We start from the raw sequence: 56819 nt of genomic DNA on the forward strand, positions 1-56819 counted from the left end.
GGTGCCGCCGCCCGCGACCGTGCCGCCGCCCGCCCCGGCGCCCGCGGCCCCGGTGCCGCCGCCCGCGACCGTGCCGAGCACCCCGGCGGATCCCCCGTCCGCGGAGGCCGAGCCGCCGCCGTCGGTCCCGCCGCCGACGGAGACGACGACCCCGGCACCGACGACGACCGTGGATCCCGTCGCGTGACCCCCGATCACCCTCTGCGCTGCGACGACAGCGGCGAGTGACCCCCACCCCGTTCGGATGCCGAGTGCACACGGGATGATTCAGACCGCCGGGCCGGCGTGGAACCGGGAGCCCCCACGCCGGCTCGGCCCCAACACCGACACCCGGGTCACCCGATCGTTCGAAGGTGTGACCGCGACCGCGTCGCGCCTGCCGGTCCGCGCCCCCGCCGAGGTGGTAAAACCACTGGTGGTAGTGGGGTGTGCACGATTCGGGGGGAGTTCGTGATGACGCGGTTCGCGGGGGCGGTCATCGGTATGGCTGCGGTGGCACTGGTGGTCGCCTACCTGGCTTTCGGGTGGCCGGTCCTACTGCTCGGCGGGCCGCTGCTGGTCGGCATCGCGATCACGCTGCTGGCCCTGGCACTCACCGAGCGGCCCCGCGAGGTGCTCCGCGAGCGCCGCGCCGCGCACCTCGGCGAGTCGCCGTGGAAGCAGGCCGCCGAGCGCGGCGAGCCGTCCGCCGGCGGCCTGATGAGCGGGTTCTTCGAGGTCAGCCCGCAGGCCGCCGGGCTGCCGGAGCAGCGCCCCGCGCTCGCGCACGACGCCCGCCGGGCAGCGGCCCGCCGACCGTAGGTGAGAATCGGGCGGTGCCGATCTTCCCCACCGCCCGCGTCCCGGACCGGTGCCCGTGCTGATCGGGATGACGTTCGCCGTCCTGGCCATGCTCTGCAGCACGGTCGCGGCGATCCTGCAGGCCGACGCGGCCCGGCAGGGCGGCCGGACCAGCTCGGTGATGGCCCGCCCGCGGTTCCTCGCCGGTCTGCTGATGGACGTCGTCACCTGGCTGTGCATGGTCGTCGCGCTGCAGTACATCCCGATCTTCGCGGTGCAGGCGACCCTGGCCGGCGCGATCGCGATGACCGCGCTGTACGCCCGGTACTTCCGCGGCGAGTGGCTGCGCCCGGTGCACCGGCTCGCGATCGGCGCCAGCATCCTCGGCCTCGCCCTGGTCGCGGGCAGCGCGGGCATCGAGCGGAAGCAGGCGATGACCGGCCACGGCACCACCGTCGCGGTGCTGGTCGCGGCGATGGTCGTGATCATGGTGGCGACGCTGGCGGTGAACCCGTCGACGATGCCCTGGCCCTCCGCCGTGCTCGCCGGGCTCGGGCTCGGCGGCGGCGCGGTCTGCATCCGGGCGCTGCACGTCTCCGACGGCGTCGAGGTGTCGGCGCTGGTCGCCGAACCGCTGGTCTACGTGCTGCTCGGGATGGCCGCCGTCGGGCTCTACAACTACGCGCGGGCGCTGCAGCTCGGCGACATCGCCACCGTCACCGCGCTGTACATGGCCGTCCAGGTCGTGGTGCCCGGGCTGGTCGGCATCACCCTGCTCGACGACACCGTGCGCAAGGGGTTCACCTGGATGCTGCTGCTCGGGCTCGCCTTCATCGTCTACGGCACGTCGATCCTGGCCCGGCGGCGGCCGGAGAGGCGCGTCCCCCCGCGGGTCGCCTAGCGTGATGACATGCCGACCTTCGAACGCCCCGGTGTCAGCCTGCACTACGAGGAGCGCGGCTCCGGCTTCCCGATCCTGCTGATCGCGCCCGGCGGGATGCGCTCCACCGTGGCCGCCTGGGACAAGGCGCCGTGGAACCCGCTCGAGCACCTGTCCGACCGCTACCGGCTGATCGCGCTGGACCAGCGCAACGCCGGCTCGTCGGTCGCGCAGGTGCACGGCACCGACGGCTGGTCCAGCTACACCGCCGACCAGCTCGCGCTGCTCGACCATCTCGGCGTCGACGAGTTCGGGGTGCTCGGCATGTGCATCGGCGGCGCCTACATCGCGAGCCTGCTCGCGACCGCGCCGGAGCGGATCCGGGCCGCGGTCACCCTGCAGCCGATCGGCCGCGACGGCAACCAGCACATGTTCGAGGAGATCTTCGACGGCTGGCGCGCCGAGATCGCGGCCGACCACCCGGAGGCCGGCGACGACGACTGGGCGTCCTTCAAGGCGAACATGTACGGCGGCGGCGGGATCCTGTTCTCGGTGCCCGACGAGGCGCTCGCCCGGTTCACCACCCCCTGGCTGATCCTGATGGGGGGCGACGACTACCACCCCGAGTCGGTGTCCCGCCGGGTCGTCGAGCTCGCCCCCGGCGCCGAGCTGGTGGAACGCTGGAAGGCCGAGGAGTACGTCGCCGACGGCAAGGCCGCCGTCGACACCTTCCTGGCGAAGCACCTCTGAAACGTCCACGCCCGGCCGGGTCCGCCGGGTGCAGGATGAGCGGCATGCCGGACTGGGACGACGTCGTGCGGATCGGATGTGCGCTGCCGGAGGTCGAGCGGTCGACCTGGTTCCGCACCCCGTCGCTGAAGGTGCGCGGCAAGGGCTTCGCCCGGCTGCGGAGCGAGTCCGACGGGCTGGTGGTGCTGCTGTGCTCGCCCGCCGAGAAGGAGGCACTGCTCGCCTCCGGCGATCCGGCGTACAGCACCACACCGCACTACGACGGCCACGGCTCGATCCTGGTCGACCTGGACCGGGTCGATCCCGGGCAGCTCGCCGAGCTGGTCGAGGAGGCGTGGCGGCGCAGGGCCCCGGCGACCCTGATCCGGGCGCACGACGCGTGAGCACCCGCTACGTGGTGGTCGGCGCCGGAGCGGTCGGCGGCACGATCGGCGCCCGGCTGCACGCGGCCGGGCGGGACGTCGTGCTGGTCGCCCGGGGCGCGCACCTCGCCGCGATCCGGGAACGCGGCCTGCGGCTGGACTCGCCCGACGGCCGGTCGGTGCACCGGGTCCCGGCCGTCGGCTCGGTGCGCGAGATCGGGTTCCGGCCCGGCGACGTCGTCCTGCTCGCGGTGAAGTCCCAGGACACGGTGCCGGTGCTGGACGAGCTCGCCGTCGTCGCGCCGGAGGTGACCGTCGCCTGCGCGCAGAACGGCGTCGCCAACGAGCGGTCGGCGGCGGCCCGGTTCGACCGGGTGCAGGCCGTGCTGGTGATCCTCCCGGCCGAGCACTACGAGCCGGGTGTGGTGATCGCGTCGTCGGCGCCGGTGCCCGGGGTGCTCGACGTCGGCCGGTACCCGTCCGGCACCGACCCGACGAGCGAGGCGATCGCCGCCGACCTGGCCGCCGCCGGGTTCGCGGCCCGGGCCGATCCGGCCGTCCTCGACGGGAAGTACGGCAAGCTGCTCACCAATCTCGGCAACGCCGCGGACGCGATCTGCGGTCCCGGCGACCCGGATCTCGGGCGGATCGTCCGGCTCGCCGGTGCCGAGGGCGCGGCCTGCCTGGCCGCCGCCGGGATCGCCGCCCGCACCGGCGACGACGACCGGGTGCGCCGGGAGGGGACGATCACCGAACGCCCGGTCGGCGGGCGGGCCCGGCGCGGGTCGTCGTCCTGGCAGAGCCTGTACCGGGGCGGGCCGGTCGAGGCCCGGTTCCTGAACGGCGAGATCGTCGCGCTCGGTGCCGCGCACGGGATCCCCACCCCGGTCAACGCCGAGCTGCTGCGGGTGGCCGAGGAGATGGCCGCCGCGGGCGAGCCGCCCGGATCGCGCTCCGGGGCGGACCTGCTCGCGGCGTTGCGATGAGGTGACCCGAAAAGACGGCGCACCGGGCGCCGGGGGTGCCTACTGTCGTTGCATGGCCGGCACACCCGTGGACACCGAGATCCGTACCGTCGCCGAGCTGGAGGGGATCACCGGCCCGCCGGGGGCGGCCTCGCTCGCGAAGGAGCGCGACCACCTCGTCGACGTGCACCGCGAGTGGCTCGCGGTGTCGCGGTTCCTGCTGCTGGCGACCGCCGGGGCGGACGGCACCTGCGACGTCTCCCCCAAGGGCGACCCGGCCGGCTTCGTGCACGTGGTCGACGACCGCACGGTCGCGATCCCGGAACGACCCGGGAACGGCCGGGTCGACGGCTGGCGCAACGTCCTGGAGAACCCGCACGTCGGGCTGATCTTCCTGATCCCCGGGCGCAACGACACCCTGCGGATCAACGGCCGCGCCCGGCTGGTCCGCGACGCCGGCTACTTCGACGCGCTCGCGGTCCGCGGCCGGCGCCCGCTGCTGGCCTGCGAGGTCGCCGTCGACCAGGTGTTCTTCCACTGCCCGAAGGCGTTCATGCGCTCCGAGCTGTGGGCCGCCGGGCCGCCGCCCGGCGCCGACCGGCTGCCCTCGGTCGCGGCGATCGCGAAGCAGCTCGCCCGCCCGGACGAGCCGCTGGAGCAGATCGAGGAGTACTACGGCGCGTCGTACGCGCAGCGGCTCTACTGAGGGTCGAGCCGCCGGGACGCGGTCACCAGCTCGGTGACGGGAACCCTGCTGATCACCGGAGACGGTCAGGAGGTGCCCGGATGCGCCGGCGTGCACATGCCGCGCCAGATCAGGTCGACCAGGTCCTCGGCGTGCCGCTGCCAGTCGTCGTCGGGATCGAGGTAGAGCAGGCCGCCGAGGCCGCGCAGCACCGTCTCCGCGGACACGTCCGGCCGGACGGTCCCGGCCTGCACGTTGGCCGCCACCAGGGTCGCGATGGCCTCGACCATCTCCCGGAACGCGGCAGCGGTGACCCCGTCGGCCGACGCCCCCGCCTTCTGCAGCGCGGCGGCGAGCCCGCGCTTGGTCATCATGTAGCGCGCCAGGTGCCCGGAGGCCCAGATCCGGAACGCCTGCTCCGGCGGGTGCCCGGCGAGGAGATCGGGGACCACGTCGATCAGGTGGCGCACCTCGCGCTGGTAGACGGCGAGCACCAGCGCCTCCCGGGTGGGGAAGTGCCGGTACACCGTGCCGACGCCCACCCCGGCCTGCTTCGCGATGGCGTTGAACGACGGCTCGCCGGTGGCGATGGCCTCCGCGGCGACGGCCAGGATCCGGTCGTGGTTGCGCCGGGTGTCCGTGCGGCGATGGCTGACCGACGGCGTCATCGTCACCTCTCCCATGGCATAGCGGATAACTATCCGCTAGTGTTCGTGATGGCGCCACTCATTCCATCCGACACCGCCCACCACGGCCCCCGCCGGGTTCCGGCCGGCGGAGGGTCTGCGGAAAGAGAGCACGTGGACATCTCACTCCAGGTCAATGGTATTCTCGAACAGCTGAGCGTCGAGCCGGGTGTGACCCTTCTCGACGCGCTGCGCGAACGGCTCGGTGTCACCGGCCCGAAGAAGGGCTGCGACCGCGGGCAGTGCGGCGCGTGCACCGTGCACGTCGACGGCAGGCCGGTTCTCGCCTGCCTCACCCTCGCCGGCACCGTGCGCGGGCCGGTCACCACGGTCGAGGGGCTCGCCCCCGGCGACGGACTGCACCCGGTCCAGCAGGCGTTCGTCGACCAGGACGCCCTGCAGTGCGGCTTCTGCACGTCCGGCCAGGTCATGTCGGCCGTCGCCGCCGTCGAGCAGGACGTGCCGGACGTCCGCGAGTTCATGTCCGGCAACCTGTGCCGCTGCGCGGCCTACCCGAACATCGTCGCGGCGATCGAGCAGGCGAGGCGGTCCGATGCGACCGTTTGAGCTGACCGCGCCGCAGACCCTCGACGACGCGCTCGACTCGCCCGGGGCGTTCCTCGCCGGCGGGACGACGCTGGTCGACCTGATGAAGCTCGACGTCCTCACCCCGTCGCGGGTGCAGGACATCGACGCGCTGCCGCTGCGCGGCATCGAAGGAGACACCGGCGGCCGGCTGCGGATCGGTGCGCTGGAGCGGATGAGCGACGTCGCCGCGCACCCCGGCGTCCATCCGGTGATCACCCGGGCGCTGCTGCAGAGCGCATCCCAGCAGCTGCGGAACATGGCCAGCATCGGCGGCAACCTGCTGCAGCGCACCCGGTGCGGCTACTTCCGCGACGTCACCTCGCCGTGCAACCGGCGCGAACCCGGTTCCGGCTGCCCGGCGGTCACCGGGGCCAACCGGTTGCACGCGGTGCTCGGCACCAGCGACTCCTGCGTCGCCACCCACGCCAGCGACCTGGCGGTCGCGCTCGTCGCACTCGACGCCCGGGTGCGGCTGATCGGTCGCGACGGGGAACGCACCGTCGCGCTCGCCGATCTCTACCGCACACCCGGTTCCACCCCGGAGATCGAGACCGATCTGCGCCCCGGCGAGCTGATCACCGAGGTGCTGGTCCCGCCGCCGGGTGACGGCGCCCGGTCCACCTACGTCAAGGTGCGGGACCGGCAGTCCTACGAGTTCGCGCTCTGCTCCGCGGCGGTCGCCGTGCAGGTCCGGGACGGCCACCTGACCGACGCCCGGATCGCCGTCGGCGGGGTCGCCACCGTGCCGTGGCGGCTGCCGTCGGTGGAGGCGGCGCTGCGCGGTGCCCCGGCGACCGCGGACGCCTTCGAGGCCGCGGCGGCGACCGCGGCCGACGGCGCCCGGCCACTGTCCGGGAACGGTTTCAAGGTGCCGCTGGTGCGCCGGACGATCGTCCGTGCACTGCTCGAGGTCACGCAGGAGGACCGGACATGACCGGACGTCTGGACGCACTGCCGAAGGTCACCGGCGCGGCCGGGTACGGATCGGACCGGGTCCTGCCCGGCATGCTGCACGGCCACGTCGTGCCCAGCACCGTCGCGCACGGCGAGATCACGGCCATGGACGTGACGGCGGCCCGCGCGGCACCGGGCGTCGTCGCCGTGTACACGCCGTTCGACCCGCTGACGCTGCACCCGCCGCAGCACCCGCTGCTCGGGGGCACCTGGGTGCCGCTGCAGGACACCGACGTCGTCCACCACGGCCAGCCGGTCGGCTTCGTCGTCGCCGAGACCTACGAGCAGGCCCGGGACGCCGCGATGCTCGTGCGGGTCACCTACCGGACCCGGCCGGCGGCGACCTCGCTGGAGGACGGGCTGGCCGGCGCGGAGGACGCACCGCCCTCGATGGACGGCTCGCCGCCGTCGATCGAGGTGCTCGCCACCGGCGTCGGGTCCATCGACGAGGCGCTGGCCGCGAGCGCCGTCGTGGTCGACGCGACCTACCGCACGTCGGCGCAGAACCACGCCGCGATGGAGCCGCACTCGGCCGTCGCGGTCTGGGAGTCCGGCCGGCTCACCGTGCACAGCGGCACCCAGGGCTCCGACCTGCAGGCCGGCTCGCTGGCGCAGGCGCTGGGCGTGGACCAGCCGCTGGTGCACGCGGTGAATCCCTACGTCGGAGGGGCGTTCGGTGGGAAGGGGCAGACCGCGGTGCCCGCGTTCCTGGCCGCCGCGGCGGCCCGTGACCTGGGCCGGCCGGTGAAGGCCGCGCTGACCCGGGAGCAGGTCTTCACCGCGACCGCCAACCGCCCGGCGACCGTCCAGCGGCTCCGGCTGGGGGCGGCGGAGGACGGCACGCTGGTCGCGGTGGCGCACGACTCCTGGTCGGAGACGGCGCTCGACCGGGCGTTCGTCGAGCCGACCTCGCACGGCACCTCGCGCGAGTGGTACGCCACTCCGAACCTGGCGATCAGCCAGAAGATGGTGCCGCTGAACATCCCGCGGACCACCTTCATGCGGGCTCCGGGCGAGGCACCCGGCTCGTTCGCGCTGGAGAGCGCGGTCGACGAGCTCGCCGTTGCGCTCGGCATGGATCCGATCGAGCTGCGCCGCCGCAACAGCTCGGCCGCGCCGCCCGGCCGGGACCTGCAGTGGTCCAGCAAGCACCTCGACGAGTGCTTCACCATCGGCGCCGCCCGGTTCGGCTGGTCCGGGCGCACGCCGGGCGGCCGGACCGACGGCGACTGGCTGGTCGGCCAGGGCACGGCCACCGCGATGTTCCCCGCGCTGCGCTTCCCCGCATCGGTGCGGATCACGCTGCACGACGACGACACGGCCGAGGTCGCGACCAGCGGTGCCGATCCGGGCACCGGCCTGCTGACCGTCCTGGCGGTGCTCGGTGCCGAGTCGCTCGACGTCACCCCCGACCGGGTGGTGCCCCGGCTCGGTGACTCGGCGCTGCCGCCCGGCGGCATGTCCGGCGGTTCGACGGCCACCGCGAGCGCCGGTTCGGCGATCATGGTGGCCGCGCCGATGGTGATCGACGAGCTGGTGGCGCTGGCGACCGCGCCGGACGGCCCGTTCGCCGGCGCCGACGCCTCCTACGCCGACGGCCGGGTGCTCACCGCCGACGGCCGGAGCCTCACCTTCGGCGAGGTGCTCCGGGCGGCCGGACGGTCCTCGGTCGCCGCCACCGGGTCGTCCGCCGCCGGTGAGGAGATGACCAAGCACTCGTTCAGCTCGTTCGGCGCGCAGTTCTGCGAGGTGCGGGTGCACCGGTGGACCCGGGAGATCCGGGTGTCCCGGATGCTCGGGGTGTTCGACGCCGGCCGGATCGTCAACGAGCAGGCCGCCCGCAGCCAGATCATCGGCGGCATGATCTGGGGCGTGTCCGCCGCCCTGCACGAGGGGCTGGAGATGGATCCGGACGGCCGCCCGGCCAACGCCGACCTCGCCGGGTACCTGATCCCGGTCAACGCCGACATCCCCGAGGTGGACGTCGAGTTCGTGCGCCGGCCGGACACGCTGCACAACCCGGTCGGCGCGCGCGGCATCGGCGAGATCGGGATCGTGGGCATGGCCGCCGCGGTCGCCAACGCCGTGCACGACGCCACCGGGATCCGGGTGCGGCACCTGCCGATCGGGATCGAGGACCTGCTCGACGGGTGAGGCGGCCCGGCAGGGGATGCGGCCCGGCGTCATGACGCCGGGCCGCATCCGGCACCCCGCCCGCGCCGTCCCGGGAGACCCCGTCCGGGGGACGGGGTGGCGTGTCGCAATGATTTCGTACTACCGTACAGACATTCCCGCAGCGCACGCACGCGCAGCGCACTGCTCGACGCCGCGGTCGAGATCATCTGTACGCAGGGCGTCACCGCCGTGACGCAGCGCGCCGTCGCCGCGCGGGCCGGCACCTCGCTGGCCTCCACGACGTACCACTTCCGCACCGCGGAGGATCTGCTCGTCGCCGCCTTCGAGCTGACCTGCAGCCGGACGATCGAGGACATGCGCCGGGCCGGCCGGGAGGCCACCGACCGGGGTCTCGGGATCGTCGACGCGGCCATGGCCGTGGTCGCCCGGTCCCCCTACGGTGACCGCCTCCCGCCGGACGGGGTGATCCAGCTGACCCTCTCGGCGATCCACAATCCGCGCCTGCGGCCGATCGCCGACGCGTTCGTGGAGGAGCTGGCGGGCCTGTTCGATCCGCTGGTCACCTCGCCGGAGACGGCGCGGACCCTGGCCAGGGCGCTGTCCGGGGTCGTCCTGCACGAGCTGGCGCGCGGCGCCGAGGCGCCCACCGAGACCGTGCGCGCCGACGTCGCCCGCCTCTTCGACGCCTTCGGTGTCACCGACCGGTGGACCGGAGAGCCCCACCACGACGACCGGGAGCCACGATGACCACGATCCCGACCACCCCGGCATGGCCGACCGCCCGGTCGAGCCGGACCGGCGTACTCGCCCAGTTCGGCGAGGGCCGCGCCGAACTCATGCAGTGGGCGCTGAACACCGGCGACCCGCTCGCGGACGCGGTCGTCGCCGAGATGCACGAGCTCGGGATGTCCACCGCGCGGCCGCTGCTGACCCGGGGCATCCAGCGCGGCCTGGCCTCGATCGCGGACCCGCCACCGGCCCTCGCCGCGCTGCTGGGCAGCACCGAGACCCCGCCCGGCTACGTCGACGACGAGCTGCTCGACGTGTTCCCGCGGCCCTGGTTCAGCTCCCCGACGCCGGTGCACATCCTCTCGCTCAGCGCGGGCGCCCTGGTCCGGGTGTACGAGTCGCCGTCGATCGCGAAGGTCCTCTCGACCACCGGCCGGCTCGTCGACCGGGCGGAGAAGCGGCTCACCGAGACCGGGTCCTGGCTGACCAGGGCGATGCTGCCGGGGAGCCTGCGCCCCGGGCAGCCGGGATACGTGGCGACGCTGGAGGTGCGCATGCTGCACGCCCACATGCGCAAGCTGGCCCTCGACCGCGGCTACGACAGCGCGGCCGACGGCGTCCCGATCAACCAGGTCGATCTGGCGCGGACCTGGATGGACTTCACGCTGACCTCGTTCGCCGCCGAGGAGCTGTTCGGCTTCGACCTGACGGTGCGCGAGCTCGACGGCCTCTACCGCTACTGGTGGTACCTCGGGCACCTGCTCGGCATCGACGCCCGGCTGGTCGAGGGGATCACCGGCAACGACGCCGCCCGCCGGGTCGACGCCGTCCTGCAGACCGTGACCGGACCCGTCTCGGAGGATTCGGCCCGGCTCGCGACCGCGACGCTGGACTCGATCTCGGTGCTGCTGCAGGACCTGTTCCGGATACCGGGGCGACTGTCCCGGCCGGCCCTCGACGCCATCACCCGGCGGATCCACGGCGTCGCGATGAGCCAGGACCTGCGGGTCCCGGAGGCGCCGGTCGCCGACGCCCTGCTGAGTCCGGCCGTGCTGGCCTTCCGGCGCACCCGGGCGATCCGCCGGCGCTCCCCCGAACGCTGGGAGGCCGCCATCGACACCGCCATCGCCGCCGAGCGCGAGCGGGCCGCGGCGCCCGGCGAGCAGGCCGCCTATGAGCGCGGCGCGACCGGATCCGACGACTGACCACCCGCCCGCACACCGCAACCGCACACAGACTGGAGTCCGCGGACATGCCTCGCACCATCGACATCACCCTGCCCGACCTGACCGGGAAGCTGGCCGTGGTCACCGGCGCCAGCGACGGGATCGGAGCCGTCATCGCCCGTCGCCTGGCCGGTGCCGGCGCCGAGCTGATCATGCCGGTCCGCAATCCCGCGAAGGGCGAACGGGCCGCCGGCGCCATCCGCGAGCAGGTGCCCGGGGCGCGGATCACCACCGGCCCGCTGGACCTGGCCTCGCTCACCTCCGTCGCCGCGTTCGGGAAGCAGGTCGTCGACGACGGCCGCCCGGTGCACATCCTGGTGAACAACGCCGGCGTGATGAACCCGCCGAGCCGCCGGACCACCGAGGACGGCTTCGAGGTCCAGTTCGGCACCAACCACCTGGGTCACTTCGCGCTCACCCAGGCCCTGCTGCCGGTGCTCCGGGAGGGCACGGCGCGGGTGGTCAACCAGACGAGCATCTCCGCCCGCAGCGGCCGGGGCACGATCAACTGGGACGACCCGAACTGGGAGTCGGGCTACGACGTCAACCGGGCCTACACCCAGTCCAAGATCGCCACCGGGCTGTTCGGCCGCGAGCTCGACGCCCGCAGCCTGGCGGGCGGCTGGGGGATCACGAGCACCCTCTCCCATCCCGGCGTCTCGCCGACGAACCTGCTCGCCGCACAGCCCGGGATGGGCCGCCAGAGCGACACGCTCGGGGTCCGGGCGATCCGGGTGATGTCCCGGATCGGGCTCGCCGGCACCGTCGAGTCCGCCGCACTGCCCGCACTGATGGCCGCCACCGGACCCGAGTCGCAGCGCGGCCGGTTCTTCGGGCCGACGGGCCCGGGCAGCGTCGGGGGCGCCCCCGGTGAGCAGAAGCTGTGGCCGCCGCTGACGAGCATGGACGACGCGCGCCGGCTCTGGGAGCTCTCCGAGGAGCTGGTGGGGCTGCGCTACCCCGCCGTCTGAGACCACCCGTCCGCACGCCGGATCGAGCCGGGGATCCGGCACAGGTCCGGCCCGGATCCGGCACCGATCCCGGCAGTGATCCCTGCACTGATTCACAAGGAACCTGACACAAGGAGGAAGCAATGTCCGATCTCACCGGTAGGACCGCGTTGGTGACCGGCTCGGCCCGGGGGGTGGGCAAGGCCGTCGCCCTGCGGTACGCGTCCCTCGGGGCGAACGTCGTCGTCAACTACTCCGGGGACACCACGAACGCCGAGCGGACCGTGGAGGAGATCCGCGCGCTCGGCGTCGAGGCGATCGCGGTCCGCGCCGACGTGTCGCGGGTCGAGGAGATCGACCGGCTGTTCGCCGAGGCGGCCGACCGGTTCGGCCGGGTCGACATCGTCGTGGCGAACGCGGGCGTCGAGATCATCGACCAGCCGATGCTCGAGGCGACCGAGAAGGACTTCGACCGGCTCTACGCGATCAACGCCAAGGGCACGTTCTTCACCCTGCAGCGGGCCGCGATGCACATCGCGGACAACGGCCGGATCATCTACATCGGCTCCAGCACCACCTGCAACGCCTTCCCGGGGGTCGGGCTCTACGGGTCGAGCAAGATGGGTGCGCGCTACCTGGTGCAGGTACTGGCGATGGAGGTCGGCAACCGCGGCATCACGGTGAACACCATCCTGCCCACCACGATCGAGGGCGCCGGGGTCTTCACCGACATCGCCGACGACGACCCGTACCAGCAGATGAGCCGGGCCCGGCCGCTCGGCGGGCGGATGGGGCGGCCCGACGACGTGGCCGACGCCGCCGAGTACTTCGCCGGCCCGCTCGCCTCGTGGGTGAGCGGCCAGGCCCTGCTGGTCAGCGGCGGCGCACAGCAGTAGACGCCGTCCCTGCGCTCCGGCCCGCCCCGGTGTGACCGGGCCCGGCCCGGGCCCGGCCCGGCCTGGTCCAGGTCACGCAGTACCGCCACAGCGGGAGCCGTCGCCACCGACATCCGGGCAGCGTCGCGCGCGCGGCGTCGCGCACCTCCGCGTAGGTGTGCGGCCGGGGGCACCAACGGTCCGGTGGTACGGGGACCGCGCGCGCCGAGCGGTCCGCGGCCCGCCCTGGAACGACGAAGGCCCAGGCTCGGGGTGACTACCCCGCTGACCTGGGCCTTCGGTATGCGAGCGGATGACGGGAATCGAACCCGCGTATTCAGCTTGGGAAGCTGATGTTCTACCATTGAACTACATCCGCACGGTGTGCGATCACCCTAGCACCAGCCCTCGGCGACCTGTCACGGGCCACCACCGTCCGGTCGTCGCAGGAACCGACCACCCGGCGCGATCACCTCGACCCCCACCGCGACCGTCACGCACACTTCGGACGTCGGTCCGTTCTACGGCCGGAAGGGGTCGCGATGAGCATCTTCGAGCCGCTGACGTCCGGTTCGGCCGCCATGTCGGCGGACCACGAGCACGACGTTCTCCTCATCGCCGGGAGCCGGCCGGAGGTGGCGCGGCTCGCCCCGGTCGCGTCGGCCATCGCCGCGGCGGACCGGATCCGCGGCATCACCGTCGCGACCGGGTCGGACCCGATGGCGGTGCACGAGACCTTCGAGGCGCTGGGCGTCGCCACCGACATCACGATCCTGTTGCCCGGCGACGTCGGGCCCGCCGTGGCCGACGTCGCGGCCGCCCTGCTGACCAGGCTGGACCAGCTGATGGTCGACCAGGACCCGTCGGCGGTGCTGGTGCACGGCGGCGGGCTGGCCGCCGCCGTCGCGGCGTCGGTGGCGTTCTGGCGGCGCATCCCGGTCGTCCACATGCAGGCCGGCATGGGTACCGACGACCTGCTGTGCCCGTTCCCGCAGGAGGCGCACCGGCGGGTGATCGGCCAGCTGGCGTCGCTGTTCCTGACGACGAGCGGTTCCGCGCTCGGCAGCCCGCTCGGCCCGAACGTGCTCACCATCGGCGACACCGTCAACTCGCTGCCCGGTCCGTGCGACCGCAACTGCCGCGATGCGCTGGAGCGGGCGCACGACCAGCACCGCAGGCTGGTGCTGGTCGATCTGGAGCGGCCGTCGTCGCTGCCGGTGCTCGGCGGCCTCGCCGACCTGCTCGAGCGGTACCCGAAGATCGAGATCCTGGTGACCGGTTCGCTCGCGACCGAGGAGCCGGCCCTGTCGCTGGCCCGGCACCCGCGGGTCACCGTCGTCCCGCTCCTGGAACTGCCCGACGAGCTGGCCGTGCTGGCCGCGGCGACCGTCGTCGTCAGCGACGACCACGAGCTGGTGGTCGACGCCCCCGGGCTGGGCACGCTGGCCGTGCTGGTCGACGGGCCGAACGTCCCGCAGCCGGGCGACTCGATCCGCAGCATCGCCGCGCACGACGCCGCGGCGGCCGTCGCCCAGGTGATGGACGGCGACCACGGCCGCAGGCCGGCGTCGTCCGACGGCTTCGAGGCGGCCCGCGCGGAGCAGGCGGTTGCCTGGATGTTCGGCCTCTGCCGGTCGCCCCAGCTGGACCCGGTGGCCCGGTCGGAGCAGGCGGAGGAGTCGGCCGCGGAGGAGTCGTCCGGGGCGTGAGCCCCGATCGCTAGGGTGTGCCGGTGCTGCTCTCCGACGGTGACCTGCGCAAGGAGATCGAGTCCGGGCGGCTGGTGCTCGATCCGTGGGACGTCGAGATGCTCCAGCCGTCCAGCATCGACGTGCGCCTGGACCGCTACTTCCGGGTGTTCCAGAACTCCCGGTACACCCACATCGACCCGGCCGAGCAGCAGGACGAGCTGACCACGCCGGTCGAGACGCCGGACGGCGAGACATTCGTCCTGCATCCCGGCGAGTTCGTGCTCGGCTCCACCTTCGAGCGGGTCGGCCTGCCCGACGACCTGGCCGGACGGCTGGAGGGCAAGAGCTCGCTGGGCCGGCTCGGCCTGCTCACCCACTCCACGGCCGGGTTCATCGATCCCGGGTTCACCGGCCACATCACCCTCGAGCTGTCGAACGTGGCGAACCTGCCGATCACGCTCTGGCCCGGCATGAAGATCGGCCAGCTGTGCCTGTTCCGGCTGTCCAGCCCCGCCGAGCGGCCCTACGGCAGCGAGGGCGTCGGCTCCCGCTACCAGGGCCAGCGCGGCCCGACGCCGTCGCGGGCGTTCCGGAACTTCCACCGCACCGACACCCGCCGGATCTGACACCGCCCGCCCCGTCGTTCCGCGGCGCGGCGGCGGCGCGTCGCTACCCTGGTCGCGATGGACGCCGACCGCAGCTCCCGGGACACCGGACCCCCTGATCCGTGGGCGACCGGGCGCCGCCGCCCGGGGCGGCCCGACCGCGGCCGGCGGTCGAGTGACGGCGCGGCCGCCGGTGCGGGCGCCCAGGATCCCGGCTCGGCGATGGTGCACGTCCCCCGCGCGCAGGACGCGCCCGCGGCCCCGGCCCGCGAGCCCGGCACGGACCGCGAGCCCGGCCCCGGCGCGCACGGCGAGCCCGGCCCCGGCGCGCACGGCGAGCGCAGCGACCGGGAGCGCGAGCGCAGCGGCCGCGGGCCCGGGTCCGCGCGCCCCGATCCCGATCGCGACCCGTGGGCGCACTGGCGCAGGCTGCGGCCGCGCACCGTGCGCGGGGCGAGCGCACTCGGCCTGGCCGGCGCCGCCGTCCTGCTGCTCCCGTTCCTCGACGACCCGGACCGCTGGTGGGTGCCGGTCGGGCTCGGCTTCGGGACGCTGGTGCTGCTCACCCTGTTCCGGCTCGACCGGCTGCTGAACGGCTGGGCGCCGCACGTCGCGGGCGTCGTGCTGGTCGGCGCGCTGTTGCAGGCCACCTCCCGCAACCCGTGGGCGTGGGGGCTCGCGCTGGGCGTCGGGGTGGTCGTCGCCGGCCTGCTGCTGCTCCCGCGCTGGAAGGTGCTGGCGGTCGGCGGGGTGCTGCTGGTCGTGTCCGGGGCCGGCTACGCGTTCCGGTCCGCCGAGATCCGCGACGACCAGGCCCGGATCGACGCCCAGGCCGGCGCCCAGATGCGGGCGGCGCTCGGCGTGGACCGGCCGCAGCTCGCCCTGGTGGCGCTCGACACCGGCGTCACGGACGGGAACCCGGCGCGGGTCTGCCGGCTGGCGCAGGATCCGGCGATCGAGCAGCTCCGGCTCGCCACCGGCTCAGCGACCTGCGAGGACGCGGTCGCCGTCCTGCACTCCCGGGTCCCCGCCGACGCCCCGGTCACGACGCCGGACCGGCAGTCCGATCCGGCCGTCGCACCCGGCGGCAGCACCACCGTCGACGGCTGCGGCACCGCCTGGGGTGCCGCAGCCGGACCGCAGCTGGGCACCGTGGTGCTCACCCGCACGGCCGCGGCGACGCCGACCTTCCAGGTCTCGTCCTTCGCGCCCTGCTGAGCCCGACCGACACCGGAAGATCACCGTTCCGGTGCGCCGGACCGCGATCCGCGCGGCCCGGCGCACCCGGACGGTGATCAGCTCTCGTTCGTGCGCTCCCGCGCGGCCTGCTCGGGCGACGACGACGATCCGTTGCCCGTGGCGCCGTTCGATCCCGGCCCGGTGGCCGCGGTCCCGGTGCTCTCGGCGCCGTCGGACCCGGCCGGGACCTCTGGCGCGGCAGTCGCCTCAGCAGTCGGTTCGGCAGCCGCCTCGGCAGTCGGCTCAGCGGTCGCCTCGGGAGCCGCCTCAGCAGCCGGTTCGGCAGCCGCCTCAGCAGCCGGCTCGGGAGCCGCCTCAGCGGTCGCCTCGGGAGCCGCCTCGGCAGTCGGCTCGGCAACAGCCTCAGCAGTCGGCTCAGCGGTCGCCTCGGCAGCCGCCTCAGGAGCCGGCTCGGGGGCCGCCTCCGGAGCCGGCTCGGGGGCCGGGTCCCCACGGCGCACGGCCGCGAGCAGCATCTGCGACACGTCCTGCACCGTGACGGCCTCACCGGCGGTCTGGTTGACGCCGTCGGTCATCATCGTCCGGCAGAACGGGCAGCCCACCGCGAGCGTCCCGGACGGCTCGCTGCCGTTCCCGGCCTTGGTGAGGGTCTCGGCGGCCTCCTCGGCGCGGGTGAAGTTGATGCGCTTGCCGATGCGCTCCTCCATCCACATCCGGGCGCCACCGGCGCCGCAGCACATCGACCGGTCGCCGTGCCGCGGCATCTCCGACAGCGTCGCGCCGGCGGCGCCGACGAGCGCGCGGGGCTCCTCGTACACCTCGTTGTGCCGGCCCAGGTAGCACGGGTCGTGGTAGGTGACCGGGCCCTGCTCCGCGGACGGCGCCGAGACCGGGACCAGCTTCTTCTCCCGCACCAGCTTGTTCAGCAGCTGGGTGTGGTGCAGCACCTCGTAGTGCCCGTCCAGCTGCGGGTACTCCCGGCCGAGGGTGTTGAGGCAGTGCGGGCAGGTGGTGACGATCTTGCGGGTGCCGGGCTCGCGGCCGTCGAAGACGGTGTTGAGGACCTCGACGTTCTGCTGGGCCAGCATCTGGAAGACGAACTCGTTGCCGGACCGGCGGGCCGGGTCACCGGTGCAGGTCTCCCCCGAGCCGAGCACGGCGAAGTTGACCCCGGCCCGGTGCAGCAGCTCCGCGGTGGCCTGGATGGTCTTCTTCTGGCCGTCGTCGAACGCGCCGGCGCAGCCGATCCAGAACAGGTACTCGGTCTCGGCGTCCAGCTCGCCCTCGACGACCGGCACCTCGAAGTCGAGCCCCTTGGTCCACTCCAGGCGGTCCTTCGGGTTCTGGCCCCAGGGGTTGCCCTTGTTCTCCAGGTTCTTGAACAGCGAGTTGAGCTCGGTCGGGAACTCGGACTCGATCATGACCTGGTAGCGGCGCATGTCGACGATGTGGTCGACGTGCTCGATGTCCACCGGGCACTGCTCGACGCAGGCGCCGCAGGTGGTGCAGGACCAGAGGATCTCCGGGTCGATCACGCCGAGGACGTCCTCGCCGCCGATCAGCGGCCGCTCGGCCTCCGTGCGCGCGGACTCGGGGATCGCCGCCAGGCGGGCCTCCGCGTCGTCGCCGGTGATGCCGATCTCGTCGCCTGCCATGTCCTTGCGGCCGCCCGCGAGCAGGTACGGCGCCTTGGCGTAGGCGTTGTCCCGCAGCGCGTTGACCAGCAGCTTCGGCGACAGCGGCTTCTCGGTGTTCCAGGCCGGGCACTGCGACTGGCAGCGGCCGCACTCGGTGCAGGTGGTGAAGTCGAGCAGGCCCTTCCAGGTGAAGTCCTCGACCTTCCCGGCGCCGAAGACGTCGGTGTCGGGATCGGCCTCCTCGAAGTCCAGCGGCTTGCCGTCGGACATCATCGGCTTGACCGCGCCGAGCGCCTTGCGGCCGGAGTCCTCGCGCTTGAAGTAGATGTTCGGGAACGCGGTGAAGCGGTGCCAGGCCACGCCCATCGTCGGCGTCAGCGCGATCACGATCAGCCAGATCGTCGCGGAGAGGACCTTCACCGCGGCGAACACCGTCACCAGCGTCTCCGATGGCGGCAGGACCGCCGCGAGCGCGGTCGAGACCGGCGCCGACCAGGTCGGCACGTCGAACGCGCCGAGCGAGATCTTCGCCCCGCGCACGACCAGGATGCCCAGGCCCTCGAGGAACACGATGCCCTCGACGAAGTAGGCCCGGCCCATGTTCGAGCCGTAGAACCGGGACAGCCTGCCCTCACGGTTCGGGTTGTGCAGCTGCCGGATCACGATCAGCGAGCCGATGCCGACGACGGTGGCGACGCCGAGGATCTCGACGAACAGCGAGTAGACCGACCAGGTGCCGATCAGCGGCAGGTGGAAGGTCGGGTTCCAGACCTCGACGAACGCCTCGACCAGCGCCAGGAACAGCCCGCCGAAGCCGACCATCACCAGCCAGTGCAGGACGCCGATGTGGCTCCACTTGAGCATCCTGGTGTGACCCAGGGTCTCCTTGAGCATGGTGAGGAACCGGGGGCCGAACGGGCCCGTCCGGTCCGGGGCCGGCTGGCCGAGCCGGATGATCGAGACCATCTTCGCGACCGTGCGGGCGACCAGCACGACCGCGACGACGGCCGACAGCACCGTGATGGTGCCGAGGACATACTGCACCCAGGTCATACGGAGGAACCTCCCTTGAGAGCACCCGGCCCGTGCGCTGTACGGGGCCGTGCCGACCTGAGACGTGGGGCGCTGGGCGCGCTGTCATCGCGGCGGGACGGGACGGGAATCGTGTGTCGAGGACCGGGCCGGACCGGGGAGGCGGGCGGCGCCGGGCACGGCGGACCGTGCCGCCGGGACCGGGCGGGCCTCTCCATCGCGGTGCCTCCTCGGACGTCGCCGTCGCGTTGGTGTGGTGGGACGCAACGGCGGTCGGGCGAAGGGTAGTGCGCCCGGGCGCGGAGCGCCCTGCACCACCGGGGGACGGGACGTGCTTTGTTACCGAACAGTAGCCCCCTGGACCATGACATCTCGGGCGGCCCCGCCCCAGTCGGCCGGCCCGAGGTGAGGCACGAGTCACGCCCGGGAGGAGGGGATTCCACTCGGCCGACCGTGTTTGATCGCCTGCGGTGCGTGGCGTTCACACCGGGCGTACGGACCACTCCTCTACTATCACCGGCGGGTCTCGTGGTCTACTCGCCTGCGGGAGCGACCGGGACAAGCGGATGCCGCAAGGAGGAGCTGTGAAGACCTCGCTCGAGGCGATCCAGCTGGTGCTCGCCCAGGGCGAGCTCACGACCGTCAACCTCCGTGACTGGATCACGAACAACATCGTGCCGCTGATCCTGCTCGCGATCGCCGTCATCCTGCTGTGGATCGGCGGCCGTGGTGACAACGCGGGCGTGGCCCGGCGCAGCATCGGGTTGCTGGTGGGGCTCGTCGCACTGGGCATCGCCGTGACCGGCAGCGGTCCGGCGGTCGGTCAGGCGCTGGCCAACCTGCTCGTCTCCACGGGCTGAGCCGGGGCTGATCCGTGCTCGTTCGTACCGACGACGAGGTCTACCGCGTCGATGCGGTCTGGCTCGGCCCGCCCCGGGCCACCTTCCCCTGGCGGGCCCGCTACGTCAGCTACGGCGTCGGGCTGCTCGTGATGATGCTGATCATGATGATCCAGCGGCGGCTCGGGATCGGCCTGGACTTCTTCTCGGTCGCGTGGGCGCTGGTCGGCACCGTCGCGATCACCCGGTTCCTCGGCCACAAGATCGACTACGAGCGCCCGCTCGGCCAGGTGCTCGCCCACTTCTGGGCCGAGGTGACCGGCCCGCGGGCGGACCCGCGGGCGAACGGCGGCTCGGTGCGGGCCCGGCACGTCCGGATCCAGACCTCGCGCAACCAGCCCGCGCTGCGCGCCGGAGCCACCGGGTGGCAGGGGAAGCGGCCGGGGACGCTGTCCGGCCGGGCCGCCCGGCCGTCGCTCGCCGGGGCCACGGTCCCGGCCCCGCGCGCCGGATCCGGGCGGTCCCCGGCAGCGCAGCGCCCGGCTGCGCAGGACCCCGCAGTGCACGACCCGGCTGTGCACGACCCGGCAGTGCAGCGCCCGGCTGTGCACGACCCGGCTGTGCACGACCCGGTTGTGCCGGACCCGGCTCCGGCCGGTCCCACGGTCGTCGACGGTGCCATCGGGGACCCGGCCGTCGTACCCGGCACCGGGGAGACCGGTCCCGCCGAACCGCAGCGCGTCGTCCCGCCGCTCCCGGACCCGGTGAGCGCGCCGCAGCGGGGCCGCTTCCGCAAGGCGCGCGGCCGGATCGGCAGGCGCGGTCGCGGCGCGGCCGCCCCGGCCCGCACCCGTCAGCCCGAGCCCTGGCGCAGGGGTGGCCACCGTGGCCGCACCTGAGCGGACCTCCCGCCGGGCGCGCAGGCGTGGCCGTGCCCGGGCCGGCGAGGGCGGTTCGTCCTACACGCCGTCAATAGCGCTGCGCTCGATCGACGGCCACCTCACCCGCACCGGCACCCAGGTGATGGCCTGGTACCGGCTCGCCGCGCAGGCCTGGAGCTTCCGCAGCGACGGCCAGCGCGAGGTGCTGATCCGGCAGATCGCCGCCCAGCTGGGCGAGCTGCAGGGCCGCTGGCTGCACCTGCGGGTGACCACCCGGCCCTATCCGGTGCACATGTGGGCCGAGTCGTTCGACCAGAACGCGCTGGGCCGGATGCCCGACGTCCCCGGTGCGCTCGGCTGGGACGGCTTCCTGGAGGGCGAGCAGCGGCACCTGATGGGGCTGTCGATGGCCGACAAGGAGGTCTTCCTCGGCATCGAGGTGTCCGGCCGCGGGCTGCTCGATCGCTGGGTGGAGCGCGCCGCGCCCGTGCTGGACCGGATCGCGCCGTCCGCGGTCCGCGCCGAGCTGGCCGCGCTGGAGTCCGAGGTGAACCACCTCGACGTGCTGGTCGCCGGGTCCGGGCTGGACGCCGTCCCGGCCAGCGCCGAGGACATGGCGTGGCTGATGCACCGCTCGGTCGCGCTCGGGCTGCCCGCGCCGCGCGGGCTGTCGTCGGTCCCGCGCGGGGTCAGCACCTGGGAGGCCGAGGACCTGGCCGCCTTCACCGAGGGCGTCGACCTGCACCAGGAGCCGTACGCGCCGACCGTGCAGGTGGTCGGGCGGATGCGCTCGCAGACCGTCTCCCGCAACGTCGCGGTGCTCTCCCTGGGCCTGATGGAGGGCCTGCGCATCCCGGAGATCGACGACCCGTGGATGCAGCACTCGGACCGGCTGCCGTTCCCGGTGGAGTGGTCGGCCCGGATGTACATCCGCCGCCCCGAGGACGTCACCGGCGAGCTGCAGCGCCAGATGGGCAAGGTCCGCAGCCAGATCCGGCACTACACGCACGACCACGATCTCGATCCGCCGATGTCGCTGGCCCGCCAGGCCGACCGGGTGCTCGAGGTCGAGGACGAGCTCACCACCGGGCTCACCCAGCTCAACACCCGGCTCTACGGCTGGTGGCGGATCGCCGTCTCCGGTCGCGACGAGGCGGAGGCGACCACCCGCGCCCAGCAGGTCGTCGACCTGTACCGGCCGAAGGTGCAGATCGAGCACCCCGAGGCGCAGTACCGCTACGCCCGCGAGTTCATCCCCGGCGAGCCGCTCGCCTCCACGGCCTACCGGCGCCGGGGCAGCGTCACCTGGGCGGCGGCCGGGGTTCCCGCGGCGACCGCGAGCGTCGGCGACCGGCGCGGCATCATGCTCGGCGAGACCTGCACCGCGACCCGCCGCCCGGTCGCCTGGGACCCGTGGCTCGCGCAGGAGGTCCGGCGGGCGTCCGGGCTGACCGCGATCGTCGGCGGGCTCGGGTCCGGCAAGTCCTTCCTCACCGGCCTGGTCGTCTACAAGACGCTGCGCGCCGGCGCCCGCTGGACGGTGCTGGACCCGTCCGGCCCGCTCGCCGAGCTGACCCGGCTGCCCGAGCTCGCACCGTTCTCCCGGCACATCAACCTGCTGCGCGCCGATCCCGGCATCCTCAACCCGTACCGGGTGGTCGCCGAGCCGCGGCCGGACCACTTCGCCGACGACGAGGACCCCGAGCGCGCCTGGAAACGGGAGCGCTCGCTGGCCGCGGCCACCCGGCGTCGGCTGGTGCTCGACGTGCTCTCCGGCCTGCTGCCCTACGAGGTGTCCCGGCAGCCGCACACCCGGATCGTGCTGCTGCGCGCGGTCCGCGAGGTCGGCGGCGCACCGGACCGGCATCCCGGCATGGTGATCGACACCCTGCGCCGGCACGCCGCCGACGGCGAGGACCACGCGGGCGTCGTCGCCGACTTCCTGGACGAGCGCCGCGAGCTCCCGCAGGCCGCGCTGCTGTTCCCGGACGAGACCCGGGCCGATCCGTGGCACGCCGACCGCGACTACCGGCTCACCGTGCTGACCATGCAGGGACTGTCGCTGCCCCGGCCCGGCAGCCCGCGCGAGGAGTGGACCGACAACGAGTCGCTCGGCGTCGAGCTGCTGAACCTGGCGTCCTGGCTGACCCAGCGCACGATCTACGACGCCGACCGGAACCTGCGCAAGGGCGTCGCGCTGGACGAGACGCACTTCCTGTCCCAGGTGCCCACCGGCAAGGTGCTGATCGACCGGCTGGCCCGCGACTCCCGCAAGTTCAACGTCCGCGCGCTGTTCGCCTCCCAGCTGGCGGGCGACCTGCTGCGGGTGTCCGGGTTCGCGTCGCTGGTGAACGCGGTGTTCGTCGGCCGCACCGACGACGAGGAGGCGCAGTCCGAGGCGCTGCGGCTGCTGCGGGTGCCCACCGACGTCGGCTACGAGGAGATGCTCGGGACGCTGTCCCCGCGCCCCCGGCACGACGACCGGCCGGACGACACCCCGCGCCAGTTCGTGTTCGCCGACGGGCACGGCGGCGTCGAGAAGATCCGGATCGACCTGGAGGCGCCGCACCTGGAGCACATCCGGGAGGCGCTGGACACCAACCCGGACGCCGCCCGCGTCCAGCCGCGCACGCCCGATCCCGGGCTGACCGCGCCGGACGAGCCGACCCCGCTGCCGCCCGCGCCGCGGCAGGCGCCGGCGTCCGCCGTCGTCCCGGACCTGGACGGCGACGACATCGATCTCAGGGACGCCGACCTGCGTGTCGCCGACACCCGGATCGGCCCGGTCGGCGACGCCGATCCGGTGCTGGCCGGCGGCGTCCGGGCGGGTGCGGTGCAGGTGGTCTCGGCCGAGGTGCTGGACTCCGCCGAGCTGTTCGACGACGAGCAGCTCGACCTGCTCGACGAGCTGGACGACGAGTGGGTGGTCGACGAGCCCCGCAACGGGCACGATCCCCGGCCCGGCCCCGACGGTGACGGGCGGTGACGGGCGGGTCCGATCCGTCCGGGGGCGCCGGTCTCTGGGTGGTGCTGGGGGTGCTGCTGGCGGCCGTCGTGGTCTCGGTCGTGCGGGCCCGGCGCGCCCGGCGCCCGCTGCCCGCCGGACCGGCGCGCCCGCGCCGCCGGGCCGCGCTCGTGGTCGCCGCGCTGGTCGGCGGCACGCTGCTGGTCGGCACGCCGGCGATGGCGCAGGCCCTGGACTGCAAGACCCCGCCCGAGCCGGACCGCCCCGGCACCGGCCTGGTCGGCTCGCTGGACCGGCCGAGCGCGCTGCACGGCGAGGCCGGGTCGGTCTACGAGGAGGTCGGCTACGCCGGCCTGGTCTGGCACAACTACGACCTCGGCTGCGCCGCGTCCGGGGTGCTGAACCCGTCGGTCACCACCGACACCTGGCTCGGCAACCAGGCGTTCAACCTGGCCAAGCTCACCGTCGGCGGGGTCAACTGGGCGCACTACCTGATCGCCGACGGCGGCGCCCTGTTCGAGCCGATCGACAACGTCATCACCACCGCCACCCGCGCGATGTACGAGACGGTGTTCACCACCTGGGTCGGCCTCGCGCTGCTCGGGTTCGCGATCATCGTCCTGCTGCTGGCGATGCGCGGCGACCTCGCGAAGCAGGCCCAGCGCACCGGCATCGCGGTGCTCGCCCTGATGATCGGGTCGGCGGCGTACCTGGCGCCGGTGGACTGGTCACGGGCCGCCGACGATCTGCTGCTCGACGGGGTCACCCAGATGCAGGAGGGCTTCCTCGGCCAGATCGGGCTCGGCACCCGGGACACGTTGCCGACCGTGCTGGTCGACCAGGTCGCCTACCAGAACTGGCTGCGCGGGACGTTCGGCGCACCGGACGTCCCGCAGGCCCAGGAGCTGGGCCGGGACCTGCTGCGGGCGCAGGCGTTCACCATCGACGAGATCGACCAGGGCCTGGACACCACCGAGACGGCCGAGCAGAAGAAGGCCGACTACGCCGCGATCGCCGACCGGATGGGCGACCGGTACAGCTACTTCACCGGGACGTCCGGGAGCCGGATCGGCGCCGGGACGCTCGCGCTGATCCAGGCCGCCTGCATCGCGCTGTTCCAGCTGCTGGCAAAGGTGCTGGTGCTGGTGGCACTGCTGATCATCCGGCTGCTGGTGGTGTGCGCGCCCGCGGTCGCCGTCGTCGCGCTGCTGAAACCGGACGTCATCCCGGCGATCCTGCGGATCACCGGGGCGGCCGTGGTGAACACGCTCGTCGTGGGGGCGCTGGCCGGGCTGCACGCGTTGCTGGTGGTGTCGCTGTTCGCGCCCGGCTCCGGCGTCGACCTGTGGCTCGCGCTGCTGGTCACCGGGGTCGTCACGCTCGTGCTGTGGGCGGTCGCGCGGCCGTTCCGGCGGCTGGTGTCGATGGTGTCGCTGACCAGGGAACAGTTCGGCGGGATCGTGCCGGGCGTCGCCGACGGGCCGATGTCGAAGGTGTGGAACCGGATGCGCGGCCCGCTGCCCGGCGAGGAACGGCAGAGCCGCTGGTGGTCCGAGCGCGGGCCCGGCGGCGGCTCCGGCGACCCGGACGCCGTCCGGCCCGAGGCCGACACCGTGGCCGGACCCGGCGCCCGGACCCTGCGGCGCCGGACGTCCGGCGAGACCCCGCAGAACGCCCGGCTCGCCGAGCCGCGGCGGGCCGGGCTGCCGGTCGGGGCGTCCGGACGGCCGGACACCGGCTCCGGCGTGCCCGGCCGCACCGATCCCGGCGAGATCGACGACCGGTCCATCTACCGGCGCGCGGACCCGCTGCCGCGCCGGCCCGGCGACCCGACGCCGGTGACCCCGGAGCTGGTCGACGGCGTGCCCGTCTACAAGATCTACCGGCCGCGGGCCGCCCGGACCGCCGACGACGGGCGGGGTGACCGTGCCCGTTAGGTCCTCGCGCGGCCGGGCGGCCGCCTACCGTTCGGTGTGGCAGTGGCCGCTGCGCTCCCCGCTGCGGCTGGCCGTCACCGTCGTCGTGCTCGGCGCACTGGTGTTCGGGCTGGTGACGCTCGGCGGCCAGTTCGGCGGCGGCACCTCCGGCGGCGGGCTGATCGCCGGCGGCGGGCAGCAGGGCTGGGACGACGGCCGCTCCGGCGTCTCGGCGACCCCGACCCCGACCATGCTCCCGCCGGTCGCCGAGCTCACCCCCGAGGCGATCCCGCCGGAGCAGGCGTCGCCGCAGGCCCTGGAGGTCGCGCGGGTGTGGGCGTCGGCGTGGGTCAACCACCCGGACGGCACGACGGCCGAGCAGTGGCTGGCCGGCCTGCGCCCCTACACCACCGACGAGTTCCTCGGCGTGCTCGCCGGCGTGGACCCGGCGAACATCCCGGCGTCCCGGGTCACCGGGCAGGCGACGCCGGTGCGGGCCGCGCCGCGCAGCGTCGAGGTGGAGGTACCGACCGACACGCTGCGCCTGACGATCCTGGTCGTGGACACCGACGCGGGCTGGAAGGTGTCCCGCTACGACCGGGTGTGAGCACCCCGCTCACCCGGGCGCTGCGCCCGCTGCGGCTGCTGCTGCCGTTCGTCGCGATCGCGCTGGCCCTGCTGCTGTTCCTGACCGTCGGCTTCCTGGCGTTCAGCCCGAACGTGACCGGCCGCCAGTCCGCGGGCGCCGAGTGGTGCGACACCGGCATCTCCACGGCCACCGTCGGCCGCGGGGGCGGCGGCGCGACCATCGAGACGCTCACCGACGAGCAGCGGGCCAACGCGACCGCGATCATCGCGGTCGCCAAGGAGATGGAGCTGCCGCCCCGGGCGTGGCTGGTCGCGCTGGCCACCGCGATGCAGGAGTCCACCCTGCGCAACATCGACTACGGGGACCGGGACTCGCTCGGGCTGTTCCAGCAGCGCCCGTCGATGGGCTGGGGCACCCCGGCCCAGGTCACCGACCCGGCGTACAGCAGCCGGATCTTCTACGAGCGGCTGGTGGAGGTGCCGGGCTGGGAGCGGATGCCGGTCACGGTGGCCGCCCAGACCGTGCAGCGCTCGGGATTCCCGGACGCCTACGCCAAGTGGGAGGGACTGGCCGCGTCGATCGTCTCCGAGATCGGCGACGTCGCCAACCCGGCCGGCTGCGAGCCCGGGCCGACCGGTGCGCTGCCGCCCGGTGCGGCCGGTGCGGCCATCGGGTTCGCGCTCGGCGAGGTCGGCAAGCCGTACGTGTGGGGCGCGACCGGGCCGGACGCCTACGACTGCTCGGGACTGCTGATGCGGGCCTACGAGGCGGCCGGGATGACGATCCCGCGGGTGTCGCGCGACCAGTACCGCTCCGGCGGGCACCTGCCGGTCCGCGAGATGCAGCCGGGCGACTTCCTGTTCTACGCGCACGACACCTCGGACCCGTCGACGATCTACCACGTCACGATGTACCTCGGCGACGACATGATGGTGGAGGCCCCGAACCGGGACCACCCGGTCCGGGTGCAGCCGGTCCCGTGGGACTTCGAGGACCTCGTCCCGCTGGCGACCCGGCCGGGGACGACGCCCAACCCGGCCTGACCGGCGCGGGCCCGGCCGGTCAGTGCGTGCCGCTGCGCAGCAGCGCCTCCCGCGCGACCGTCTCGGTGTCGCTGATGTGCCGCAGGGTGATCGCGGTGACCAGCGCCGCGTCCCGCTTGCGGTAGGCCCGGATGAGCTCCTTGTGGTCCTCCCGGGCCCGGCGGCGGCGGGTCGGGTCGGTGGTCACCGACAGCCCCACGTACAGCGAGGAGATGTCGGCGAGCCGGCGCATGATGGCGCGCAGGTGCACCTGCCCCGAGGTGCCGTCGAGCAGCCGGTGCAGCCGGCGGTTGTCCTCCACCCACCGGGTGGAGTCGCTGCGCAGCGACATCGCGGAGGCGATGGCCTCGGCCTCCTCGATCTCCTCGTCGGTGATCGTGCGGACCCGCTCGCGGGCCGCGATCGGGATGAGCGTCCGCCGGATCTCGTAGACCTCGTCGAGCTCGGCGAGGCTGACCTGGTGCACCGTCGCGCCGCGGAACGGGTCGAAGTCGACCAGGCCCTGGCTCTCCAGCTCACGCAGCGCCTCGCGCACCGGCGTGACGCTCACCTCCAGGGTCGCCGCCAGCTCGGCCTGGACCAGCCGGCTGCCTGCCGGGAGCACACCGGAGACGATGGCGTCGCGCAGCCGCTCGGTGACGTCGCGATGGGCGGTGCGGACGGCGCTCGGGCCTAGGCCCGGTCTCGACCCGGTGGGCTTCACGTCACGCCTCTCTCGTCGTCGGTCGGCGCGGGCGGTACGGCGGGGACCACCCGATGTGTCGTCGGGTCAGAGGAATCGTGCCGTACCGGCGGCCTCGACGGCGAGCACGGTCCCGGCGAGGGGCACACCGAGGAACGCGGCGCGCCTGCTCTCCTGGCCGGGCCAGAGCCCGGCCGGCCCGGTCCCGGCCGGGTCGACGACGATCCGCGCGGCCGGCAGCCCGGCGGCCGGACGGAACACCGCGGCGGCCGCCGTCGTCACCTTCGCGAGCGCGGTGGGCAGGTCCAGCACGCCGCCGGCGACCAGGTGCAGCAGCGCGGGGAGCAGGAATTGCTCGCTGTCCAGGCCGGGGCCGTCGTTGCCGTGCACCGGCGCGTTGTGGTCGCTGGCGATCAGATCGACCTGCTCGGCGACGATCCCGCGGAGCCCGTCGCGGTCCGCGCCGCCGGGCACCGGCGGGAGCACGTGCAGCTCCCCGGCCCGTCCGGGCGGGAGCTCGACGAGGAAGTGCGGCGAGGTCTGGCAGGTCGAGTCCGGCCGGGCCGCGACCAGATCTGCCATCGACCGCGACGTGACGTGCCGGAAGTGCACCGGGCCGGCGTGCTCGGTGGCGACCCGCTCGAAGCTCTCCCGGTCGTAGAAGTACACGGCGGCCCGGCAGCCCGCCGCCCACACCGCTTCGAGATTGGCCCGGAAGAACGGGTCGTTCGAGTAGAGCTTGATCGTCGGCATCCAGGTCTCGCGGACCTGCGCGCCGTGCTCCCGCAGCCAGCCGGCGAAGCCCTCGCTGGACGGGCTGTCGGAGACCGAGAGGATCGGCAGTACCCGCGGGAACGCGGTCCCGGCCAGGAAGCTCGTCACGGCCTCCAGGGGCCGGGTGCGGACCAGGTGCCAGGGCAGCGCCGTGTTGACGGCGGTCGCGCCACCGGCCAATGCCCGCCACCGGTCGGACTCGCGCAGGCCGAGATCGAGCACCGGCAGGTGGCTGTCGGCGTCGTAGAGCCCGGGCAGCACCTGCAGGCCGGCCCCGTCGACGCCGGTCGGGGGACCGGCCGGGCCGGGCACCTCCAGCCGGATGTCCTCCCGCCCGCCGCTCAACGGGTCGAGCACGTCGTGCAGGACGACCGTGCGCCCAGCCGGGGTGGTCGTCGCGGGTGTCGGGGTCACCGGAGTCGCAGTGGGCACGGCCGTCACGGACCTTCCATCGAGGACATGGCGGCCAGATCATATATGTTGCTGGACCGCTCGGAGCAAGCGTCACGATGAGTGATCACGGCGCTCCAACCTGCACGGACATGGTGTTTCGCGATCGTGAACAAGTGTTTCGGGTTGGGTCAGGGGCTGGACGCGACGCCGGGCTGAAGCGCAACTTTCATATATGTTGCGAGAACGAGAGGGCCTCCGATGACCGCGGACCTGGCGGTGCGGGTCGGTCGGATCGAGGCCCGGGACGCCGTCCGCAGGCTCAAGGCGGCCTACATGCAGGGGCTCGACGACCGGCGGCGCGGCGCGGTGGCGGACCTCTTCTGGGAGGACGCGGTCTGGGAGGCGTTGCCGGACCGGGTGCCGGAGGGCGTCCCGGCCGCTCCGGGCGGGGCCGGACGGATCGTCGGCCGCGCGGCCATCGCCGCGTCGTTCGAGGACGCCGCCGCCCGGATGGGGTTCACCGCCCACTTCCTCACCAACGAGGACGTGACGGTGGACGGCGACCGGGCGGTCGGCCGCTGGAAGCTGCTGCAGACCTGCACCGCGGGGGACACGGCGTTCTGGCAGGCCGGTGTCTACGTCGACGACTTCGAGTGCCGGGACGGCGAGTGGCGCTTCGCCCACCTCCGGCTCGCGCTCGACTTCCGGACGCCGTACCCGGACGGCTGGGCGGCCACCCGGATGTGGGACCTGCCGGAGCGGGTCCGATGAGGATCGCGAGGTTCGCCGCAGGGCCGGAACGCGGGACCGGCCTGGTCGACCCGCGCGCCGGGACGCTGCGCCCGGTCCGCGAGACGCTCGCCGACCTGGTCGCCGGGGCGCTCCCCACCCCGGACGGCCGGACGCTCGAGCTCGGCGCGGTCCGCCTCCGGTCCCCGCTCGCCGAGGACTGCCGCGGCCTGCTCTGCACCGGCATCAACTACGCCGAGCACCAGGCCGAGTCGGCCGAGGTGTTCGTCGCGGCCGCGCCGCGGCACCCGATCGTCTTCTTCAAGACGCCGTCGGCGGTGGCCGACCCGGGTGCGGTGCTGGAGCTCGACGAGCGGGTGTCCGCGCAGTTCGACTGGGAGGTCGAGCTCGGGGTGGTGATCGGGCTCGGCGGCCGGGACATCGCGGCCGCCGACGCCGGCCGGCACGTGTTCGGCTACACGATCGTCAACGACGTCACCGCCCGGGACGTCCAGCGCAGGCACGAGCAGTGGCACCTGGGAAAGAACGTCGACGGGGCCACCCCGGTCGGCCCGTGGATCGTGACCGCCGACGAGGCGGGCTACCCGCCGGACGCGGCGATCGAGCTGGCCGTCAACGGCGTCCGCAAGCAGCGGGCGCACACCACGGACATGATCTTCAGCGTCGCCGAGCAGATCGCGGTGATCTCCCGCTACGTCGCGCTCCGCCCGGGCGACGTGATCGCGACCGGCACCCCGGCCGGCGTCGGCTTCACCCGGTCCCCGGCCGAGTTCCTCCGCGGCGGCGACGTCGTCGAGGCCCGGATCGACGGTATCGGGCTGCTCCGCAACGAGATCCGCGTGACCCCGGCCGCGCCGCGGCCGGCCATGACCCAGGTGGAGGTGGCGTGATGACCGGGACGACGGCCGTCGGGAACCGGGTGGTGCGGACTGCGGGCAGGACCGTCGGCCTGTACTCGCCGGCGGTGGTGATCCCACCGGGTGTGCACACGGTGCACGTCAGCGGCGTGCTGTCGGTCGACCCGGACGGCGGGTCGGTCGGCCACGACGACTTCGAGACGCAGATGCGGACCGTCTTCCGGCTGCTCGGCGAGACGCTCGCGGCCGGCGGCTCCTCGTTCGCCGAGCTGGTGAAGATGACGACCTACCTGGTCGATCCCGGCCACATCGACGAGTTCTACCGGATCCGGGAGGAGCTGTTCGCCGGGATCTTCCCGGGCGGCCGGCCACCCGGGAACACCCTCCTGGTCGTGCAGCGGCTCGTGCGACCGGAGTTCCTGATCGAGATCGAGGGCGTCGCGACGTCCTCCACCGGAGGCGAAGGGGCGGACGATGAGCTCGTCGGCTGAGGAACAGGCATTCCCGAGCGGCTGCCGGGTGGTCGGCACCGGGGCGCTCGTGGCGGACAACGCGGCGGACGCCGGCGGCGCCTCGGGCGCGCTGGCCCGCGGCACCGCCGCGGCGGCCGCCGGGATGTGGATGGGCACCAGCGTCCTGCCGGCCGGCCGGGGCGGCGGCCTGCACCACCACGAGGACCAGACCACGATCGTCTGCATCGTCTCCGGATCCATGCGGTTCGTCGTCGAGGGCCCCGGCGGCACCGAGGACTTCTTCGCCGGCCCCGGCGAGATCGCCGTCATCCCCGGCGGGCTGGTGCACCGCGAGGAGAACCCGGGCACCGAGGACTGCGTCTGCGTGGTCGTCCGCAACTCCGAGACCCCGACCGTCGTCAACGTCGACTGATCCCCCCCGACCCGACCGATGGAGCACCGATGACCCTGCTCACCCCCGAGGTCCGCGCGATCCTGGACGGCCTGCGCGAGTTCGGTGGCGACTACACCACCGCGCGGACCATGCCGGCCGCCGTCTACACCTCCGAGGAGTTCTACGAGTTCGAGAAGGAGGCGATCTTCGCCCGCGAGTGGCTCTGCCTCGGCCACGTCAGCCAGGTCCCGGAGGGCGGTGACTACTTCACCATCACCGTCGGCGACGAGCCGCTGATCGTCGCGCGCGACCGGGCGGGCGAGATCCGGGTGATGTCCGCGATCTGCCAGCACCGCGCCTACCCGGTCGTCGAGCCGGGCGCGAAGGGCAGCACCAAACAGTTCCGCTGCTCGTACCACTACTGGGCGTACGGGCTCGACGGCCGGCTGGTCGCCGCGCCGGAGATGACCCGGACCTGCCCGATCGCCGAGCTGCGCGCGGAGACCCGGCTGCCGCAGCTGAAGGTCGAGATCTGGCACGGGATGATCTTCGCGAACATGGACCCGGACGCCGCCCCGCTCGCACCGCGGCTGGCGAAGCTGGCACCCGAGATGGAGGCCTACGACGTCGCCAACCTGACGGCGATCAACCATCTCGAGTACCCGGACCAGCCGTGGAACTGGAAGGGCATGCACGAGAACGCCCTCGAGCCGTACCACACCTCGTTCGTGCACATGGGCTACCACGACGTCGCCCCGGCGTCGATGGCCGAGTTCGTCGAGTGGGACGACGCCGACGGCCAGATCATGCACCCGACGAACTACCGCTGGATCGACGCGGGCTTCAACCCGACGGGCAAGAGCGTCCTCCCGATCCTGCCCGGGCTGGACGAGAAGCGGCGCAGCCGGATCATGTTCGCCTCGGTGCTGCCCACCGTGTTCTTCGCACTGAGCCCCGACCAGGTCTTCTACTTCCTCATCACCCCCGAGTCGGCCGGCCGGATGACCCTGCGGATGGCCTGGCTGTTCCCGGAGAGCTCGCTCAAGGCCCCCGGGTTCGACTGGGCCTTCGAGATGCAGAACGCGGTCAACGCGGTGATCAACGACCAGGACATCACCACGAACACCCGGATGCAGGGCGGCCAGCGGTCCCGGTACGCCAAGCGCGGCCGGTACAGCTGGCAGGAGTCGACGCTGCCGCAGATGAACCGCTGGCTGACCCTGCGCTACCAGGCCTACGCGGACTCGCTCGCCGAGCGGGCCGGCTGACCGGCGGCACGACCGTGGACACACGCACAGCGCCGCCGCCCGCACCGGTGACGGAGCGCTCCCCCGCGGTGCGGGGCCCCCGCCGCGACGCCGTCGCCGTCGCGGCGGGCTGCGTCGTCGTCGCGCTCGTCGTCGTCGCGCTCTGGGAGCTCGTGAAGCTGGTCGCCGGCCTGGACCGGACCCGGCTGCCGCACGTCTGGGAGGTGCTGGCGCACTTCGGGGCGCGCACCTCCCAGGGCGAGATCGAGCTGGTCTTCCTGCTCGGCAACCTGTGGGTCACCGTGCGGTCGGCCGTGTTCGGCATCCTGTGCGCGCTGCTCGTCGGCACCGCACTGGGCGTGCTCACGGCCAAGCGGCCGGTGCTCGGCCCGAGCCTCATGCCGCTGCTCGTGCTGAGCCGCGCGCTCCCGCTGGTGGCGCTCGCGCCGCCGCTGGTGATCCTGTTCGGACCGGGCTGGGTGGCCGCGACGATCATGGCGACGCTGGCCGGCTTCTTCCCGGCCGTGGTCGCGGTGGCCCGCGGGATCGGCGAGGTCCCGGTCGCCCAGCGCGAGCTGCTGGACAGCTTCGGCGCGCCGCGGCGGCGGCAGTTCACCGTGCTGGAGCTGCCGGCCGCGCTGACCCACACCAGCGCGGCGATCCGGACCGTCGCGGCCTGGGCGTTCCTCGGGGCCGTCCTCGCCGAGCTCCCGTCCGGCACCCAGGACGGCATCGCGGCGGTCGTCCTCGCGGCCAGCCAGTACTACTCCTACCGCCCCGAACCGATGTGGTGTGCGGCGATCGTCGTCGCCGGCGGCGGCGTGGCGCTGGTGTACCTGGTCTCCTGGCTGGTCCGGGCCGCCGCCAGGGCCGCACTGCGGACCACCCACCTACCGGCGGGAGCCGAATCATGACCATCACCCGCGACCCCGCCACCGGGACCCGCACCGCGATCGAGTTCTCCCGGGTCGGCAAGACCTTCGACCCGGCCGCCGGCCCGGTGCTCGACGGCCTGGACCTGTCGATCGCCGAGGGCGAGTTCGTCTCGCTCGTCGGTGCGTCGGGCTGCGGGAAGTCCACCCTGCTCCGGCTGGCCGGCGACCTGACCTCACCGACCGACGGTGTGGTGCTCGTCGACGGCCGGGAGGCCGCGCTCGCCCGCGAGCGCCGGGAGATCGGAGTGGTGTTCCAGAGCCCCAACCTGCTGCCCTGGCGCAGCGTGCTGCGCAACGTCGAGCTCCCGCTGGAACACACCGGGGTGCCCCGGGCCGAGCGCCGCGAACGGGCGATGGCCCAGCTCGAGCTGGTCGGGCTCGCCGCGGCGGCCGGGAAGTACCCGCAGCAGATCTCCGGCGGGATGGCCCAGCGGGTGGCGATCGCCAGGGCGCTGGTCTACGACCCGCGGATCGTGCTGATGGACGAGCCGTTCGGTGCGCTCGACGAGATCATTCGGGACCGGCTCAACCTGGAGGTCCGCGATCTCTGGGCCCGGACCGGGAAGACCGTGCTGTTCGTGACCCACTCGGTGCCGGAGGCGGTGTTCATGTCCTCCCGGGTCGTCGTGATGGCCGCCGGGCCCGGCCGGGTCGGCGAGATCGTGGAGATCGACCTGCCGGGCCGGCGCACCGCGGCGACCACGACGACCCCGGGCTTCTTCGACGCGGTGACCCGCGTCCGCACGAGCCTGTCGGCGCACATGGGGGCGTCGTGAGCGCCGCCCCGGCGGAGCGGTACGCGCCGCGGGCGGCCACCCGGTGGCTGACCGTCCCGGGCACGGTGCTGCTGCTCGTCCTGTTCGTCGCGGCCTGGTCGGCCGCGATCCGGATCTTCTCGATCGGACCGCTGACCCTGCCGTCGCCGTCCGGGGTGCTCGCCGCGGTCGCCGAGAAGCCCGGCGTCTACCTGCGCAACGGATGGAACAGCCTGGTCGAGGCGGTGCTGGGGCTGGGCGCCGGCGTCGTCGTCGGGGTCGCGGTCGCGGCGCTGGTCGTGCGCCGCCGCACGGCCAGGGCGGTGTCGGCGGTCTACGCGTCCGCGCTGATGGCGGTCCCGGTCGTCGCGCTGATCCCACTGGCCAACGCGGTCTTCGGGTTCGGCATGCTGCCCCGGGTGGTCGTGGTGGCGATGGCCGTCGGCCCGCTGATGTTCACCTTCGCACTGAACGGCTTCTCCGCGGCCGACCCCGGGACCGTGGAGCTGTTCCGCAGCATCGCCGCCTCCCCCGGCCGGACCGTCCGGTCGCTCTACCTCCCCGCCGCGCTGCCGCACCTGATGAGCGGCCTGCGGGTCGCCGCGCCGACCTCCTTCACGGTCGCGCTGCTCGCCCAGTACTTCGGCGGGAGCCTGGAGAACCTCGGTACCTACATCAAGAGCGCATCGGTGCAGCTGCGCGTCGACAACCTCTGGGGCGCGGCCCTCACCGCGTTCGTGTTCTGCGCGCTGCTGTTCTGGCTCGCCATCGCGCTCGACCGGTTGCTCGTGCGCCGACGCTGACCCGCCCCGGACGGCACCTCCCCCGAACCCGTCCGTCCCCGACGATCCACAAAGGACACCATGATGCGCATTCCCTGTCGCAGGCTGCTCGCGGCCCTCACCGCCTCGGCCGCACTGCTCACCCTCGCCGCCTGCGGGACCGGCTCCGACACCGGGGACGCCGGTGCCGACGGCCTCCGGCCGGTCACCCTCGCCCTCGGCTGGGTCACCCAGGCCGAGTGGGCCGGCTACTACGCGGCACAGGAGCAGGGCTTCTACCGGGAGGCGGGACTCGACGTGACGATCCGGCCGGGCGGGCCGGACGTCAGCGCCCAGCAGATCGTCGGATCGGGCCAGGCCGAGCTCGGCACCGACAGCTTCGGCAACACGCTGAGCGCGATCGACCAGGGCGCCTCGCTGAAGGCGGTCGCCCAGACCACGGCCCGGCCGGGGTACGTGATGGTGTCGAGGAAGTCCGCGGGCATCGAGTCCCCCGCGGACTGGGTCGGCAAGCGGATCGGCTCGTGGGCCGGTGACCAGAAGCTCTACGCGACGATGGCCAAGTACGGGATCGACCCGGACACCGACGTCACGATGGTCCAGCAGGGCTTCGACATGAACCAGTTCCTGTCCGGCGACATCGACATCGCCTCCGCGTACGCGTTCAACGAGCTCGGCCAGGTGCTGGCATCGGGGATCCCGGCCGAGGAGCTGAACGTCTACTCCTTCGCCGAGGACGACACCTCGGTCGCCGAGGACGGGATCTTCGCCAACGGCGACTTCCTGGAGTCCAACCGGGACGACGTCACCGCGTTCGTCACCGCGTCGATGCGCGGCTGGGCCTACTGCCGGGACAACGCCGAGCACTGCGTCGAGCTGGTGGTCCAGCAGGGCACCGCGCTGGACGCCGACTTCCAGACCTACCAGATGAACCAGATGAACCAGCTGATCTGGCCGTCGGTCGCGGGGCTCGGCAGCATCGACGAGGAGTGGTACCAGCAGTCGATCGAGCTGCTGCACCGGTACGGGGTGATCAGCCGGGAGCTGCCCCTCGACGAGGTCGCCGATCTCGCGCTGAACGAGGCGGCGACCGCGGCGCTGGACGACGTCGACCGGTTCGGCGCTGCCTACACCGCTCCCGACCTGCCGGCCGACCTGCTGACCAGGGGCTGAGTACCGGGCCGCCCCGGCCCGGCCCGGCCTATCCCGGTGGCGTCAGGGCCGTGAGGGCCGTCAGCTCCGCGACCAGGGTCGCGGCGTCGGCCGGGCCGGCCTGCACCGTCGCGCCGTCCGGCGGCGGCCCGCCGATCACCGCCGGGGTGGGCCGCCGCTGGTAGTAGCAGCCCTGCGCGGTGACGTGCACCAGCAGCACCGCGGGCGCCCGGTGCCCGCCGGGCCCGGACCGCCCGGCGCCGAGCTGGGCGAGGCCGCGCAGGTCGCCCATCCGCGCGACGAGCTCGGCCTCGGCGCCCGAGCAGCCGCGCCGCAGCAGCTCGGCCACCCAGCGGGTGCGGTCGCCCGCCGCCGCGGCGGCGGCGCCGGTGAGCACCCGCGCCGGGATCCGCACGGTCGGGCCCGGTCCGCGGGCGAGCGGCCCGAGCAGCTCCACCAGGGCGGCGGCGGCCTGCTCGGGCGGCACCCGGAGCAGCGCGACGTCGTCACCGATCCGGGTGGCGAGCACGGCCCGCCCGGACCGGTACCCGACGAGCGCCTGCTGGGCGGTGGGCGGGGAGACGACGAGATCGTGCTGGAACTCGGGTGCGACGACGGTGCGCAGGTCGTCGACCAGGGCGGATCGGAACCCGCCTGCGCCGAGCAGTCCGCGCGCGGCCAGCGACCGGGTCGCCGCACGGACCACCCCGGCCCGCTCGACGTCGGTCGGGCCGGGACTGAGCACGCCGAGCACCGCCGGGCCGCGGCCCAGGTCCAGCAGGTCGCGGGCGACGTCGAACTCGGCGGCGCCCAGCACGGTCGCCCGTCGCCAGTCGAGCAGCGGCCCCGGCGCGGCGGCACCCGGCGCGCGGCCGGTCACCGGTGGTCCTCGTCCGGGCCGAGGACGGCGTCGGTGGCCGTCACGTCGATGTCGAAGACCTCGTCGGTGGGGACGACGTAGCGGTTGCGGTGGTCCTGCCCGCCACCGGTCCCGGCGCCGGCGCCGGACATCGGGCCGTACCCGCCGGGGAAGCCGGACCCGCGGGCCTCCGCGGGCCGGCCCGCGTACGTCGTGGGATCGGCCGGGCCGGGCCGGGCGCCCGGCGGGCCCCATCCGCCGCCGCGCCCCGGTGCCGGGTGTGGTTCGGGCGCTCCCGCACCGCGCCCGGGGCCGGGGACCAGCTGCTGTTGCCGGGCCCGTTCGGCGAAGTCGCGGGCGAGCTGGTCGCCGGTGCGCAGGCCGCCCGGGCCGGGCAGCGGGCCCCCCGGGCCGGGCAGCGGGCCGAACGGGGCCGCCGGCCGGTCGGGCGCCCACGGCCGTTCCGGTCCCGGTGGCGTGCCGGGGCCCGGCAGCCGATCGGGGGGACCGGCCACGACCTCGGCCTGGCTCACGGTGTTCGGCCGGTGCGTGTCGGGCGGCTCCGGTACCCCCGGTCCGGGCGGGCCGGTCGGCCCCCCGGAGCCCCCGCCGCCCGGGACGTGCGGCCCGCCGGGACCACCGATGTCCGGGATGTCCGGACCGCCGGTGCCCGGTGGCGCGGGCGGCCCCGGGGCGGGACCGCCGGGACCGGTGATCGGCGGGGGCACCGTGCGGGTGTCCGGGCCCGCCACCGGCCCGCCACCGCCACCCCCGCCACCCCCGCCGCCCCCGCCGCCGCCCTGCTGGCCGGTCCCGGGCGGCCCGCCTGCCGGCGGTGGGGCGGCGCCGGCGAAGTCGTCGTCGGTCGCGGAGGTCTCGGCGGCGTAGCGGTCCAGCGCCCGGTTGGCGATCTCGTCGTTCACCAGGTTGCGCTCGGCGATCGTGACGTGGTCCGCGCCCCTTCCCCACAGCGAGTGCCACGCCTCCGACATGTTGTCGACCGAGCGCTGGAACCAGCTGTGGTCGGCCGGGTCCACGTAGGTGATCTGCTTGCGCATCGTCTCGAACGAGTGTCCGTGGTCGACGAGCCGCTCGGCGCCGTTGCCGGTGACGGCGGCGGTGTCCGCCATCCCCGAGGAGGTGGCGGCGAGCGAGTTCCGGGCCGCGTCCGAGGCGGTGCCCTGCCAGGCGATCTCGAGCTCGGTGCCTTCACGCTCGGTCGTCTGCTGTGCCTCCTGGAAGGCGGTCGTCAGCTTCGTGAGGCCGGCGGAGGTCTGGGTGGCGGCGGCGAGGCCGGGCTGTCCGTCGATCCAGCCGAACTTGGTGGCCATGTCGAACGCCGCGAAGTTGTAGCAGCGGATCACGGCGAGCCGCCCGTGCCCGACGGGCCGGGTCGCGCGGCCGCCAGGGATTCCGCGATCGCGGAATCGGTGTAGCCGTACTGCCGGGCCGCCTCGGTCAGCCGGTGTACGGCCTCGGTGATCTTGTTCAGATGGTCCGTGTGTGCTTGCAGGATGTGTCTGATCTTCCGGTCGAACGACGCTGCCGCGTCGAGCGACACCAGGTCCTGACCACACGGCGTGACCCTGCACTCGAGGGTCGCCCGGTGCAGGATCCGCTGCATCTGCTCGGCCTGCAATTGCAGCCGGTTCCGCACTCCGAGGACGTTCGAGCCGTCGATCTGCAGCATCAGCGGGTCGGATGCGGCTCCCCGCGGTGCCCGGGCGTCGATGTTCATCGACGGGACGCTATGGCTCGCGGCGCCGTCCGGCAGGCGATCCTCCATCCCCGTTCGCAGAGGTGAACAGGAGTCAGCCCTGGGCTGTTCGAGCGCCCTCGAGGATCTCGGCGGTGAGGGTGGCGGCGTCGTCACAGACGAAGCCGATGGGGCGTGGGGCTCCGTCGACGTCGAGTACCGACTGGGCGACGACGCGCATGCTCTGTCCGGAGTGCACGTCGACGATCAGTGCGCACATCGGGGCGGAGTCGGTGAACTCCGTCTGCCGTACGGCCCCGTAACCGGCGACCGTCTCGACCGGCCGCCCCTGACCGAGTGCGCGGTCCGCCTCCATGTCGATGAACTGGACGCTGTAGCTCCGGCCGTTGTCGAAGTTGTTCCAGGAACAGCTGCGGGCGGCCATGCCCTCGACGATCTGCTCGTCGGCTTCCCCCTTTCCGACACCGCGCACCTGCCGGCCCGAGGAGCCGAGCAGCATGCACGGATCGAGCCGGGACACGTCGATGTCCCGGGGGCGGTCGGGGAAGGGGCCCGCAGGCTCGTCGGCGGAACAACCGGCGACGGCGGTGGCGATGCCGAGGAGCACCAGCAGGACGGTCGTGCCGCGCCAACCTGATCGGCCCACGTCGTCCTCCGTTGCGCGATGGAAGATCCACAGGCTAGCCCGCGGCCCACCACCCGCACGCCCGAACGCGTCGAAAAAAGTTGAGCCGGGTCGGAACAACTCTGCGGGGGCGTCCGTTGACCAGCGTGAGAGCAAGTTGAGCAGGGCCCACTCAAGGGCGATGCGCACCGTGCTCCCCGGCCTGGTACAACTTGAGCCGGACGCACTCATACTCGTACTACACGGAGGCAGTCACCATGGCTCGTACGGTCGGTATCGACCTCGGGACCACCAACTCCGTCGTCGCCGTCCTCGAGGGTGGCGAGCCGACGGTGATCGCGAACTCGGAGGGTGCCCGCACCACTCCGTCGGTCGTCGCGTTCGCCCGCAACGGAGAGGTTCTCACCGGTCAGTCCGCGAAGAACCAGGCCGTCACGAACTCCGACCGCACCTTCCGCTCGGTCAAGCGCCACATCGGCACCGACTGGAAGACGCCGGACATCGACGGCAAGACCTACGCGGCGCAGGAGATCAGCGCCCGCGTCCTGCAGAAGCTCAAGCGGGACGCCGAGGCCTACCTGGGCGACGAGGTGACCGACGCGGTCATCACCGTCCCCGCGTACTTCGAGGACGCGCAGCGGCAGGCGACCAAGGAGGCCGGCCAGATCGCCGGTCTGAACGTGCTCCGGATCGTCAACGAGCCGACCGCGGCCGCGCTGGCCTACGGGCTGGACAAGGGCGAGAAGGAGCAGACCATCCTGGTCTTCGACCTGGGTGGCGGCACGTTCGACGTGTCCCTGCTGGAGATCGCCGAGGGCGTCGTCGAGGTCAAGGCGACCAACGGCGACAACCACCTCGGTGGCGACGACTGGGACGAGCGGATCGTCACCTGGCTCGTCGACAAGTTCAAGAGCTCGCAGGGCATCGACCTGACCAAGGACAAGATGGCGATGCAGCGGCTGCGTGAGGCCGCGGAGAAGGCGAAGATCGAGCTGTCCAGCTCGTCCTCGACCAGCATCAACCTGCCCTACATCACGGTCGACTCGGACAAGAACCCGCTGTTCCTGGACGAGACGCTGTCCCGCGCGGAGTTCCAGCGGATCACCCAGGACCTGCTCGACCGCACCCGCCAGCCGTTCAACCAGGTCATCAAGGACGCCGGCATCTCGGTCAGCGCGATCGACCACGTCGTGCTCGTCGGTGGCTCCACCCGGATGCCCGCCGTCACCGAGCTCGTCAAGGAGCTGACCGGCGGCAAGGAGCCCAACAAGGGCGTCAACCCGGACGAGGTCGTCGCCGCAGGCGCCGCCCTGCAGGCCGGTGTGCTCCGCGGTGAGGTCAAGGACGTCCTGCTCCTCGACGTCACGCCGCTGTCCCTCGGTATCGAGACCAAGGGCGGCGTCATGACCAAGCTGATCGAGAAGAACACCACGATCCCCACGAAGCGCTCGGAGATCTTCTCCACCGCGGACGACAACCAGCCGTCGGTGCAGATCCAGGTCTTCCAGGGCGAGCGTGAGATCGCCGCGTACAACAAGAAGCTCGGCATGTTCGAGCTGACCGGCATCGCGCCGGCCCCGCGCGGCGTCCCGCAGATCGAGGTGTCCTTCGACATCGACGCCAACGGCATCGTCAACGTGTCCGCCAAGGACATGGGCACCGGCAAGAGCCAGGAGATGACGATCACCGGCGGTTCGGCGCTGTCCAAGGACGACATCGACCGCATGGTGTCCGAGGCCGAGGCGCACGCCGAGGAGGACGCCAAGCGTCGCGAGGAGGCGGAGACCCGCAACCAGGCGGAGACCCTCGTCTACCAGACGGAGAAGTTCCTCAAGGAGAACGACGAGAAGCTCCCGTCCGACGTCAAGGACTCGGTGAACGCCGCGCTGGGCGAGGCCCAGGAGGCGCTCAAGGGCACCGACCACGAGGCCGTCAAGACGTCCATGGAGAAGCTGGCGACCGAGTCCCAGAAGATGGGGTCGGCCCTGTACTCCCAGCCCGGCGCCGAGGGCGCCGCGGGCGCGGCCGGAGCCGGTGCCGCCGGTGCCGACGCCGGTGCGACCGGGGAGCAGCCGGACGACGTCGTCGACGCCGAGATCGTGGACGACGACAAGGACAAGGGCGACAAGTGACGGCGCACGGCCATCCAGGAGACGGGACGGTCGACATGGCAGACGGTGACGAGCAGGACAGGCAGCAGGAGCCGGTGACCTTCCGGGACCGCCGCAAGGTGGACCCGGAGACCGGTGAGGTCCGCAGCAACGACGAGTCCGGGGCCGCCCACGCGGCGGCCCCGGGCCCGGACGGCACGGACCCGGTCGCGGGTCCGGCCGACGGGGTCGATCCCGAGGTGGAGAAGCTGACCGCGGAGGTCGCCGAGCGCACGGCGGACCTGCAGCGGGTCTCCGCCGAGTACGCGAACTACCGGCGACGGGCGGACCGGGACCGGGAGCAGACCCAGCTCTCGGCGAAGGTCTCGTTCGTCAGCGACCTGCTCACCGTGCTCGACGACTTCGAGCGCGCGGAGCAGCACGGTGACCTGACCGGGCCGTTCAAGTCGGCGGCCGACAAGGTCACCGGCGTGGTCACCAAGCTCGGCCTGGAGTCCTTCGGGGCCGAGGGCGAGCTGTTCGATCCGCAGCTGCACGAGGCCGTCCAGCACGAGCCGGCCGAGGGCTCCGGCCCGACGGTCACCGTGCTGTCGACGGTGCTGCGCCGCGGCTACCGGATCGCCGACCGGATCCTCCGGCCGGCGATGGTGACCGTGCAGGACCGGCCGGAGGCCGAGGTCGCACCGGACCCGGCGGGATCCGGGGATCCGGAGCCCGCCGCCGGCGACGCAGGCCGGCCCGGCGGGGACGACCGGGCCTGACCGGTGTGAACAGGGACGTTGCCGCGCGGTGCGGCGGGATGCGGGGACGCACCCGCCGCACCGCGGGCGTGAACGGGAAGGAGGCGGGGTGACCCAGCGCGACTGGATCGAGAAGGACTACTACCGCGAGCTGGGCGTCTCCTCGACGGCGTCCCAGGACGAGATCAAGAAGGCGTACCGCAAGCTCGCCCGCGAGCTGCACCCGGACGCGAACCCGGGCGACGAGAAGGCCGAGGCCCGCTTCAAGGCGGTGTCCGAGGCCTACGGCGTGCTCGGTGACGAGGCCAAGCGCAAGGAGTACGACGAGACCCGCGCCATGTTCGCCGGTGGCGGCGGCTTCGGCGGCTACGGCACCGGCGGCGGTTTCCCCGGCGGCGCCGGCGGCCGTCCCGGCGCGGGCGGCGGCCCGGGCGGCTTCGACATCAACGACCTGTTCGGTCAGGGCGCGGGTGGCGGCGCCGGCGGATCCGGCGACTTCAGCGACATCCTCGGCGACATCTTCGGCCGCGCGGCCCGCAACAACAGCGGTGGCGGCGGTGGCGGTTTCGGCCCGACCGGCGCCCGCCGCGGGCAGGACGTCGAGAGCAGCCTGACGATCTCGTTCGACGACGCCGTGCGCGGCGCCACCGTCCCGATCACGCTGTCCTCGCCCGGGCGCTGTGAGCGGTGCGGCGGCACCGGGTCCCGGCCCGGGAGCGCCCCGCGGACCTGCCCCACCTGTGCCGGTGCCGGGCTGGTCAGCCGCAGCCAGGGCGCGTTCTCGTTCTCCGAGCCGTGCCGCGACTGCCGCGGGACCGGCCGGATCATCGACGACCCCTGCCCCGAGTGCCACGGCGACGGCGTCTCGACCCGGACCCGGTCGCTGACCGTCCGGGTGCCGGCCGGTGTGGACAACGGGCAGAAGGTCCGGCTCGCCGGTCAGGGCGAGCCCGGCCGCGGCGGGGCACCCGCCGGGGACCTGTACGTCACCATCTCCGTCACGCCGCACCGGCTGTTCGGCCGCTCGAAGAAGAACCCGGACGACCTCACCCTCACCGTCCCGGTGACCTTCCCCGAGCTCGCGCTGGGTGCCACGCTGACGGTGCCCACCCTCGACGGCACCGTCTCGCTGAAGATCCCGGCCGGGACCGCCAGCGGGCGCACGTTCCGGGTCGCCGGTCGCGGGGTGGAGCGCAAGAACGGCAAGAAGGGCAACCTGCTGGTCACCGTCGAGGTCGCGGTGCCGCAGAAGCTGGACGAGTCGGCGACCGCGGCGCTGCAGGCCTACGCCGAGGCGACGAAGTCGTACGACCCACGGGCCGATCTGCTCGGTAACGCCAGGAGGTGAGTGCGGTGGCCGGATCCGGACGACCCCCGGGTGGCTCCCGGCGGCCGGACGACCCGGACGAGGAGGCGGTGGGCGTCGCCCACGACAGCCCGGTCTTCGTCATCTCGGTGGCGGCCCAGCTGTCCGGGCTGCACGCCCAGACGCTGCGCAGCTACGACCGGCTCGGGCTGGTCAGCCCGGGCCGGGCGGCCGGCGGCGGGCGCCGGTACTCCCAGCGCGACATCGCCCTGCTCCGCGAGGTGCAGCGGCTCTCCCAGGACGAGGGCGTCAACCTCGCCGGGGTGAAGCGGATCATCGAGCTGGAGCAGCTGGTCGACGAGCTGCGGGCCCGGCTGGAGGAGACGACCGCCGAGCTGGACGCCGTCCGGGCCGCGGCCGCGCACGCCACCGCCGCGGTGCACCGCTCCTACCGTCGCGACCTGGTCCCGGTGGACCGGCGGCAGGCCGTCGTCCGCTGGCGGCCGGCCCCACCGGACTGAGCGCGCCGGACCGGGCACGCCGGGTTGGTCAGGCAGCGGCCAGTGCGCCCCGGCGCGCGAGCAGGCCGAGCACCAGCGCCCCCGCCAGCGGGACCGCCGCCAGCACCAGGAACGGCAGCGCGGGCGGGAACGCCGGATCGAGCAGCGCCCCGACGGTGGTCGACCCGATGAGCACCATCAGCCCGCCGAACGAGGCGAGCACCCCGAAGTGCGCCCCCAGCCGCCGCTCCCCGGCGAGCCGGGGCACCAGGTCCTGCGCGACCGGCACCGCGAACATCTCGCCGAAGGTCAGCAGCAGCACCATCGTGACGGCCGGTGCGAGTACCCACCATCCCGGCAGGTCGGGCAGCAGCCGGGCGACCGCGACCACCAGGAACGACGCGGCCATCAGGCAGAAGCCCAGGACCACCGCCCGGCCGGCGCCGAGCCGGCGCGACCAGCCCGTCACCCGCAGCTGCAGCGAGATGACCAGCACCGACATCATCACGAACAGGAAGCCGAGCGCCGCGGTCCGGTCGACCCGCTCCAGCTCGGCGGGCAGCGCCAGGTAGAGCTGGTTGTAGGTGAGCAGCCAGCCCGAGTAGCCGGCGGCGAAGACCATGAACCGGCGGTTGCCGAGCACCTCGCCCCAGCCCGCGAGGATCGGGGAACCGGCCCGCTCCGCGGTCCGCCACGGCAGCCAGCGCCAGTGCGCGAGCCCGACCAGGACGAACCCGAACGCCGCGACCAGGCAGGCGGTGCGGAAGTCGACCAGCAGCAGTGCGGTACCGACCAGCGGCCCGGTGACCGTCCCGACCTGGCCCGCGACGGCGAACATCCCGAACACCTCGGTCCGTGGCGGCCCCTCCCCGGCCCGCTCGCGCTCGCCCGCCTCGCGCGCCAGCGACGACTCCACCGCGGGGGAGAACAGCGCCGCGGCGAACCCGGTCAGCAGCGCCCCGCCGATCACCGCGGGCAGCGTCCCGGCGGCGCCGAGGAGGATGAAACCGATCACACGCAGCACGCAGCCGACGAGCACGACGGGCTTCGCGCCGAACCGGTCGGTGAGCGCGCCGCCGACGACGAACAGCCCCTGCTGGCTGAACGTGCGCAGGCCCAGCACCAGCCCGACCGCCGCCGCGGCCAGCCCGAGATCCTCCGCCAGGTGCGTCGCCAGGTACGGCAGGACCATGTAGAAGCCGACGTTGAAAGCCAATTGAGTGGAGATCAGCAGCTTCATGACGGGCGGGAGCGCGCCGAACCGGGCCCAGCGGCCGGCGCGCGGCGGCGCCGGCGGGCGCGGGTCCGACTCGGGATCCGCCGGACGGCGGAGCAGGCTGCGGAGCACGGACGAGTGGTATCAGGTCGGCTCTTGCAGCAGCGACTCGATGGCAGTAGGTAGATATGCGCATGCCAGCACTTGCTTGACCATCTGCTCACCCTTTCCGAGGATCTTCCGGGCGCCGGGTGACACCTGATCCGTGGCGCCGGAGAGGACCCATCGCATGCCCGCCGTTCCGGTCGCCGTCGCACGACGCCGTCGTTCCCCACTCCGTGTCGCCGCGGCACTCGCCGCGAGTGCCGCGATACTCACCGCCTGTGGTGGCCCGGGCGGCGGAACGGGTGAGATCGTCCCGGACGGCGAGCTGACGCTCGCGATGGCGTTCGGCCCGGGGGCCGGTTACGCGGTGGACACCGACGACGCGTTCGTCCTGTCCCAGCTGGGTGTGACGGAGTCGCTGGTCGCCTCCGGCGCGGACGGCGAGGCGCGCCCCGCGCTGGCGACCGGCTGGGAGCAGCAGGCCGACGATCCCCGGACCTGGCGCTTCGAGCTGCGTCCGGACGTCACCTTCCAGAACGGCGAGCCGCTCACCGGCGAGGCCGTCGCCACCGCGCTCAACTGGACCGCGGGCGTCGAGGCGCCGCCGCGCGCGCTGCGCGGCATCGGCCTGGCGGCGGCCGCGGACGGGGCCGACGCCGTCCGGATCACCACCACCGCGCCGGACCCGATCCTGCCGCTGCGCCTGAGCAGCGCGAACGCCGCGATCCTCGCGCCGTCGGCGTTCGGTGCGACACCGCCGGCGGTGCAGGGCACCGGCACCGGCCCGATGACGATCACCCAGGTGAACGGCACCCAGTCGGTCACCCTGGAGCGCAACGACACCTACTGGGGCGAGCGGCCGCAGCTCGCCGCGATCACCGCGAACTTCGTGCCCGACCCGTCGGCCCGCGCGCTCGCGCTGCGCGCCGGGGACGCCGACATCGCCCAGGAGCTGCCCGAGGCGGCGGCCCTGGAGTTCACCGGCGACGAGTACACCAACGAGACCGTCGCCGCCCCGCGGACGGCGTCGCTGCTGCTCAACCAGTCGCGGGCGCCGTTCGACGACATCCGGGTCCGGCAGGCCGTCACCGCCGCCGTCGACCGGACGGCGCTCGGCGAGCAGGCGCTCGCCGGGTCCGCGGTGCCCGCCTCGGAGCTGTTCGGCCCGGCCGTCAGCTGGGGATCGCAGGACCCGCCGCCGCCCGCCGACCCGGCCCGCGCCCGGCAGCTGCTCGCCGAGGCCGGATTCGGCCCGGACAACCCGCTGCGGGTGGAGCTGGGCACCTACAGCACCCGCGCCGAGCTGCCGACCCTGGCGACCGCGGTGCAGGAGATGCTGCGGGCGGCCGGGATCGAGGCGAACATCCAGGTCGGCGACTACGACGCCCGGGAGCCGGCGCTGCTCGGCGGCGACTACGACATGTACCTGCTCTCGCGCAGCTACCTGATCGACGTCCCGGACGCCGGCGCCACCCTGACCTCGGACTACAGCTGCGACGGCTCGTACAACATCAACCGGTACTGCTCGCCGGAGTTCGACGCGCTCATCGCGCCGCTCGCGACCGAGACCGACCCGCAGGCCCGGCAGGAGATCTTCGCCCGGGCCGCGGAGCAGCTGAACACCGACGCGGTCGGCGTGCCGCTGGTGCACACCCGCGCCAACGGCGTCGGGAACCGGGTCGCCGGCTACACCGTCGACCCGCTGGCGAAGACCCTGGTCGTGCCGGGGCTGGCCAGGACCGGATGACCCGGGCGTGACCGCCCTGCTGGTCCGGCGGCTGCTGGCGCTGCCGCTCGTGTTCGTCGCGGCGGCGGTGCTGGTGTTCCTGCTGCCCCGGTTCTCCGGCCAGGACACCGCGCTGGCCGTGCTGCGCAGCCGCACCGGGGAGGCCGAGCCGGATCCGGTCGTGCTGGCGGCGCTGCGCGAGCAGTACGGCCTCGACGGGAGCTGGCTCGACCAGTTCCTCGCCTGGTCCGGTGCACTGCTCACCGGCGACCTCGGCATCTCCTACGTGACCCGGACCCCGGTGTCCGGCCTGCTGTGGCCCGCGCTGGGGGTCTCGCTCGTACTGACCGTCGCGGCGATCGTCGTCGCCGGCCTGGTCGGGATCCCGGCCGGGGTGCGCGCCGCCCGGCGCCCCGGCGGCCGGCTCGACCGCGCGCTCACCACCGGATCGGTGCTGGGCGTCGCGGTGCCCGAGTTCGTGCTGGGGACGGTGCTGGTGCTGACGTTCGCGGTGACCCTCCCGCTGCTCCCGGCGACCGGCTGGGGCACGCCCGCGCAGGCCGTGCTGCCGGTGCTCACCCTCGCCGCGTTCCCGGCCGCGCTGGCCGCCCAGCTGGTGCGCGCCGAGACGGTCGACGCGCTCGCCCGGCCGCACGTGACCGTCGCCCGCTCGAAGGGACTGTCCGACCGGATCGTGCTCTGGCGGCACGGCGGCCGGCTCGCGCTGACCTCGGTCGCCTCGATGTCCGGGCTGTTCCTGGGCGGGCTGCTCGGCGGCTCGGTCGTCGTGGAGGTGCTGTTCGCCGTCCCCGGGCTCGGGAGGCTGCTCTACGACGCGGTCCTGGGCCAGGACCTCCCGGTCGTCCAGGCCGGGCTGCTCGCGGTCGTCATGGTCGCGGCGCTCGCCGGGATCCTCGCCGAGCTGCTCGCCCTGTCGCTCGATCCGGTGGCCCGGAGCGCGGTCCGATGAGCCCGGTCCGATGAGCGCGGTCCGATGAGCGCGGAGGCGATGGCCGGACGCGGGTACGTGACGGAGGGATGGGGCGATCGGGTGCGGCGGCCACTGCAGATCGGTGCGGTCGTGCTGCTCGGCGCGCTGGTGCTGCTCGCCCTGCTGCCGCTCGACCCGACCGCCAACGACCTGGGCGCCCGGTTCGCGGGCCCCTCGCCGGAGCATCCGCTCGGCACCGACCAGCTCGGCCGGGACATGCTCGCCCGGCTGGCGGTCGGCGCCCGGATCTCGGTCGGCTTCACGCTCGTCGCGCTCGCGCTGTGCGCGCTGATCGGCACCCTGCTCGGCGTGCTCGCCGGGTGGGCGGGCCGGGCCGCCGGGCAGCTGTTCCAGCGCACGATCGACGTCCTGGTGGCCGTCCCCGCGGTGCTCATCGGGCTGGTGGTGGTGGCCGCGTCGGGCGGGGCGCCGGGCCTGTGGACGCTGCTGATCGCGATCGTCGTCGCCGGATGGACGCCGTTCGCCCGGCTCACCTACCAGCTCGTCGTGCGCGAACGGAACCGCGAGTACGTCGAGGGTGCGGTGGCGATCGGGGCCGGCCCGGCCCGGATCGCGTTCCGGCACGTGCTGCCCAACCTGACCCGGCCGCTGCTGTCGCACCTGTGCCTGCGGTTCGCGAACATCCTGCTGACGGTCGCCGGGCTGTCGTTCCTCGGCCTCGGCCCGCAGCCGCCGACCCCGGAGTGGGGCGCGATGCTCGCCGAGGGCAGGCAGTTCCTGTTCAACGCGCCGCAGCTGGTGCTGCTGCCCGCGGCCGCCGTGGTGGGCACGGCGTTGCTGGTGACGGCGCTGGGCCGGGCCCTGGAGCGCCGCTGGACCGGTCCGTCCGGCCAGTACTGAGAACGGATCGTTCCTGCCAGACTGGTGCGACAGCACCTGAACGGCACGAACGGAGGCCCACCGTGGCGCAGACCGGTACCGACGGGAGGCGCCGGGGCGAGTCCCGGCCCGAGCTGAAGGACCTGGTGGACGGCACCGGCGTCGTGCCCCGTGCGGCCGCCCTCGCCGGTGCCCGCGCGGTGCTCGAGGCGGACGGCGTGGTGCGGGTACCGGGCGCCGGGCAGGACCCGGAGGCCCTGGTCGTCGCGGCGGCCACGGTGCTCGGCGGTCGGCTGCGGGAGCTGTTCGGGATCCGGCCGCAGGGCGGCACCGACTCGCCCGTGCTCGGCCTGCACAACGACGGTGCGTACCTCGAGGGCGACGTGCACGGCCGCACCGTGCGGCTGCGCGACCCGGACGAGGACGTCCTGCTGATGCACTGCACGTCCCCGGCGCCGGCCGGTGGCGACTCGGTGCTCGTCGACGGGTACGCCCTGGTCGACCGGCTGGCCACCGACCATCCCGGCCTGCACCGCTTCCTGACCGGGCACGACGTCGACTTCTTCGGCAGCCGGGTGAACCCGCCGCGGGGTGTCCCGGCCGTCCCGCTGCTGCGCCGGATGGTCGAGTACACCCGCGGCGGCCGGCGTGCCGTGCGGGCGAGCGACTACGCGCTCCCGGTTCCGCGGGAGCCGGAGTGGGACGCGCACCTGGCGCGGATCGAGGAGTACGCCGATCTGCTGGCGACCGCGTTCGAGGCCGCCCCGCGGTTCCGGCTGGAGGCCGGTGACCTGCTGATCCTGGACAACTACCGGTTCCTGCACGGCCGGGACGCCTTCACCGGCTCGCGCACCCTGCACGTGCTGTCGGTCCGGACGACCGAGGCGTTCTAGCGCTCCGGGGCCGGCGGCCCCGGCTCAGTCCATCGTGAACGGGTCGTAGGTGATCCGGTCCAGCGGCGTCCCGGCGACCAGCATCCGGGAGACGGTGGACCGGATCATCGCCGGCGAGCCGCAGACCAGCACGTCGTGGTCGCTCCACGCGCCGAACCGGGTCACGACGTCGGCCAGGGTGCCGGTCTCGGCCCCCGACGGCTCGTCCTCGTGCTCGACGACCGGGATGACGTCCAGCCACGGGAAGTTGTAGGACAGCTTGCGCAGCGCGGTGAAGTCGTAGAGGTCCTCCCAGGTGCGCCCGCCGACGAAGACCTGGGTGCGCGGCGGCCGCGGCCGCTGCCGCACCTCGTCGAGCAGCGCCTTCATCGGGGCGATCCCGGTGCCCCCGGCGACCATCAGCAGCTCGCGCTCGCTATTGTACGGGACGGCCATCCGGCCCATCGGCGGGCCGATCCGCCAGGTCTCGCCGACCCGGCTGTGCGCGACGATGGCCCGGCTGACCCAGCCGTTCTCCACCGCGCGCACGTGGAACTCGATCGTCCCGTCCTGGCGCGGCGAGTTCGCGGGCGAGAGGTAGCGCCACAGCCGCGGCCGGTGCGGCGTCTCGACCGACAGGTACTGCCCGGCCTGGTAGGGCACCGGCTGGTCGGTGGCGACGGTGACGACGGCCAGGTCCCAGCCGATCCGGCGGTGGTCGACGACCCGGCCCAGCCAGGACGCAGGCCCGCGCTCGGCCGCGGCGGCCTGCTGCATGGCGTCGGCGACGATCCCGTAGGCGCCGGTCCAGGCCTTCTCGATCTCCGGCGTCCAGTTCTCGCCGGCGAAGGTGGCGATCGCGGACAGCAGCGCCTCGCCGACCGCGTCGTAGTGCTGGGAGAGCACGCCGAACTTGCGGTGGTCGCGGCCGAGCTGCTGCAGGAACGGCACCAGGTCGTCCGGCTGGTCCACCATCTGGACGACGTGCACGAGGGCGCGCAGCAGCCGGCTGCGCTGCACCTCCATGTTCACCGGGAACAGGTCGCGGGTCTCCGGCGCTCGGCCGAACAGGGTCGCGTAGAAATGCTTGCCGAGCTCCTCGGCCTGCGGCTCGACGAGGGCGAAGCTGGTCCGGATGAGCTCGACTGTCCGGTCCGCCTCCGAGGCGGGGCGTCGCTGCGGGGCGACGTCGCCGGCGATCAGCTGGTCAGCAGTCATGCCTGGCGGACACTCTCCTCGGTCGTGCTCCGTGCCGCGGTGACACCGGACATCGATGTCCGCGTACCGCCGGTTAGGGTACGCGAGCGCCTCCGTCCGGCGGAACGTCGCGCCGCATTTAGCTCACTGTGAGGCAGTGGGCAAGTACACACGGTCACGAATCATCCGTTCGGGGACGGTGGTCACTCGTCATGGCGTGGGTGGCGCCGTGGTCAGGATAGCGCCCGTGTGCCGGAATGCCGACGTGGCGTGGCGCCCGGATGCCCCGGCGACCGTTTGGTCCTGGGCCTGCCGGATGGCACGGTGGTAACCGTGCCGCTGCGAACGCCCGCCCCGGTGCTCCCCGGTCGTGATCGTCCCGTGACCGTCCCGGAGCACCCCACGAACGACGTGGAGACCGCCGAACACGCTGTTCACCGGCCGGGCTCCAGCGGTGAGCACGCCCTCCAGGGCGAGCTCGGCAGCGTCGCGCGGGCCGACCGGTTCTACGACGACCAGCTCCGCGACCGGCTGCTCCCCCGGATGATCGAGTTCGTCGGGCGGATGGAGATGGCCTTCGTCGCGACCGCCGACGCGCACGGCGAGTGCGACAGCTCGCTGCGCGCCGGACCGCCCGGATTCGTCCGGGTGCTCGACGACCACACCCTCGCCTATCCCGAGTACCGCGGTAACGGTGTGTATGCGAGCCTCGGCAACCTCGTCGAGAACCCGCACATCGGCCTGCTCATGGTCGACTTCACCGACTCGCTGATCGGCCTGCACGTGAACGGCCGGGCCCGGGTGATGGACGACGACGCCTTCCGCGCGACCTTCCCGGGGCAGGCCCGCGACCGGGCCGCCGGCCGCCGCGCCGAACGCTGGGTGGTGGTCGAGGTCGAGGAGGCCTACATCCACTGCCGCAAGCACATCCCGCGGATGGAGCGGGTCACCCGGCGGCGGGAGTGGGGCACCGACGACCCGGGCCGCAAGGGTGGCGACTTCTTCGGCGCCAAGGGGACCCCGCAGCGGGCGCCGCGCCCGCCCCGGCGCCGGTTCCCCAGCACCACGCACCTCGGTGCGGGATCGGCCCGCGCGCTGCGTGGGCGGCCGCACTCCCGCTGACCCGGAGCGGTGCGGTGCCGTCCGGAGCGGTGCGGCGTCGCTCGGAGTGGGCCGGTGCCGTCCGGAGTGCGCGGCGCCGTCCGGTGCGGTGCGGCGTCGCACCCCGGCTCGGCTCCCGCACCCCTTCCCTCCCGCGTCGCACCCCTTCTCCGTTCCCGCGCCTGGTGGAGAGGGTGCCGGATCGTGGTGGAGGTGCGAGGGCTGGTGGGACGCCCGGCGCCGTCCCCCGCCGTCGGGCCGAACCTCCGCCGTCGCCCGGGTCCGGTGCCCCGCGCCCCGGGTCCCTCGCGCAGCGCCCGGCCGCGCTCATCCCGCACCGCTGGCCCGAGCCCTGCGTGGGTGCCGCCGACCTGGGTCGCGCCCGGCCCGGGGCGAACGCCGTCCGCGTCGCGCCCGGTCCGCGTCGCGCCCGGTCGGCGTCGCGCCCGGTCGGCGTCGCACCCCGCGTGCTTCGTCACCCCGCGTGCTTCGTCGCACCCCGCGTGCAGCGTCGCACCGCCGGCTCGGCCTGGCACCGGCTCCGACCGGTGCGGCGAGGCGCCCGCGGTGCGACACCGCGTTGGTCCGCCGGGGCTCGGTGTGGTCGGTCCGTGTCGCACCCGCTGTCGGTCCCCGCACCGCGTGGAGCCGGTGCGACGACGCGGGAGAGGTGCGAGGCGGAATCCGGAGGGTGCGGCGATGCCGAACGGGTGCGACGGGAGAACGTCGGGTGGACGCCGGGCCGGGAGTGCGACGCCGCGCGGGGGTGCGATCCCGAACGGGTGCGAAGCCGTGCGCGGGGTGCGACGCCCACCGTGGGCACGCGAACGTGATCGCCGCATCACCCGGCCCCGAAAAACCTTGCCCTGAGTGGAACAGACTCAACTTTCCTGCCGTTGAAGGTGTCGAGAGGCGCATCCCCCGGCAGACTGTGACGCAGGCGGGCCGGGTGCCGCTCCCCACGACCACGAACCCCACGCGAAGGACCGGGAGGACCGCGGAGCATGGACTCTTTCAACCCCACCACCCGTACCCAGCAGGCCATCTCCGCAGCCGTCCAGGCCGCGACGCTGGCCGGCAACCCCGATGTCGGGCCGACCCATCTGCTCGGTGCGCTGCTGGCCCAGGGCGACGGCATCGCCGCCCCGCTGCTGGCCGCCGTCGGGGCCGACGCGGACGCCGTCCGTGCCGAGCTGACCGCGCTCGGGAACCGGCTGCCGTCGGCGTCCGGCTCCTCGGTGAGCGCGCCGCAGCTGTCCCGCGACGCGCTGGCCGCGATCACCGCCGCCCAGCAGCTCGCGACCGAGATGGGCGACGAGTACGTCTCCACCGAGCACCTGCTCGTCGGGCTCGCCCGGTCCGGTGGGCCGGTGGCCCAGCTGCTGCAGCGCCACGGCGCCACGCCGGACGCCCTGCGCGAGGCGTTCGCCCAGGTCCGCGGCTCGGCCCGGGTGAGCAGCCCGGACCCGGAGAGCAGCTACCAGGCGCTGGAGAAGTACGGCCAGGACCTGACCGCCCGGGCCCGCGAGGGCGAGCTCGACCCGGTCATCGGCCGGGACACCGAGATCCGCCGGGTCGTGCAGGTGCTGTCCCGGCGCACCAAGAACAACCCGGTGCTGATCGGTGAGCCCGGCGTCGGCAAGACCGCGATCGTCGAGGGACTGGCCCAGCGGATCGTCGCCGGGGACGTGCCCGAGTCGCTGCGCAACAAGCGGGTCATCACGCTCGACCTCGGATCGATGGTGGCCGGCGCGAAGTACCGCGGCGAGTTCGAGGAGCGGCTCAAGGCCGTCCTCAAGGAGATCACCGACTCGGCCGGCGAGATCATCACCTTCATCGACGAGCTGCACACGATCGTCGGTGCCGGGGCGTCCGGCGAGGGCGCGATGGACGCCGGGAACATGATCAAGCCGATGCTCGCCCGCGGCGAGCTGCGGATGGTCGGCGCCACCACGCTCGACGAGTACCGCCAGCACATCGAGAAGGACCCGGCCCTGGAGCGCCGCTTCCAGCAGGTGCTGGTCGGCGAGCCGAGCGTCGAGGACACGGTCGGCATCCTGCGCGGCCTGAAGGAGCGCTACGAGGTGCACCACGGCGTCCGGATCACCGACGCCGCGCTGGTCGCCGCCGCCACCCTCTCCGACCGCTACATCACCGCCCGGTTCCTCCCGGACAAGGCGATCGACCTGGTCGACGAGGCCGCGTCCCGGCTCCGGATGGAGATCGACTCGCGTCCGGTGGAGATCGACACCGTGGAACGCGCGGTGCGCAGGCTGGAGATCGAGGAGATGGCGCTGACCCAGGAGTCCGACGCCGCCTCCAAGGACCGGCTCGTCGCACTCCGCGCCGAGCTCGCCGAGAAGCGCGAGGAGCTCTCCGCGCTCACCGCGCGCTGGCAGAACGAGAAGGGCGCCATCGAGTCGACCCGCGAGCTCAAGGAGCAGCTCGAGCAGCTGCGCGGCGAGTCCGAGCGGGCCGAGCGCGACGGCGACCTGGGCCGGGCCGCCGAGCTGCGCTACGGGCGCATCCCGGCGCTGGAGAAGGAGCTGGCCGAGAAGACCGCGGTCATCGACACCCACGAGGACGTGATGCTCAAGGAGGAGGTCGGCCCGGACGACGTCGCCGACGTCGTCAGCTCCTGGACCGGCGTCCCGGCCGGCCGGATGCTGGAGGGCGAGACCGCCAAGCTGCTCCGGATGGAGGACGAGCTGGGCCGCCGGGTGATCGGGCAGGCCGAGGCCGTCCGGGTCGTCTCCGACGCCGTCCGCCGGGCCCGCGCCGGCATCTCCGACGAGAACCGGCCGACCGGGTCGTTCCTGTTCCTCGGGCCGACCGGCGTCGGCAAGACCGAGCTGGCCAAGGCGCTCGCCGAGTTCCTGTTCGACGACGAGCGGGCGATGGTCCGCATCGACATGAGCGAGTACTCCGAGAAGCACAGCGTCGCCCGGCTGGTGGGCGCCCCGCCCGGCTACGTCGGCTACGACCAGGGCGGCCAGCTCACCGAGGCGGTCCGGCGGCGGCCGTACACCGTGGTCCTGCTGGACGAGGTGGAGAAGGCCCACCCGGACGTCTTCGACACGCTCCTGCAGGTGCTCGACGACGGCCGGCTCACCGACGGCCAGGGCCGCACCGTGGACTTCCGCAACACCATCCTGGTGCTGACCTCCAACCTCGGCAGCCAGGCGATCGCCGACCAGGCGCTCGACGAGAAGGCCAGGGAGGACGCCGTCATGGCCGTCGTCCGGACGCACTTCAAGCCCGAGTTCCTGAACCGGCTCGACGACGTCGTGGTCTTCCACGCGCTGTCCACCGACGAGCTCACCCACATCGTCGACATCCAGGTCGGCGTGCTCGGGCGCAGGCTCGCCAAGCGCAGGCTGATCCTCGACGTCACCGACGCCGCCCGCGAGTGGCTGGCGCTCAACGGGTTCGACCCGGTCTACGGGGCGCGCCCGCTGCGCAGGCTGGTGCAGTCCTCGATCGGGGACCAGCTGGCCCGCGAGCTTCTCGCCGGGACGATCCGGGAGGGCGACACGGTCCGGGTCGATCTCGATCCGGCGGCGTCCGGCGGGACCGGCGGCCTGGTCGTCGGGCGGGCGCTCGCCGGCTCGGATCCGGTCGCGATCGCGAACTGATCCGCGGACTCGGCCGTGCGCCGGGACGATGACCGGCATCGTCCCGGCGCATGGAGCGTCCACATCCCTCCGCCGTCCCACCGGCGGGAACCTGGCTCGACGAGTACCGCGAGCGCGTCGAGGAGATCCGGGCCCGGGCCGAGAGCGCCCGGGCCCGGATCGCGACGGTCACGGCGACCGCACGGACCCGTGACGGTGCGGTCGTCCTCACCGTGGACCAGTCCGGTCACCTGACCGGACTGGTCCTCGGCGTCCGGGCCGAGGAGATGCCCCGGGCCCGGCTCGCCGAGACGGTGCTGCGACTCGCCGCCGAGGCCGCCGCCGACGTGGCCGGGCAGGTCGAGAAGATCATGGAACCGCTGATCTCCGGGCCCGGGCGGTGACCGCCCCGGGGGCCGGGTTCCGGGTCGATCCGGAGTCCCTCGGCGCGCAGGCCGCGCGGCTCCGCGATCTCGCGGCCGGGGTGACGGCGCTGCGGCCCTCGCTCACCGAGCTGGACACCGACGCCTACGGCGCGATCGGCAGCTTCTTCGCCGCCGACGCGACCGCGGCGATGCGCGCCGGGGCCCAGGCGCTGGACGAGCTGGGCAGCGCGCTGCGCGAGCTGTCCGCGGCCGCCCGGGAGGCCGCGGCCGGCTACCGCGAGACCGACCTGCGGGCCGCGCTGGAGCTCGCCGGGATCGACGTGGCGGAACCGCGATGAGCGAGCTCTCGCTGGACGGGGCCGGGTTGCTCTCGTCGCTGCACGACGTCGGCACCGCCATCCGGGAGCAGGACGCCGGCGGTGTCGCGGTCACCGGGGTGGTGGCCGGTCTCGACACGCTGGCCTACGTCGCGGACCCGATCGGCGAGCTGGGCAGGGCCGGGGTCGGGTGGGCGATGGAGCACCTCGAGATCCTGCGGGTCCCGCTCGACCAGCTGTGCGGCGACCCGGTGCAGATCACCGCCCGGGCCGAGGACTGGCAGCGGATCTCCGCCGATCTCGGTACCGCGGCCGCGTCGCTGGACGGGGTGCGCGGCACCGCGGCCGGCTGGGAGGGCGCGGCCGGGGCCGGGTTCGGCCGGACGCTGACCGAGCACCAGGAGGCGCTGCGGACGATGTCCACGGCCGCCCGGGAGGTGGCGGAGCTGGTGCTCGGCT

General features: G+C 73.7%; 55 protein-coding genes and 1 tRNA gene (1 of these 56 running past the window's edge). 44 read left to right on the forward strand and 12 right to left on the reverse strand.

Annotation, left to right across the window (positions count from 1 at the left end):
- On the reverse strand, positions 1–198 hold a 198-nt coding region (locus tag ABD160_RS20980; protein WP_344025067.1), incomplete at its 3' end, for a hypothetical protein.
- A gap of 255 nt (positions 199–453) precedes the next feature.
- Between ABD160_RS20980 and ABD160_RS20985 the strand changes: the two genes are divergently transcribed.
- The 6 genes from ABD160_RS20985 to ABD160_RS21010 all read left to right on the forward strand — a co-directional run bounded on the left by ABD160_RS20985 (position 454) and on the right by ABD160_RS21010 (position 4443).
- Positions 454–801, forward strand: a complete 348-nt coding sequence (locus ABD160_RS20985) for a hypothetical protein (protein ID WP_344025068.1) — start codon at positions 454–456, stop codon at positions 799–801.
- Between the two features lie 67 nt (positions 802–868).
- Entirely contained in the window at positions 869–1681 is an 813-nt protein-coding gene (locus ABD160_RS20990) for a hypothetical protein (RefSeq protein ID WP_344025070.1), read from the forward strand.
- Between the two features lie 9 nt (positions 1682–1690).
- The gene (locus tag ABD160_RS20995) at positions 1691–2410 is read left to right on the forward strand and encodes an alpha/beta fold hydrolase (protein WP_344025072.1); all 720 of its coding nucleotides are present in this window, start codon (positions 1691–1693) and stop codon (positions 2408–2410) included.
- 44 nt (positions 2411–2454) lie between these two features.
- Positions 2455–2793, forward strand: a complete 339-nt coding sequence (locus tag ABD160_RS21000; RefSeq protein WP_344025073.1) for an MmcQ/YjbR family DNA-binding protein — start codon at positions 2455–2457, stop codon at positions 2791–2793.
- Complete coding sequence (locus ABD160_RS21005; RefSeq protein WP_344025074.1) at positions 2790–3758, forward strand: ketopantoate reductase family protein; 969 nt, start codon at positions 2790–2792, stop codon at positions 3756–3758. Before ABD160_RS21000 ends, ABD160_RS21005 begins: the two co-directional genes overlap by 4 nt.
- A gap of 52 nt (positions 3759–3810) precedes the next feature.
- On the forward strand, positions 3811–4443 hold the full coding sequence (locus tag ABD160_RS21010) for a pyridoxamine 5'-phosphate oxidase family protein (protein WP_344025075.1): 633 nt from the start codon (positions 3811–3813) through the stop codon (positions 4441–4443).
- A gap of 65 nt (positions 4444–4508) precedes the next feature.
- Here ABD160_RS21010 and ABD160_RS21015 read toward each other — a convergent pair whose 3' ends face one another.
- On the reverse strand, positions 4509–5105 hold the full coding sequence (locus ABD160_RS21015; RefSeq protein WP_344025077.1) for a TetR/AcrR family transcriptional regulator: 597 nt from the start codon (positions 5103–5105) through the stop codon (positions 4509–4511).
- 117 nt (positions 5106–5222) lie between these two features.
- On the opposite strand from ABD160_RS21015, the gene ABD160_RS21020 reads away from it, so the two are divergent.
- The 7 genes from ABD160_RS21020 to ABD160_RS21050 all read left to right on the forward strand — a co-directional run bounded on the left by ABD160_RS21020 (position 5223) and on the right by ABD160_RS21050 (position 12587).
- The gene (locus ABD160_RS21020) at positions 5223–5675 is read left to right on the forward strand and encodes a (2Fe-2S)-binding protein (RefSeq protein ID WP_344025079.1); all 453 of its coding nucleotides are present in this window, start codon (positions 5223–5225) and stop codon (positions 5673–5675) included.
- Complete coding sequence (locus ABD160_RS21025; protein WP_344025081.1) at positions 5662–6630, forward strand: FAD binding domain-containing protein; 969 nt, start codon at positions 5662–5664, stop codon at positions 6628–6630. Before ABD160_RS21020 ends, ABD160_RS21025 begins: the two co-directional genes overlap by 14 nt.
- A complete protein-coding gene (locus ABD160_RS21030; protein ID WP_344025083.1) occupies positions 6627–8804 on the forward strand; it encodes a xanthine dehydrogenase family protein molybdopterin-binding subunit in 2178 nt (725 codons plus the stop codon). Before ABD160_RS21025 ends, ABD160_RS21030 begins: the two co-directional genes overlap by 4 nt.
- Before the next feature lie 96 nt (positions 8805–8900).
- Positions 8901–9533 (forward strand): TetR/AcrR family transcriptional regulator, encoded by a 633-nt coding sequence (locus ABD160_RS21035; RefSeq protein ID WP_344025085.1) that lies wholly within the window; start codon positions 8901–8903, stop codon positions 9531–9533.
- Positions 9530–10720: an oxygenase MpaB family protein gene (locus ABD160_RS21040; RefSeq protein WP_344025087.1), complete on the forward strand. Its 1191-nt coding sequence runs from the start codon at positions 9530–9532 to the stop codon at positions 10718–10720. The genes ABD160_RS21035 and ABD160_RS21040 overlap by 4 nt, the downstream gene beginning before the upstream one ends.
- Positions 10721–10767: 47 nt before the next feature.
- The gene (locus tag ABD160_RS21045; protein WP_344025089.1) at positions 10768–11712 is read left to right on the forward strand and encodes an SDR family oxidoreductase; all 945 of its coding nucleotides are present in this window, start codon (positions 10768–10770) and stop codon (positions 11710–11712) included.
- A gap of 122 nt (positions 11713–11834) precedes the next feature.
- Complete coding sequence (locus tag ABD160_RS21050; RefSeq protein WP_344025092.1) at positions 11835–12587, forward strand: SDR family NAD(P)-dependent oxidoreductase; 753 nt, start codon at positions 11835–11837, stop codon at positions 12585–12587.
- A 287-nt stretch (positions 12588–12874) separates the two neighbouring features.
- Here ABD160_RS21050 and ABD160_RS21055 read toward each other — a convergent pair.
- A tRNA-Gly gene (locus ABD160_RS21055) sits at positions 12875–12945 on the reverse strand.
- A 163-nt stretch (positions 12946–13108) separates the two neighbouring features.
- Here ABD160_RS21055 and ABD160_RS21060 point away from each other — a divergent pair.
- Genes ABD160_RS21060 through ABD160_RS21070 form a run of 3 tightly spaced genes read left to right on the forward strand, consistent with a single transcriptional unit; the run spans position 13109 to position 16080 of the window.
- Positions 13109–14275: a UDP-N-acetylglucosamine 2-epimerase gene (locus ABD160_RS21060; RefSeq protein ID WP_344025094.1), complete on the forward strand. Its 1167-nt coding sequence runs from the start codon at positions 13109–13111 to the stop codon at positions 14273–14275.
- A gap of 23 nt (positions 14276–14298) precedes the next feature.
- Positions 14299–14883, forward strand: coding sequence for a dCTP deaminase (gene dcd, locus ABD160_RS21065; protein ID WP_344025096.1), 585 nt, complete (start codon positions 14299–14301; stop codon positions 14881–14883).
- A gap of 57 nt (positions 14884–14940) precedes the next feature.
- Positions 14941–16080, forward strand: a complete 1140-nt coding sequence (locus tag ABD160_RS21070) for a hypothetical protein (RefSeq protein WP_344025098.1) — start codon at positions 14941–14943, stop codon at positions 16078–16080.
- Between the two features lie 77 nt (positions 16081–16157).
- Here the strand turns inward: ABD160_RS21070 and ABD160_RS21075 are convergent, their stop codons facing one another.
- Positions 16158–18752 carry a (Fe-S)-binding protein gene (locus ABD160_RS21075; RefSeq protein ID WP_344025100.1) on the reverse strand — a complete coding sequence of 865 codons (2595 nt, stop codon included), beginning with the start codon at positions 18750–18752 and terminating at the stop codon, positions 16158–16160.
- Between the two features lie 563 nt (positions 18753–19315).
- Between ABD160_RS21075 and ABD160_RS21080 the strand changes: the two genes are divergently transcribed.
- From ABD160_RS21080 to ABD160_RS21105, 6 genes are read left to right on the forward strand one after another with little or no spacing between them, the layout of a single operon-like run.
- The gene (locus tag ABD160_RS21080) at positions 19316–19591 is read left to right on the forward strand and encodes a hypothetical protein (RefSeq protein ID WP_344025102.1); all 276 of its coding nucleotides are present in this window, start codon (positions 19316–19318) and stop codon (positions 19589–19591) included.
- A gap of 14 nt (positions 19592–19605) precedes the next feature.
- Positions 19606–20469, forward strand: coding sequence for a hypothetical protein (locus ABD160_RS21085; protein WP_344025104.1), 864 nt, complete (start codon positions 19606–19608; stop codon positions 20467–20469).
- On the forward strand, positions 20456–23437 hold the full coding sequence (locus tag ABD160_RS21090) for an ATP-binding protein (RefSeq protein WP_344025106.1): 2982 nt from the start codon (positions 20456–20458) through the stop codon (positions 23435–23437). The genes ABD160_RS21085 and ABD160_RS21090 overlap by 14 nt, the downstream gene beginning before the upstream one ends.
- Complete coding sequence (locus ABD160_RS21095) at positions 23434–25353, forward strand: hypothetical protein (RefSeq protein WP_344025108.1); 1920 nt, start codon at positions 23434–23436, stop codon at positions 25351–25353. The genes ABD160_RS21090 and ABD160_RS21095 overlap by 4 nt, the downstream gene beginning before the upstream one ends.
- A complete protein-coding gene (locus tag ABD160_RS21100; RefSeq protein WP_344025110.1) occupies positions 25337–25939 on the forward strand; it encodes a hypothetical protein in 603 nt (200 codons plus the stop codon). Before ABD160_RS21095 ends, ABD160_RS21100 begins: the two co-directional genes overlap by 17 nt.
- Positions 25936–26964 carry a C40 family peptidase gene (locus ABD160_RS21105; RefSeq protein WP_344025112.1) on the forward strand — a complete coding sequence of 343 codons (1029 nt, stop codon included), beginning with the start codon at positions 25936–25938 and terminating at the stop codon, positions 26962–26964. The genes ABD160_RS21100 and ABD160_RS21105 overlap by 4 nt, the downstream gene beginning before the upstream one ends.
- A 19-nt stretch (positions 26965–26983) precedes the next feature.
- Here the strand turns inward: ABD160_RS21105 and ABD160_RS21110 are convergent, their stop codons facing one another.
- Together ABD160_RS21110 and ABD160_RS21115 are read right to left on the reverse strand one after the other, a co-directional pair.
- Positions 26984–27667, reverse strand: coding sequence for a GntR family transcriptional regulator (locus ABD160_RS21110; RefSeq protein WP_344025114.1), 684 nt, complete (start codon positions 27665–27667; stop codon positions 26984–26986).
- 66 nt (positions 27668–27733) lie between these two features.
- A complete protein-coding gene (locus ABD160_RS21115) occupies positions 27734–28834 on the reverse strand; it encodes an amidohydrolase family protein (RefSeq protein ID WP_344025116.1) in 1101 nt (366 codons plus the stop codon).
- A gap of 237 nt (positions 28835–29071) precedes the next feature.
- On the opposite strand from ABD160_RS21115, the gene ABD160_RS21120 reads away from it, so the two are divergent.
- From ABD160_RS21120 to ABD160_RS21160, 9 genes are all read left to right on the forward strand, one after another.
- On the forward strand, positions 29072–29584 hold the full coding sequence (locus ABD160_RS21120; RefSeq protein ID WP_344025118.1) for a nuclear transport factor 2 family protein: 513 nt from the start codon (positions 29072–29074) through the stop codon (positions 29582–29584).
- Positions 29581–30453 (forward strand): fumarylacetoacetate hydrolase family protein, encoded by an 873-nt coding sequence (locus tag ABD160_RS21125; RefSeq protein WP_344025120.1) that lies wholly within the window; start codon positions 29581–29583, stop codon positions 30451–30453. The genes ABD160_RS21120 and ABD160_RS21125 overlap by 4 nt, the downstream gene beginning before the upstream one ends.
- Positions 30453–30911 (forward strand): RidA family protein, encoded by a 459-nt coding sequence (locus tag ABD160_RS21130; RefSeq protein WP_344025122.1) that lies wholly within the window; start codon positions 30453–30455, stop codon positions 30909–30911. The genes ABD160_RS21125 and ABD160_RS21130 overlap by 1 nt, the downstream gene beginning before the upstream one ends.
- Positions 30895–31305 carry a cupin domain-containing protein gene (locus ABD160_RS21135; protein ID WP_344025124.1) on the forward strand — a complete coding sequence of 137 codons (411 nt, stop codon included), beginning with the start codon at positions 30895–30897 and terminating at the stop codon, positions 31303–31305. The genes ABD160_RS21130 and ABD160_RS21135 overlap by 17 nt, the downstream gene beginning before the upstream one ends.
- A 29-nt stretch (positions 31306–31334) precedes the next feature.
- Positions 31335–32534 carry an aromatic ring-hydroxylating oxygenase subunit alpha gene (locus ABD160_RS21140; RefSeq protein WP_344025126.1) on the forward strand — a complete coding sequence of 400 codons (1200 nt, stop codon included), beginning with the start codon at positions 31335–31337 and terminating at the stop codon, positions 32532–32534.
- A 68-nt stretch (positions 32535–32602) separates the two neighbouring features.
- A complete protein-coding gene (locus ABD160_RS21145; RefSeq protein WP_344025128.1) occupies positions 32603–33427 on the forward strand; it encodes an ABC transporter permease in 825 nt (274 codons plus the stop codon).
- On the forward strand, positions 33424–34224 hold the full coding sequence (locus ABD160_RS21150) for an ABC transporter ATP-binding protein (RefSeq protein WP_344025130.1): 801 nt from the start codon (positions 33424–33426) through the stop codon (positions 34222–34224). The genes ABD160_RS21145 and ABD160_RS21150 overlap by 4 nt, the downstream gene beginning before the upstream one ends.
- Positions 34221–35006 (forward strand): ABC transporter permease, encoded by a 786-nt coding sequence (locus tag ABD160_RS21155; protein ID WP_344025132.1) that lies wholly within the window; start codon positions 34221–34223, stop codon positions 35004–35006. Before ABD160_RS21150 ends, ABD160_RS21155 begins: the two co-directional genes overlap by 4 nt.
- Positions 35007–35069: 63 nt before the next feature.
- Positions 35070–36158: an ABC transporter substrate-binding protein gene (locus ABD160_RS21160; RefSeq protein ID WP_344025134.1), complete on the forward strand. Its 1089-nt coding sequence runs from the start codon at positions 35070–35072 to the stop codon at positions 36156–36158.
- Between the two features lie 28 nt (positions 36159–36186).
- Here ABD160_RS21160 and ABD160_RS21165 read toward each other — a convergent pair whose 3' ends face one another.
- The 4 genes from ABD160_RS21165 to ABD160_RS21180 all read right to left on the reverse strand — a co-directional run bounded on the left by ABD160_RS21165 (position 36187) and on the right by ABD160_RS21180 (position 39359).
- On the reverse strand, positions 36187–37017 hold the full coding sequence (locus ABD160_RS21165) for an ESX secretion-associated protein EspG (protein WP_344025136.1): 831 nt from the start codon (positions 37015–37017) through the stop codon (positions 36187–36189).
- Positions 37014–38360, reverse strand: coding sequence for a hypothetical protein (locus ABD160_RS21170; protein WP_344025138.1), 1347 nt, complete (start codon positions 38358–38360; stop codon positions 37014–37016). Before ABD160_RS21170 ends, ABD160_RS21165 begins: the two co-directional genes overlap by 4 nt.
- Positions 38357–38734, reverse strand: coding sequence for a hypothetical protein (locus tag ABD160_RS21175; RefSeq protein ID WP_344025140.1), 378 nt, complete (start codon positions 38732–38734; stop codon positions 38357–38359). The genes ABD160_RS21170 and ABD160_RS21175 overlap by 4 nt, the downstream gene beginning before the upstream one ends.
- 73 nt (positions 38735–38807) lie before the next feature.
- Positions 38808–39359 carry a DUF3558 family protein gene (locus ABD160_RS21180; RefSeq protein ID WP_344025142.1) on the reverse strand — a complete coding sequence of 184 codons (552 nt, stop codon included), beginning with the start codon at positions 39357–39359 and terminating at the stop codon, positions 38808–38810.
- A gap of 236 nt (positions 39360–39595) precedes the next feature.
- Between ABD160_RS21180 and dnaK the strand changes: the two genes are divergently transcribed.
- The 4 genes from dnaK to ABD160_RS21200 all read left to right on the forward strand — a co-directional run bounded on the left by dnaK (position 39596) and on the right by ABD160_RS21200 (position 44016).
- Entirely contained in the window at positions 39596–41470 is a 1875-nt protein-coding gene (gene dnaK, locus ABD160_RS21185; protein ID WP_344025144.1) for a molecular chaperone DnaK, read from the forward strand.
- Positions 41467–42210, forward strand: a complete 744-nt coding sequence (gene grpE, locus ABD160_RS21190) for a nucleotide exchange factor GrpE (protein ID WP_344025146.1) — start codon at positions 41467–41469, stop codon at positions 42208–42210. The genes dnaK and grpE overlap by 4 nt, the downstream gene beginning before the upstream one ends.
- An 88-nt stretch (positions 42211–42298) precedes the next feature.
- The gene (dnaJ, locus tag ABD160_RS21195; protein ID WP_344025148.1) at positions 42299–43537 is read left to right on the forward strand and encodes a molecular chaperone DnaJ; all 1239 of its coding nucleotides are present in this window, start codon (positions 42299–42301) and stop codon (positions 43535–43537) included.
- Positions 43538–43542: 5 nt separating this feature from the next.
- On the forward strand, positions 43543–44016 hold the full coding sequence (locus ABD160_RS21200) for a heat shock protein transcriptional repressor HspR (protein WP_425563644.1): 474 nt from the start codon (positions 43543–43545) through the stop codon (positions 44014–44016).
- A gap of 28 nt (positions 44017–44044) precedes the next feature.
- On the opposite strand, the gene ABD160_RS21205 is transcribed toward ABD160_RS21200, so the two are convergent.
- Positions 44045–45343, reverse strand: a complete 1299-nt coding sequence (locus ABD160_RS21205; protein WP_344025150.1) for an MDR family MFS transporter — start codon at positions 45341–45343, stop codon at positions 44045–44047.
- Between the two features lie 157 nt (positions 45344–45500).
- On the opposite strand from ABD160_RS21205, the gene ABD160_RS21210 reads away from it, so the two are divergent.
- The 4 genes from ABD160_RS21210 (at position 45501) to ABD160_RS21225 (ending at position 49766) form a co-directional block, all read left to right on the forward strand.
- Complete coding sequence (locus ABD160_RS21210) at positions 45501–47063, forward strand: ABC transporter substrate-binding protein (protein WP_344025152.1); 1563 nt, start codon at positions 45501–45503, stop codon at positions 47061–47063.
- A gap of 7 nt (positions 47064–47070) precedes the next feature.
- Complete coding sequence (locus ABD160_RS21215; protein ID WP_344025154.1) at positions 47071–48012, forward strand: ABC transporter permease; 942 nt, start codon at positions 47071–47073, stop codon at positions 48010–48012.
- Between the two features lie 24 nt (positions 48013–48036).
- On the forward strand, positions 48037–48894 hold the full coding sequence (locus tag ABD160_RS21220) for an ABC transporter permease (protein ID WP_344025156.1): 858 nt from the start codon (positions 48037–48039) through the stop codon (positions 48892–48894).
- A gap of 62 nt (positions 48895–48956) precedes the next feature.
- Positions 48957–49766, forward strand: a complete 810-nt coding sequence (locus tag ABD160_RS21225; protein WP_344025158.1) for a TauD/TfdA family dioxygenase — start codon at positions 48957–48959, stop codon at positions 49764–49766.
- A gap of 24 nt (positions 49767–49790) precedes the next feature.
- Here ABD160_RS21225 and ABD160_RS21230 read toward each other — a convergent pair whose 3' ends face one another.
- Positions 49791–50963, reverse strand: coding sequence for a globin domain-containing protein (locus tag ABD160_RS21230; protein ID WP_344025160.1), 1173 nt, complete (start codon positions 50961–50963; stop codon positions 49791–49793).
- Between the two features lie 360 nt (positions 50964–51323).
- On the opposite strand from ABD160_RS21230, the gene ABD160_RS21235 reads away from it, so the two are divergent.
- The 5 genes from ABD160_RS21235 to ABD160_RS21255 all read left to right on the forward strand — a co-directional run.
- The gene (locus ABD160_RS21235; RefSeq protein WP_344025161.1) at positions 51324–52064 is read left to right on the forward strand and encodes a pyridoxamine 5'-phosphate oxidase family protein; all 741 of its coding nucleotides are present in this window, start codon (positions 51324–51326) and stop codon (positions 52062–52064) included.
- Between the two features lie 983 nt (positions 52065–53047).
- Positions 53048–55678 (forward strand): ATP-dependent chaperone ClpB, encoded by a 2631-nt coding sequence (clpB, locus tag ABD160_RS21240; protein WP_344025163.1) that lies wholly within the window; start codon positions 53048–53050, stop codon positions 55676–55678.
- A 50-nt stretch (positions 55679–55728) separates the two neighbouring features.
- Positions 55729–56061 carry a YbaB/EbfC family nucleoid-associated protein gene (locus ABD160_RS21245; RefSeq protein WP_344025165.1) on the forward strand — a complete coding sequence of 111 codons (333 nt, stop codon included), beginning with the start codon at positions 55729–55731 and terminating at the stop codon, positions 56059–56061.
- The gene (locus tag ABD160_RS21250) at positions 56058–56381 is read left to right on the forward strand and encodes a type VII secretion target (RefSeq protein WP_344025167.1); all 324 of its coding nucleotides are present in this window, start codon (positions 56058–56060) and stop codon (positions 56379–56381) included. Before ABD160_RS21245 ends, ABD160_RS21250 begins: the two co-directional genes overlap by 4 nt.
- Positions 56378–56819, forward strand: partial view of a WXG100-like domain-containing protein gene (locus tag ABD160_RS21255; RefSeq protein ID WP_344025169.1) — the 5' portion only. Its footprint extends 413 nt past the window's final position; only the first 442 of its 855 coding nucleotides appear in the window; the start codon lies at positions 56378–56380; the stop codon falls past the right edge of the window. Before ABD160_RS21250 ends, ABD160_RS21255 begins: the two co-directional genes overlap by 4 nt.

It is taken from the genome of Pseudonocardia kongjuensis, from assembly GCF_039526905.1.
GTDB classification, from domain to species: Bacteria; Actinomycetota; Actinomycetes; order Mycobacteriales; family Pseudonocardiaceae; genus Pseudonocardia; species Pseudonocardia kongjuensis.

What these genes read in the sequence shown, in the direction of transcription:
- ABD160_RS20985 (WP_344025068.1), top strand. Translation starts at nt 454, where the DNA reads ATGACGCGGTTCGCGGGGGCGGTCATCGGTATGGCTGCGGTGGCACTG.
- ABD160_RS20990 (WP_344025070.1), top strand. Translation starts at nt 869, where the DNA reads ATGACGTTCGCCGTCCTGGCCATGCTCTGCAGCACGGTCGCGGCGATC.
- ABD160_RS20995 (WP_344025072.1), top strand. Translation starts at nt 1,691, where the DNA reads ATGCCGACCTTCGAACGCCCCGGTGTCAGCCTGCACTACGAGGAGCGC.
- ABD160_RS21000 (WP_344025073.1), top strand. Translation starts at nt 2,455, where the DNA reads ATGCCGGACTGGGACGACGTCGTGCGGATCGGATGTGCGCTGCCGGAG.
- ABD160_RS21010 (WP_344025075.1), top strand. Translation starts at nt 3,811, where the DNA reads ATGGCCGGCACACCCGTGGACACCGAGATCCGTACCGTCGCCGAGCTG.
- ABD160_RS21015 (WP_344025077.1), bottom strand. Translation starts at nt 5,105, where the DNA reads ATGGGAGAGGTGACGATGACGCCGTCGGTCAGCCATCGCCGCACGGAC.
- ABD160_RS21025 (WP_344025081.1), top strand. Translation starts at nt 5,662, where the DNA reads ATGCGACCGTTTGAGCTGACCGCGCCGCAGACCCTCGACGACGCGCTC.
- ABD160_RS21030 (WP_344025083.1), top strand. Translation starts at nt 6,627, where the DNA reads ATGACCGGACGTCTGGACGCACTGCCGAAGGTCACCGGCGCGGCCGGG.
- ABD160_RS21040 (WP_344025087.1), top strand. Translation starts at nt 9,530, where the DNA reads ATGACCACGATCCCGACCACCCCGGCATGGCCGACCGCCCGGTCGAGC.
- ABD160_RS21045 (WP_344025089.1), top strand. Translation starts at nt 10,768, where the DNA reads ATGCCTCGCACCATCGACATCACCCTGCCCGACCTGACCGGGAAGCTG.
- ABD160_RS21050 (WP_344025092.1), top strand. Translation starts at nt 11,835, where the DNA reads ATGTCCGATCTCACCGGTAGGACCGCGTTGGTGACCGGCTCGGCCCGG.
- ABD160_RS21060 (WP_344025094.1), top strand. Translation starts at nt 13,109, where the DNA reads ATGAGCATCTTCGAGCCGCTGACGTCCGGTTCGGCCGCCATGTCGGCG.
- ABD160_RS21070 (WP_344025098.1), top strand. Translation starts at nt 14,941, where the DNA reads ATGGACGCCGACCGCAGCTCCCGGGACACCGGACCCCCTGATCCGTGG.
- ABD160_RS21075 (WP_344025100.1), bottom strand. Translation starts at nt 18,752, where the DNA reads ATGACCTGGGTGCAGTATGTCCTCGGCACCATCACGGTGCTGTCGGCC.
- ABD160_RS21120 (WP_344025118.1), top strand. Translation starts at nt 29,072, where the DNA reads ATGACCGCGGACCTGGCGGTGCGGGTCGGTCGGATCGAGGCCCGGGAC.
- ABD160_RS21125 (WP_344025120.1), top strand. Translation starts at nt 29,581, where the DNA reads ATGAGGATCGCGAGGTTCGCCGCAGGGCCGGAACGCGGGACCGGCCTG.
- ABD160_RS21130 (WP_344025122.1), top strand. Translation starts at nt 30,453, where the DNA reads ATGACCGGGACGACGGCCGTCGGGAACCGGGTGGTGCGGACTGCGGGC.
- ABD160_RS21135 (WP_344025124.1), top strand. Translation starts at nt 30,895, where the DNA reads ATGAGCTCGTCGGCTGAGGAACAGGCATTCCCGAGCGGCTGCCGGGTG.
- ABD160_RS21140 (WP_344025126.1), top strand. Translation starts at nt 31,335, where the DNA reads ATGACCCTGCTCACCCCCGAGGTCCGCGCGATCCTGGACGGCCTGCGC.
- ABD160_RS21150 (WP_344025130.1), top strand. Translation starts at nt 33,424, where the DNA reads ATGACCATCACCCGCGACCCCGCCACCGGGACCCGCACCGCGATCGAG.
- ABD160_RS21160 (WP_344025134.1), top strand. Translation starts at nt 35,070, where the DNA reads ATGCGCATTCCCTGTCGCAGGCTGCTCGCGGCCCTCACCGCCTCGGCC.
- ABD160_RS21175 (WP_344025140.1), bottom strand. Translation starts at nt 38,734, where the DNA reads ATGAACATCGACGCCCGGGCACCGCGGGGAGCCGCATCCGACCCGCTG.
- dnaK (WP_344025144.1), top strand. Translation starts at nt 39,596, where the DNA reads ATGGCTCGTACGGTCGGTATCGACCTCGGGACCACCAACTCCGTCGTC.
- ABD160_RS21210 (WP_344025152.1), top strand. Translation starts at nt 45,501, where the DNA reads ATGCCCGCCGTTCCGGTCGCCGTCGCACGACGCCGTCGTTCCCCACTC.
- ABD160_RS21220 (WP_344025156.1), top strand. Translation starts at nt 48,037, where the DNA reads ATGAGCGCGGAGGCGATGGCCGGACGCGGGTACGTGACGGAGGGATGG.
- ABD160_RS21230 (WP_344025160.1), bottom strand. Translation starts at nt 50,963, where the DNA reads ATGACTGCTGACCAGCTGATCGCCGGCGACGTCGCCCCGCAGCGACGC.
- clpB (WP_344025163.1), top strand. Translation starts at nt 53,048, where the DNA reads ATGGACTCTTTCAACCCCACCACCCGTACCCAGCAGGCCATCTCCGCA.
- ABD160_RS21245 (WP_344025165.1), top strand. Translation starts at nt 55,729, where the DNA reads ATGGAGCGTCCACATCCCTCCGCCGTCCCACCGGCGGGAACCTGGCTC.